Genomic DNA, 57,671 nt, shown 5'->3' with positions numbered 1-57,671 from the left:
GCTGATGCAATGCCTCCCAACCCAGCTCAGCGGCCTGCTGTTCAATACGCTCGCGCACTTGCGGGTCTGCAGGTGGCAACGGAGATAATCCTTCCAACAGCGCTTTAAAATACAGCATGGTCCCCCCCACCAGCAGCGGAATTCGCCCGGCAGCGGTAATATCGGCCATCTCTTTCAATGCATCTTTACGGAAATCAGCGGCTGAGTAGGATTCAGCCGGGTCACGGATATCAATCAGCCGGTGTGGTGCTAACGCCAGTTCTTCAGCACCAGGTTTAGCGGTGCCGATATCCATGCCACGATAGATCAAGGCAGAATCGACGCTGATTAACTCCACAGGTAACCGCTGACGAAGCGCAATGGAGAGCGCTGTTTTACCACAAGCGGTTGGCCCCATAATAAAAATTGCCGGTGGCCGGTCTAGATTTTCAATATCATTCATGTGTTAGGGTTGCCAATGCAGCCTTTATATCAATAGGTTGTAATAATCCAGCAGGCGGTGATTGCACCAACTGCGGACAAAGACGTTCCACATCCGTCAATAACTGTATCGCTTGAGACATATTCCAAACCTCATGTTCGCTGCCAAGGTGGCGGGCAATCCATGTGGCCAGAACATCTGGCGATATCTCTTCATGCTGCGACAGATAGCCTAACAGTTCCGGTATCAGTTTTTGTAAATTTTGTTGGCGTAATGGTAAAGATACCGCACGTAAAGTGGCTCTTGTCTGCTCAACAGTCAATTCTATCCCCATAGTAACCAATAAGTTCTGATGGCGCAGACAGGCTGCGGCCTCATTCTTATCTAATGTCAGTTTTAATGGAATAAGTAATGGCTGAGGGCGTAAACCCTCGGCTGGCGGATTCAGTTGAGCTTGTTTCAGCCAGCGCTCGGCAACAGTCAGTGCCAATAATGCCACACCTTGCTTATATTCAATCAAAGCATAGCAAGGTGGGAATACCGTTAATACTCGGCCAAAGCTGTAATAATCGCCATGAAGTGGTTCATCTGCTGATGCAAAGCGCGGGGCTGGCACCGATGCAGGCTGTTCTATGGCTTGGCCCACAGCGGCCGGTTGCACCAATTGACGATACAATTCGCCTTGCTGCTTTTGGTAGGGTTGCCCAGCGCTATAGCCAGGTGCTGCCTGTTCACGGGCAGGAGACCGCGCTGCCGCTAGCGTGGGTTCTGAAGACGATACTTTATCTGAAACCCGTGTCCGTTCTGCCGCTGGCGCTTTTGCAGGCTCCGGTTGCGCATATTTATTCCCCCCCGCCGCCACACGATTTTCCGGCTGCCAGCGTGGTGCTTCTATCTCTTCACCATCTTCATTGATATTTAGCACTGGCGAGGCAGTCTGCTGTAAAACAGTGGTAACAGCCTGATAAATAAAGTCATGTACCAACCGCGCCTGATGGAAACGCACCTCATGTTTCGCCGGATGCACATTTACATCCACCTGATGTGGATCAATATCCAGATACAAAACATAAGCGGGTTGTTGATCATCTTTGAGTAAATCTTGATAGGCCTGACGGATAGCGTGATTAATCAACCGATCACGCATCATGCGATTATTGACGTAACAATACTGCATTTCACTGAGTGTACGACTGGCGGCAGGATCAGCCACCCAACCACGAATAGTCAAATCACCATGTTGCCAGGAAATGGCCAGTGCATGCTGCAAAAACGCCGGGCCACAGATGCTCGCCAGCCGACGCTCGTGCTGTGAAGGGTCAGGGGCTGCGCGGTACTGACGCATTAACTTACCGTTATGACTCAGATTGATCGCCACATCAAAGCGCGCCAGCGCAATGCGCCGCACCACTTCATCAATATGACCGAACTCGGTTTTTTCAGTGCGCATAAATTTGCGGCGCGCTGGCGTGTTATAAAACAGATCCAGCACTTCAAGGGTACTCCCCACTGGATGCGCCGCTGGCTTGATAGTGACGGCCATATCACGCCCTTCCGCATAAGCCTGCCAGGCTTCATTTTGTTCGGCAGTGCGGGAAGTCAAAATCAGACGTGAGACTGAACTGATACTGGCCAGTGCTTCGCCACGAAAGCCCATGCTGAGGATAGCTTCCAGATCTTCTAGCGAACTTATCTTACTGGTGGCATGGCGCGCCAGCGCCAGTGATAAATCTTCTTTGCCGATGCCGCAGCCATTATCGCGGATACGAATCAGTTTGGCGCCACCCCGTTCAATATCGATATCAATCCGGGTGGCTCCTGCATCCAGACTGTTTTCTACCAACTCTTTAACCACCGACGCAGGCCGCTCTACCACTTCACCGGCGGCAATTTGGTTAGCAAGCTGTGGTGGCAGAATATGAATCGGCATAGCAGTTCCTTTCGCTTACGATTGTGGGATCGTGAGGGTTTGCCCTAGCTGGACATTACCTGACTTTATCTTGTTCGCCCGCTCAATCTCACTCATCGACACGCCATATCTGGCCGCAATGGCTGATAGCGTATCACCGCGTTTTACCTGATGTTTTACTGTTTTGTTTTTAGCAATTGTTTGGGTTTTTGGTGCCGCAGCCTTTACCGTGCTGCCCGATGCCGGCACTTTCAAACGCTGACCCACCCACACCACATCATTTTTCAGCGTATTGTTTTGCCGCAATAGCGCCATGCTGACACCGTATTGGCTCGCAATGCCGGATAAGGTTTCACCACGTTGTACTTTATGGATTTGGCTTTTCCCTGTCGCCACAGGCTTGACGGCAGAGACTCTGCCGCTTTGCGCATTGCTGACAATCGGTTCTGGCTGATTAACACTTGAACGCTGTACTGAAGAATCAACCGCCGCTGTTTCTATTAGCGGACGGTTTTCGACCTTTGGGTCGGCTTGTAGCGGATGCGCAAGGAAATAACTGCGCAAGCCTTTATAAATGGCCTGAGCAATCTTCTCCTGATACGCGCTACTGCCAAGCAGCCGCTCCTCCGTACTATTACTGATAAAGCCGGTTTCCACTAATAACGATGGAATATCCGGTGAACGTAACACCCCAAGACTGGCGTGTTCAGGCCGACGTTTATGAATGTCACCTACTGTTTGTAGCTCACGCAGCACCTTGGTCGCTACGTCATAGCCCACCCGCTGGGAGTGGCCGAATTGGAGATCCAATACTGCCTGACTCAAATAGGGGTCTGACGCGGTATTCGCCAACACGTCACCTGCACCACCGAGCAATTCAGATTGTTTCTCATGCTGTTCCAGCCAGTTGCCCATTTCACTGTTAGCACGGCGATTTGACAGAACCCACACCGAAGCCCCAGTAGCACTGCGGTTAGGTGCCGCATCCGCATGAATAGAAACCAGCACGTTAGCCCCCTGCTTACGGGCCACATCCGAACGGCCCATCACCGAAATGAAGTAATCGCCATTGCGGGTTAAAACCGGTTTAAACATCGGGTCGCTATTAAGCAATGCTTCAAGTCGGCGGGCGATGGCAATCGTGACATTCTTCTCTTTCAGGCCATTTTGCCCGATTGCACCTGGGTCTTGCCCACCGTGACCGGCATCGATTGCCACCACTACACGATCACTATTAGCAACACGGCTGGCTTTAATCGGGCGGGCGGTATTGGTGGTGACGGTATCACTGCTGACAACCACGGTCGGCTTATTGTTAAACGGGTTTTTAGCCTCCGATGTGGTGTTTGAACTGGTCACGCGCGGTGTCGTATTCACGTTATTGACCGGCGGCGTCAAACGCCCAGCATTCGGGCTAGGGGTATTGGTTTGGCTGAGTGGTCTACTGTTTGGGCTTAACGTATTGTTTGAGCTTAACGCATTGTTCGGGCTTAACGTGGTTTGTACCTGACGAGCAGGGGCGGCTGCGGTCATGGTAATGACCACCGTGTAGTTACTGCCCGACTGCTGTGTCACCGCGCGGGTTTTAACTTTTTGCGTCAATTCCAGCACCAGACGGGTGCTTTGCTCATCTTTCGGGGTGCTGGAGCGAATTCTTTTCAGCAGATTCTGCCCACTGAACTCCAAGGGCAAACCAGAGAGATTACCGCTTTGGCGGACATCCAACACCACTCGCTCAGGCGAACTCAACGAGAAAAAGGCATAAATCGGTTTGCCATCAAAACTGAGCGTCACCCGGCTTTCCGTCGGGCCATTGTTCACCTTAATATCGGTGAGTTTCATAGCCAAGGCGGAAGGTAGGCTTAATAAACTCACCATAACCAGCATGACTGCGGTAAACGATCGTTGGCAGCGATTTATTAGCATCAAGCTATGCATCATTATCAAATTATCCTTGCACAGCAGCTAAACGGCGCAATACATCCGCACCCGCATCAGAAAGGGCAACCAGACGGGCTTCACGCCCTTCAGCCTGATACGCCAAATGTAACTCTATATCGGCCCGAGGTAAGAACCCCTCACCTTGCTGTGGCCATTCCACCAGGCAAATTGCCCGCTCATCGAAATAATCACGAATACCCATAAACTCCAGCTCCTCAGGATCCGCCAGACGATATAGGTCAAAATGGTAAACCGGTCTTGGAGTTAATGCATAAGGTTCAACCAAGGTATAAGTAGGGCTTTTAACATGACCAATGTGGCCAAGGGCCTGAAGGAAGCCGCGGCTGAAAGTTGTTTTTCCGGCACCTAAGTCACCGAACAGATAAATAACGCTAGCACCATTGAAGGCATGGGCCAAACTAGCCCCTAATGCAACGGTCGCTGCCTCATCAGGCAGAGGTAAAACGAGTTCTTTCATTCTGTGATATCTATCTTGCTAACTCAGGATTAACGTACTTCGGAATAACTGGCAGTAAATCTGTTGCCAGTAAACCCCGGGTGCCTTGAACTTCAGCCAGTTTGTCTGCGGCAACGCCATGCACGACACAACCTGCACAGGCAGCATCATACAGCACCAGCTTTTGTGCTATCAAACTACCAATAATACCGGACAGAATATCCCCCATGCCGCCGGAGGCCATCCCTGCATTACCAACATCAGCAATCGCCATCTCGCCCTGCTCACTGGCAATCAGGGTACCAGCACCTTTCAATACCACCACACCACCATATTGTTTAACGATGTTTCGGGCCGAAAGTAAGCGGTCACTCTCAATATCAGCGACGCGACAACCAAGCAGACGAGCAGCTTCCCCTGGATGTGGGGTCAATACCCGATTCTGACGCCTATGTGGATTTAATGCCAGCAAGTTGAGCGCATCTGCGTCCCATAATGCTGGTTTATCACTTTGTTGCAATAAATTCAGAGCATTCCGGCCCCAATCGGACTGCCCTAACCCCGGGCCGACAACCAGGACATCAGCCCAGCCAATACCTTGCTCAAGAGTTTCCGGCGTTAACTCTTGTACCATCAACTCGGGCCTTGCCGCCAGAATCGGTGCCACATGCTCAATGTGAGTGAGCACTCGCACCAAGCCAGCCCCACTGCGCAGAGCGGCTTCACCAGCCATGCGAATCGCACCTCCCAGCCCTTTATCTCCGCCCACCAGCAACAATCGGCCATGTTCCCCTTTATGAGCACAAGGGCGGCGTGGCTGTAGCCATTGCGGTAGGTGATCTGCGGTCATTCGCTCAATTTGTAGCGGTTGAGTGAGCAGCCATGCTGTCAGCCCCAAGTCATTGCAGTGTAAATGCCCCACCCAATCACGGGCCTGACCGGTGAGCAAACCTGGTTTCAGCGCGACAAAAGTCAGGGTGTGGTCTGCGCGAATAACAGATCCGGGAGCAGCACCGCTATCGGCACTGAGTCCAGAAGGAATATCCAAGGCAATCTTTGCGGCCCGATGGCGATTCGCGGTGTCAATCAGCGTAGCATAAGCGCCTTGCGGTGCCGCTCGCAGGCCAATACCCAACAATGCATCAATAATCAAATCAACATGTTGTGGCCACGGTGTCTCAGGTTGATGAATTATGCCACCTGCCGCCAGCCATTGGGATTGCGCCTGATGCGCTTGTGCGGGTAATGGCCGATTGCCGGGGCAGGCAATAAGCGTAACATTCAGCCCAGCCGCTAATGCCCGATTCGCAACGATATAACCATCGCCACCATTATTACCGTGGCCACACAATATCAACCAGTGACGCGCCGCTGGGTACTGTTTACGCGCCAGTTCAAAGGCCGCATCGCCCGCTCTGACCATCAGATCAAACAACGTTAGAGAAAAGTGTGCCGCGGCCACAGCCTCGTTCTGACGTACCCAGTCCGCAGAAAAAACAGAGTGTGGTAAGCTGACACCGATTTGTTTCTTACTATGGTCCGTCATGGCACACCCCCTCGATCTGAATCAATTAGCCCAACATATCAAGCAATGGGGGCAATCGCTAGGTTTCCAGCAAGTCGGTATCTGCGATACGGATTTGTCTGCGGAAGAACCGCGGTTACAAACTTGGCTTGATAAACAATATCATGGCGAGATGGCCTGGATGGCTCGCCACGGTATGCTGCGCGCGCGGCCCCATGAATTATTACCCGGAACCTTACGGGTGATTAGCGTGCGGATGAATTATCTCCCTGCCAAGGCTGCATTTGCCAGCACATTGAACAATGCTGAGTTAGGTTATGTCAGTCGCTATGCGCTGGGCCGTGATTATCATAAATTGCTGCGCCAGCGGCTGAAAAGATTGGGCGATATGATTCAGAGTTACTGTCTGGAGCAGGCTCACGGTGACATCAATTTCCGCCCATTTGTCGATTCTGCCCCCATTATGGAGCGGTCATTGGCTGCAAAAGCAGGAATTGGCTGGGTTGGTAAGCACTCACTGATTTTAAATCGTGATGCGGGTTCCTGGTTCTTTCTTGGCGAATTATTAATTGATCTGCCGCTGCCTATAGATAAGCCGCAAGAGGAGCAATGTGGCCGTTGCGTTGCCTGTATCACCACCTGCCCGACCGGCGCTATCGTTGCACCCTATACCGTTGATGCTCGCCGCTGTATCTCCTACCTAACCATTGAACTTGAAGGGGCGATACCAGAAGAATTTCGTCCACTAATGGGAAATCGTATTTATGGCTGTGATGATTGTCAGCTTATCTGCCCCTGGAACCGCTTCTCACAATTAACTGATGAGGAAGATTTCAGCCCACGCGCCGTGCTACACACGCCACAGTTATTGGATTTATTTGCCTGGAATGAAGAGAAATTTTTGCGGGTTACGGAGGGTTCCGCCATCCGCCGCATTGGTCACCTACGCTGGCTACGTAATATCTCGGTAGCACTGGGCAATGCCCCCTATCTCGACAGTATCGTATTGGCACTGGAAGCGCGCCGCGGGATTGATCCAATGCTAGATGAACATATTGAGTGGTCAATCTCACAACAATTGAAAAGACGGTCTACACTGACTGTGGCTGTTCAATCGCCACAGAAAAAAAGGCTGGTGCGGGCTATTGAGAAAGGCCTACCACGGGATGCCTGATATCCCCCTTTACCTGAAACTATATGCTGTTTAGTATGGCTTTTTTTTATGTATTTTTATAATGAATGAACTCGGAGTTTTCCTGTGCATAAAAATAAAAACACCTTGGCAATCAAGTGCGAAAAAAAGCGCAAGTGATCGGTATAACGTTTTCACAGAAAAATATATATCGCTAAATCAAAGAGATATGAAAGAGGGTTGCGCAGTGGATAAAATATGAGCTGGATATAAAAAGAGCAGAATCTGTGGATAAGTCTGTTGACGAAGTTAATACATTGTATGTACAACGCGGCATGGCGCGTTATGTAGCTGTGGATAAAAATAATAGAATTGAATAAAAATTTTGGAGCGGGAAACGAGACTCGAACTCGCGACCCCGACCTTGGCAAGGTCGTGCTCTACCAACTGAGCTATTCCCGCATTGAGATGCTTTTGCACCCTGCTGTATGTGACAGCATTTGATATTTACTGCTTATTCAGAAATAAATTTTGGAGCGGGAAACGAGACTCGAACTCGCGACCCCGACCTTGGCAAGGTCGTGCTCTACCAACTGAGCTATTCCCGCGTCGCTGCCATACGTCATAATAACGTATCACTTATATTTCTGACTTCTGAACTAAAGCTGCTGTACTGCCGGTCACTATCTTTATGGTTAAAGATTGGAGCGGGAAACGAGACTCGAACTCGCGACCCCGACCTTGGCAAGGTCGTGCTCTACCAACTGAGCTATTCCCGCTTGGTGCCGTCTTACTTTTTACAACTTTTTCTACACATAACTCGTACTAAATCGGTCTGCGCATGTTTGCGAATTCTTCATCGGTACGGGGTGCGCATTATACGAGAAATCCGTTTTGCCGCAAGCCCCTAAAAGCAAAAAAATCATTTTTTGATTCAAGTGCCGATTAAAACAGCAATGTGGCGCTTTTACCAGCGCCGGGCACAGTATATACCCAAAGTTATTGAAACAGCAGGGGTGTAAACGCAGCTACCCCTGCTACTGCAAGGCCGCAGCAAATCCCCAAAGTCATTGGAGTAGCAGGTAGGCAGCCAGCAAACGCATCCTGATGAGTCTATTTATTTTAAGGTCAACGGGCAGTCAGTGATTCGGATAAGTGAGTGCAGCTAACCCCCCTCCCGCTACTTCAAGGCCGCAGCAAATCCCCAAAGTCATTGGAGTAGCAGGTAGGCAGCCAGCAAACGCATCCCGATGAGTCTATTTATTTTAAGGTCAACGGGCAGTCAGTGATTCGGGTAAGTGAGCGCAGCTAACACCCCCGCGACTTCAAGGCCGCAACAAATCCCCAAAGTCATTGGAGTAGCAGGTAGGCAGCCAGCAAACGCATCCTGATGAGCTTACATAAGTAAGTGATTCGGGTAAGTGGGTGCAGCTAACACCCCTGCTACTTCAAGGCCGCAGGGGATTAAGATTGAATAAAATGCTCGCGGTAATAGGCAAGCTCAGCCACAGATTCACGGATATCGTCTAGTGCTTGATGGGTATTTTGTTTTTTGAAACCTGGCAGAATCTCTGGTTTCCAGCGGCGTGCCAGCTCTTTTAGCGTGCTGACATCCAGATAGCGGTAGTGGAAATAAGCTTCAAGCTCTGGCATATAACGGAACAGGAAGCGGCGGTCTTGGCCGACACTATTACCACAGATAGGTGAAGCGCCTGCTGGAACCCACTGTTTCAAGAATTCAATGGTTTGTAATTCAGCATCACTATCGCTAAATGGGCTGGCTTTAACCCGTTCCACCAAACCACTGCCGGTATGGGTACGCACATTCCATTCATCCATAAGCCCAAGCTGTTCATCCGACTGATGAACCGCCAATACTGGGCCTTCGGCTAGAATATTGAGATTAGCATCGGTGACCAGAGTGGCTATCTCAATGATCCGATCGCGCTCAGGATCAAGGCCGGTCATTTCCAGATCGATCCAGATCAGATTATTTTGATTCTCTGCCATAATATTTCCTGCCTGTTAGCGGGTGAGACTACCGAACAAACGGTTAATTGATAAAATAATGTGTATCATAGCCCTTTTGGTCGCAACCAGCGATATACCCAAAGAAATTGGCGTTGCAGGTAGGTAGCAAGCAAACGAATCCCGATAAGATTACACCGATGCGGGGGAGTGAAGCGAGTGGCCCCAGCGGCTTCAAGTATGAAGGGTATTAATGCAGATTCAAGTGAGGCGCAGTGAGTAAGAATAAACTGTCGAAAGGTCAACAACGCCGTGTGCAGGCAAACCATCAGCGTCGGCTACGCACTGATAGAAAACCTGAGTTAGATGACTCTCAGCTTGGCGATGCGCAAGAAGGTATCGTAATCAGTCGTTTCGGTCAGCACGCCGATGTCGAAGCCACCGATGGTGTTCAACACCGTTGTAACATCCGCCGTACCATTAAATCACTGGTTACCGGTGACCGTGTGGTCTGGCGTCCAGGCTTGCAAGCTCAGGAAGGTGTGCGGGTTAAAGGCATTGTCGAAGCCGTACATGAGCGTACATCCGTGCTGACACGCCCTGACCTGTACGACGGCGTGAAACCGATCGCCGCAAATATCGATCAGATAGTGATCGTTTCGGCGATCTTACCTGAACTTTCTCTTAATATTATCGATCGCTATCTGGTGGCCTGTGAAACACTGGAAGTCGAACCGTTAATTGTGTTGAACAAAATCGATTTACTGGATGCCGATGGCCGTAAATTCGTTGATGGCATGATGGAGATTTACCGGCGCATTGGCTACAACGTGCTGGAAGTCTCAAGTCAAACCCGTGAAGGGATGGAAGCCTTTGAAAAGGCACTGGCCGGGCGCATCAGTATCTTTGCCGGTCAGTCCGGCGTGGGTAAATCCAGCCTGCTGAATGCCCTGTTACCGCCAACGGATAACGAAATTCTGGTGAATACGGTATCGGGTAATTCAGGTCTGGGTCAGCACACCACCACCGCAGCCCGCTTATATCACTTCCAGCAAGGCGGCGATGTGATTGACTCACCGGGGGTGCGTGAATTTGGCCTCTGGCATCTGGCACCGGAACAAATCACTCAAGGATTTGTCGAATTCCGTGATTATCTCGGCCATTGCAAATTCCGTGATTGCAGCCATACCACCGATCCCGGTTGTGCACTGCGCGAAGCGGTAGAACAAGGCAAAATCGCTGAAGAGCGTTTCGATAATTACCATCGAATCCTGGAAAGTATGGAACAGGCGAAGCCGCGTAAGACATCTGATAGCGACGAGAAATGATGTCTCAATAGTCCTGTTGAACATGCTTTAGCTAAAAACTGTGGGCGCAGAAAGATATATACCCAGTGACTTCAAGATGCAGGTAGGCGGCAATTGAGCGAAGCCTCAGGAGCTTACTCAAGTAAGTGACTGGTGTGAGTAAAGGCAGCCAACACCCCTGTATCTTGAAGGGCGACGAGTATAATGCGCCCCCTCATTAATTTTACCGTTTACCCAGAGGTCTACGTGCTGGACAGTATCAAAATCAGATTACAATATTTACTCCCAAAACTTGGCCTGACTCGTTTGGCAGGCTGGGGGGCAGATAAGCAAGGTGGCTGGCTGACCCAACTGGTGATCAAGGCATTTGCCCGCTACTACCATGTTGATATGAAGGAAGCCCAGGACCCTGAGTTCTCTGCTTATCGTTCGTTTAATGAGTTCTTTGTGCGCCCACTGCGCGCGGGTGTGCGCCCTGTTGTAGCGGAAGAAAACCTCTTGGCCCAACCTGCCGACGGCGCTATTAGCCAGTTAGGCGCAATTCATGACGGGCAAATTTTGCAGGCAAAGGGCCACAACTACACGCTGGAAGCCCTACTCGCCGGTAACTATATGTTGGCTGCTGAGTTCCAAAATGGCCATTTTGTCACCACCTATCTGGCTCCACGTGACTACCATCGCGTCCATATGCCGTGTGACGGTATCTTGCGCGAAATGATTTATGTGCCAGGTGATTTGTTCTCGGTCAATCCATTGACTGCGGCCAATGTGCCTAATCTCTTCGCACGTAATGAACGTGTTATTTGCATCTTTGATACCGCTTTTGGCCCGATGGCACAAATTCTGGTAGGTGCCACTATTGTTGGCAGCATAGAAACCGTCTGGGCTGGCACCATTACCCCGCCACGAGAAGGTGTGATTCGCCGATGGACCTATCCGCAAGCAGGAACTGAAGGCGCGGTAGTGCTGGAAAAAGGGCAAGAAATGGGCCGCTTTAAGTTAGGCTCGACAGTGATTAACCTGTTTGCTGAAGGTAAAGTCTATTTAGCACCACAGTTAAACAGTGGTTCTGTTACCCGCATGGGTGAAGTATTAGCCGAAGCCGTCCCTACTGCTATACCCTAAATAATTCGAGTTGCAGTAAGGCGGCAAGCGAATAAACCCGATGAGTTGACGCTAGTCAATGATTCGGGTAAACGAGAGCAGCCAATGCATATGCAGCTTGGAGTATGACGGGTATAAACGTAATCGATGTTAAGGAACCCTTACGTGCGCCTAATAATTTCTCGATCTTTTGGTAAATCACTCTCTTTTGGCCTGTTACTGTCATTTGTCATGCTGCTGTCTTTGCCGTTGCATGCGGCAACTCAGCCTAATGAAGATCAGCTCAGACAAGAGCTGAAACAGGCTGAAACCAATAAAGGGATGCCAAATCAGACCGAAATTGTTCAGGCGCTGCAATCGGCTCTTAGCTGGCTGGCGGATGCAAAAGAGTCTGATATCCGCGCCCAGCAGTATCAAAAAGCCATTGATGACTTCCCCAAACTGACCCGCGAGTTACGCCAGGAACTGGCGCAAGAAGGGGATAAACCCCTGCCCGTACCCAGTAACATGTCTACATCCGAACTGGAACAACAAGTGCTGCAAATCAGCAGCCAGTTGTTGGAATTAAGCCGTCTGTCGCAACAAGAACAGGATCGGGCGCGGGAAATCAGTGAATCCCTCAGCCAGTTGCCTCAGCAGCAATCAGAAGCTCGGCGAATTCTGACTGAAATCAGCACCCGCCTTCAGGCGCAAAGTAACCCCGCCAATCCTGTCGCACAGGCACAGTTTGCATTACTACAAGCAGAAGCCGTGGCCCGTAAGGCTAAAGCCAATGAACTGGAGCTTTCTCAGCTCTCAGCCAACAACCGGCAAGAGCTGTCACGGCTGCGCGCCGAGTTATACAAAAAGCGTCAAGAACGGGTTGATGCTCAGCTCCAAACCTTACGTAATAATCTCAATAACCAGCGTCAGCAGGCGGCTGAACAGGCACTTGAGCGCACCGAGTTACTGGCGGAACAAGGGGGCGATTTACCTGAGTCAATCATCCAGCAACTGCAAATCAACCGCGAGCTATCTCAAGCGCTAAATCAACAGGCGCAACGCATTGATCTGATCTCTTCGCAACAACGGCAAGCGGTAGCCCAGACCCAACAAGTCCGGCAGGCTCTCAGTACTATTCGTGAACAGGCCCAGTGGCTGGGCGTTTCAACCGCACTGGGGGAAACACTGCGGGCACAGGTTGCAAGATTGCCTGACGTACCGAAATCTCAGCAACTGGATCGTGATATGGCGCAGTTGCGGGTTCAACGTCTGCAATATGAAGACATGTTGGAGAAGTTACAGCAGCAAAATGTTAAATTAAAGCAAAATGATGGTACACCGCTCACCACCGAACAGCAGCGGATCCTTGATGCTCAATGGCGCACACAGCGCGAATTGCTGAATTCTCTGCTGTCCGGCTATGACACCCAGATTCTAGAATTAACCAAGTTGAAAGTGGCCAACAGTCAGTTGGTGGATGCGCTAAGTGAAGTTCGCGAGGCCACTCACCGTTATCTATTTTGGGTCGCAGATGTCAGCCCAATATCACTGTCTTACCCGATTAACGTTGCCCATGACCTGACCCGCTTACTGTCGCTGGATACACTTTCGCAGTTAAGTGGCGCATTCGTCATGATGATGACCAGCCAGGAGACACTGCTACCGATCAGCGCAGCCTTGCTGTTTGTCGGTTTCAGTATCAGCTTGCGTCGCCACTATCATGCCTTCCTGGAGCGTGCTAGCAGCCGGGTAGGTAAGGTTACACAAGACCATTTCTCCCTGACATTACGTACCGTTTTCTGGTCAATTCTGATGGCGCTGCCGCTACCGGTATTGTGGGCCGCGCTCGGCTATGGCCTGCAAAACGCCTGGTCATATCCGATGGCGATCGCCATTGGTAATGCCGTCACTGCCACCGTGCCAGTACTGTGGCTGTTTATGATAAGTGCCTCGTTTGCCCATCCTCATGGCCTGTTTATCACCCACTTCCGCTGGTCACCGGCGCAGGTCGGGCGGGCAATGCGTTTTTATCGCATGTCAGTGTGGTTGATTATCCCATTGATGATGGCACTGATTACATTCGAGAATTATAACGACCGTGAATTCGCTGGCACCCTGGGCCGCTTGTGCTTTATTTTGCTGTGTGTTGCCTTAAGTCTGGTGACCAATAGCCTGAAACGAGCCGGTATTCCACTCTATCTGGATAAAAAAGGCTCGGGCGAGAACATCATTAACGTGGCGTTATGGGGGCTACTGCTATCTGCCCCACTGATTGCGGCATTGGCCGCGGCGCTCGGTTATCTCACCACCTCACAGGCGCTACTGGCGCGTTTGGAAACCTCGGTTGCCATCTGGTTCTTCTTGTTGGTGGTTTACCATATTATCCGCCGTTGGATGCTGATTCAGCGCCGCCGTATTGCTTTTGACCGAGCTAAGCAGCGGCGAGCCGATATTCTGGCGCAGCGCGCCCGCGGTGAAGAAGATACGCCGCACAATAACAGTACCGAAGGGTCCATTGATGTTGAGGAACCGGTCATTGATCTGGATGTGATCAGCGCCCAATCTCTGCGTCTGGTGCGATCGATCCTGACGATGATCGCCTTGGTTTCAGTGATAGCATTGTGGTCTGAGATTCATTCAGCGTTTGGTTTTCTGGAAAATATTCGCCTGTGGGATGTGTCATCCACCATTAACGGTATTGAGTCGGTGCAGGCGATCACCATGGGATCACTGCTGATCGCTATTTTAGTGATGGTTGTGACTACCCAGCTAGTCCGTAACCTGCCTGCCCTACTGGAACTGGCGCTATTGCAGCATCTGGATCTGACGCCGGGAACGGGCTATGCCATTTCCACCATCACCAAATATCTGTTGATCCTGTTCGGCAGCTTGCTCGGTTTCTCTATGTTGGGGATCGAGTGGGCGAAATTCCAATGGTTGGTTGCCGCACTTGGTTTAGGTTTGGGGTTCGGTTTGCAGGAGATTTTTGCCAACTTTGTTTCTGGTCTGATCATCTTGTTCGAGAAACCGATCCGTATCGGCGATACCGTGACCATACGTGATCTCACCGGTAGCGTGACCAAAATCAATACCCGTGCCACAACTATCTCTGACTGGGATCGCAAAGAAATTATCGTGCCGAATAAGGCATTTATTACTGAGCAATTTATTAACTGGTCACTGTCGGATTCAATTACCCGTGTGGTACTCACAGTGCCGGCTCCGGCTGAAACCAGCAGTGAGGAAGTGACTGAGGTGTTACTTACTGCTGCACGCCGCTGTACCTTGGTATTGGATAACCCACCACCCGAGGTCTATCTGGTTGATCTTCAACAAGGGATTCAGATTTTCGAACTGCGTATTTACGCCGCCGAAATGGGCCATCGTATGCCACTGCGCCATGAGATCCACCAGTTGATTCTGGCCGGTTACCGTGAGCACGGCATTACTCTGCCATTCCCACCCTTCCAGGCTCGGCTGGAAACACTGGGGCGTGGCGCTGGCCGCACTATTACTTCAGGGCGTGGCCGCACACCGGGTAGCTTGTAAATTAAGTTGACGTATCGATAGAGAAATGGCCTGACTCTGTGAAGAGTCAGGCCCAATAATCAGGAATATTACCCAAAGTCATTGGTGTTGCAGCAAGGCAACAAGTTCATTAATCCCGATGAGCTTACATCAGTGTTCGTGAACGTAGCGAACACCGCTGCGGCGCCAAGGGCGAGGGGTTATTAAGCACGCCCTACTGGGAATGCGATAACCTCATCTAACCTTTCCGCCCCCAGCGCCAGCATCACCAGACGATCAACACCTAACGCCACTCCTGAGCAATCCGGCAAGCCCTGTTTCAAGGCGGCAATTAGGTTCATATCGATTGGGTTCTGCGGTAAACCCCGTTTGGCTCGCATGCGATTATCTTGCTCAAAACGTTGCAGTTGTTCATCACCATCAGTCAGTTCATGGAAACCATTCGCTAACTCAATACCTTTGAAGTAAACCTCAAAACGTTCTGCTACTCGGTGATCTTCAGTGCTGATCACCGCCAGTGAAGCTTGAGACGCGGGGAAATGATAAACAAAGGCGGGTTTATCGCGGCCAATGTGTGGCTCGACTCCAACGGTAAACAGCAGCTGCAATAGCGTATCGCGATCTTCTTCTGTATCGGCAATATTACTTAAATCCAGTTTTGCCGCGGCTTCACGCAATTGCGCTTTATCTGCCGACAATGGATCAATGTCTAAGTGGCGCAGGAATGCTTGCTGATAAGACAAGGTTTCAGCGCTATTACAATCCAGTATTTGCTGCAACAGGTCATCAACCTCATTCATTAAGCGATACATATCATAATGTGGGCGATACCATTCCAGCATGGTGAATTCAGGATTGTGATGACGGCCAGCTTCTTCATTGCGAAAACTGCGTCCCAATTGATAGATAGATCCACTGCCTGCCGCCAACAAGCGCTTCATGTGGTATTCCGGGCTGGTCATCATGTACAGCGTCATACCATCGGCAGCGCCCGGGCCAACAAACCGGGTTTGGAATGGGACTAAATGAACGTCCGTCACTGTCGCTTGGCTCATGGTTGGCGTTTCAACTTCTAATACGCCACGATCGGCAAAAAAGCGCCGGATCTCTGCCATTATTGCTGCGCGTTTCAACAAATTGGCGATAGGTGCAATCGGCTGCCAGCTTGCCGTTTCGCTCATGGTGGTTAACTCCGAAATCAAACAGGGGATGCAGTCTACTCGCATCTACTCACTCAGACAAATCTGTCACTCATCAGCCCGATTTTTGACTTGAATTCAGCATTTCACGCTGCAAAAAAGACTTTAGCCCAGTAGATCCTGTTTGGGATCACGTTTTTGCTAGTAATGCCCCTGAGTAGGTTCAAATAAAACAAAACAATCGATCACATCAAATTTATAGCACTTAGCATTAGGTATAATTATTCCCATACAAAAAGTAAGAAATAGCTATTCTTAATACCATCATTCTGGTTAACGGCGAATAAGTTAGCCTAATAATAATTTAAAATTATATATATTTTAATTAGATACCCAAAATAATTCGAGTTGCAGGAAGGCGGCAATTGAGTGAGTCCCGATGAGTTGACGCCAGTCAATGATTCGGGTGAATGAAAGCAGCCAACGCACATGTAGCTTGAAGTATGAAGGGTATTTCACTTGAACAATGGAGAAGCGCAGTGCAAACCTTTAACGCCGATCTTGCTATTATCGGGGCCGGAGGCGCTGGTTTACGTGCAGCAATAGCCGCAGCGGAAGCCAACCCCCAACTGAAGATTGCTCTGATCTCGAAAGTATACCCGATGCGTAGCCATACTGTGGCCGCCGAAGGGGGATCAGCCGCCGTCACACAAGACCACGATACCTTTGACTATCATTTCCACGACACGGTAGCCGGTGGTGACTGGCTATGCGAACAAGATGTTGTTGACCATTTTGTCCACAGTTGCCCGCAAGAAATGGCACAGCTAGAAATTTGGGGCTGCCCATGGAGCCGCAAACCTGATGGCTCGGTTAACGTTCGCCGTTTTGGTGGGATGAAAATTGAGCGCACCTGGTTTGCTGCCGATAAAACCGGCTTCCATATGCTGCACACACTGTTCCAGACATCTTTGAAATATCCACAAATTCAACGATTTGATGAGCATTTCGTGTTAGATATTCTGGTCGATGACGGTCAGGCACGCGGCGTAGTTGCCATGAATATGATGGAAGGCACCCGTGTACAAATTCGTGCGAACGCGGTAATCATGGCGACCGGTGGCGCAGGCCGAGTTTATCGTTATAACACCAACGGCGGTATTGTTACCGGTGATGGTATGGGGATGGCATTCCACCACGGCGTTCCGCTGCGAGATATGGAATTTGTGCAATATCACCCAACTGGCCTGCCAGGTTCTGGCATCCTGATGACCGAAGGTTGTCGTGGTGAAGGCGGTATTCTGGTCAATAAAGACGGCTACCGTTATTTGCAGGATTATGGGATGGGACCAGAAACCCCACTCGGTGAACCCAAAAACAAATACATGGAATTAGGCCCACGCGATAAAGTTTCGCAAGCCTTCTGGCATGAATGGCGTGCTGGCCGCACCATCGCCACGCCACGTGGTGATGTGGTGTATCTGGATCTGCGCCATTTGGGCGAGAAAAAACTGCTTGAGCGCTTGCCGTTCATCTGTGAACTGGCAAAAGCTTATGTCGGTGTCGACCCGGTCAAAGAACCCATCCCAGTGCGCCCAACTGCGCATTACACCATGGGTGGTATCGAAACCAACCAACAGTGCGAAACCCGTATCAAAGGGCTGTTCGCGGTAGGTGAATGTTCTTCTGTTGGCTTACATGGCGCTAACCGCTTAGGTTCTAACTCACTGGCTGAGTTAGTGGTATTTGGTCGTGTTGCCGGTGAACAAGCAGCAGCGCGTGCCATGGAAACCGGCCCGGCAAATGGCAGTGCGCTAGATGCACAAACCCGTGATGTGGAAACCCGCCTAAGTAACCTCATGAAACAGGAAGGGACCGAGAATTGGTCTAAAATCCGCGATGAGATGGGTCTGTCAATGGAAGAAGGTTGCGGTATTTACCGCACACCAGAACTGATGCAGAAAACGGTGGATAAACTGGCCGAGTTGAAAGAGCGCTTCAAACGCGTGAAAATCACCGATACCTCCAGTGTTTTCAATACTGACTTGCTGTACACCATTGAGCTGGGTTACGGCTTGGATGTGGCTGAATGTATGGCTCACTCTGCACTTAACCGTAAAGAATCCCGTGGCGCGCATCAGCGTCTGGATGAAGGCTGCACCGAGCGTGATGATGTTAATTTCCTCAAACACACGCTGGCCTTCCATACTCCGGGTGGCGCCCCACGCCTTGAATACAGCGACGTTAAGATTACCAAGCTGGCACCGGCAAAACGTGTTTATGGTGGCGAAGCCACCGCACAAGATGCGAAAGATGCAAAAGATTTGAAGGATAAGGAGCAGGCGAATGACTGATATGAAACTCCTGAAAATGGAGGTCATGCGCTATAACCCGGAATGTGATAGCGAACCTCACTTCGAAACCTTTGAAGTACCTTATGATGAGCAGACCTCTCTGCTTGACGCGTTGGGCTACATCAAAGATAACCTGGCACCGGACCTCTCTTATCGCTGGTCTTGCCGAATGGCGATTTGCGGCTCATGCGGCATGATGGTCAATAAGGTTCCAAAACTTGCCTGTAAGACTTTCCTGCGCGAATACACTGGCGGAATGAAAGTCGAAGCACTGGGTAACTTCCCGATTGAACGTGATTTAGTCGTTGATATGACTCACTTTATTGAGAGTCTGGAAGCTATCAAACCTTACATCATTGGTAACGAGCGGAAACCGCAAGACGGCCCGAATAAGCAGACTCCGGCTCAGATGGCGAAATACCATCAGTTCTCCGGCTGTATTAACTGTGGCTTGTGCTATGCCGCTTGCCCGCAGTTTGGCTTGAATCCTGAGTTTATCGGCCCGGCAGCTATTACCCTGGCGCACCGTTACAATTTAGATAACCGTGACCACGGTAAAAAAGAGCGTATGCCACAGCTTAACGGTAAAAATGGTGTTTGGAGCTGTACCTTCGTTGGCTACTGCTCTGAAGTTTGTCCGAAACACGTTGATCCGGCTGCTGCTATCCAACAAGGCAAGGTCGAGAGTGCTAAAGACTTCATGATCGCCATGCTTAAACCACAATAAGGGAGGGGAGACAGTAATGACTACTAAACGTAAAGCTTATGTCCGCACCATGGCCCCAAACTGGTGGCAGAAGCTCGGTTTCTACCGCTTTTATATGGTGCGCGAAGGCACATCGATTCCGACAGTATGGTTCAGTGTTCTGTTGATTTACGGCGTGTTCGCGTTGAAAAGTGGCCCGGCGGGGTGGGAAGGCTTCGTTGGTTTCCTGCAAAACCCACTGGTGTTACTTTTCAATATTATTACGTTATTGGCCGCTGTGCTGCATACCAAAACCTGGTTTGAACTGGCACCGAAAGCCGCCAATATTATCGTTAATAGCGAAAAAATGGGTCCAGAGCCAATTATCAAGGCACTGTGGGTTGTGACTGTCGTGGCTACCGCGATTATTCTGGCCGTTGCCTTACTCTAACTCGGAGGAGAACAAGATGAATCAAGTCCCTAAACGCTCCGATGAACCTATCTTCTGGGGTCTGTTTGGCGCGGGTGGTATGTGGAGTGCAATCATTGCACCGGCGGTAATTCTGCTGGTTGCCATTTTGCTGCCGCTGGGTGCCTTCCCTGGTGATGCGTTGAGTTATGAGCGTATTCTGGCATTCTGTCAGAGTTTCATTGGCCGGGTCTTCCTGCTGCTGATGATTATTCTGCCACTGTGGTGCGGTTTACACCGTATCCATCACGCCATGCATGATTTGAAAATCCATGTCCCTGCCGGGAAATGGGTATTCTATGGTCTGGCAGCCATTCTGAGTGTGGTCACTATCATCGGTGTCCTGACGCTGTAATTATTCATGCCTGATCTGCGGCCTGCTCTTTAGCGGGCCGTTTTTTTTCCGCACTCAGCTAATAACTCAGATTCATCTATTTGCGCCCCTGATAACTGATAGCTATTCTCAACCATAGAGTAATTATCAGAAAACTAAGGAACGCCAATGCGCCTGTGGTCAAAACTATCCGTATTAACTGCAACTCTGCTCTCGGTCGCCTGTAGCGTGACCCCGCCTAAAGACGTGAAAGTGGTTGATAACTTCCAACTCCCTCGCTACCTCGGCACCTGGTATGAAATAGCCCGGTTGGACCACTCTTTTGAGCGTGGATTGGAGAGGGTCACCGCTAATTACACGCCCCGAGATGATGGTGGTGTAAAAGTCATTAACCGGGGTTATAACCCGCAGAAGCAGCAATGGCAGGAGAGTATCGGCAAAGCCTATTTTATTGGTTCCCCCCAACAAGCCTCGCTTAAAGTGTCATTCTTTGGGCCTTTCTATGGTGGCTATAATGTCATTGATTTAGATGATAAATATCAGCATGCCTTAATTGCCGGCCCTAATCGGGATTATTTGTGGATTTTATCCCGTACGCCAACGATTGATACTCAGACCCGCGATCGCTTGGTTGCCGTAGCGAGGAATTATGGTTTCCCGGTTGATCAGTTGATATGGGTTAAGCAGGAAGGGCCGAGCGCAGAGATTAAAAAGTAATAATGCTGTGTTTTAGCCTTCAATCTGTAACAGCAGATCGAACTATAACCCGATCTGCTTTTCATTTCGAAAGCGCTAAAGGCCCCTACCTGTTATGACGCCAACTTCAAGCCGATAATTCCGGCCAAAATCAGCCCCAAGCTAAACACCCGCGCCAAACTGGCAGACTCCCCAAGCAGTGCAATACCTAAAATAGCAGTACCTATCGCACCAATACCGGTCCAAACCGCATAGGCCGTGCCTGCCGGCAACGTTTTCATGGCATAGGCCAGTAAAAAGACACTGGCGGCCATCGCCACCAGAGTGATAACACTGGGTGTCAGCCGCGTAAAACCATGAGAATACTTCAGGCCAATAGCCCAAATAACTTCTAATAAACCAGCAATAACCAGAATAATCCAAGCCATGGTAACCACCTCGCTCAGGCGGGGTCGTCCCCGAAAAACAGATGCGTGCCCAGGTCGTCCCGAACAGCAGAAAGGTAAGAAGGATACGTTATCATGCTAAATAATAAGCAGCAATATTATGACCGATCAAAAACAAATCCGGCGGCAATCGCCGCCGTTAAGAATATAAACAGACGTTTATTCAGCGCTACGTTCAATCGCACTACCTGCACTTTGAACATCTTTGCCAACACCTTTCGTGGTGTTGCAGGCACTCAATGAAGAGATAACCAACAATGAAAAAATAATGGCGATGCTTTTCTTCAACATTATAAAGGCTCCTTATAGGGCATTTGGCTTACTCACCTTATAAGGATAGTCAAAAAAACAGCATTGCACTTTTTCCGACTCAATTAACAGCACAACAGTGCGCTATCGATAAAACCCACATCCGACAGGCCCAGATAGCAGAAAACCGCGTTTAAGCGGTTTTCTTTCATTCCCAGCGTATCTTATTTATTAAGACTTACTTAACGCGAGAAACATATTCGCCAGAGCGGGTATCAACTTTGATAACTTCGCCAACCTGTACGAATAATGGCACTTTGACTACGGCACCGGTACTCAGAGTTGCAGGCTTACCACCGGTACCGGCAGTGTCACCTTTTAGACCAGGGTCAGTGTCAGTGATTTCGAGTTCAACAAAGTTTGGTGGGCTGACAGCGATAGGCTGACCATTCCACAGAGTCACGATACATTCAGCCTGATCAATCAGCCATTTGTCGTTATCGCCAATGGCTTTGGCATCAGCTTGCAACTGCTCGTAAGTCTCGTTATTCATGAAGTGCCAGAACTCACCGTCGTTGTACAGGTAAGTCAGGTTCAAATCGTTAACGTCTGCGCCTTCGGCTGAGTCAGTAGATTTAAAGGTTTTTTCAACGCGTGAACCGGTCAGCAGGCGGCGCATTTTAACACGAGCAAAAGCTTGGCCTTTGCCTGGTTTTACGAACTCGCTGGCTTCAACTGCGTAAGGCTCGCCCTCGAACATGATTTTAAGACCGGGACGAAAATCGTTGCTATAATAAGTGGCCATAATGGTCCTCAAGAAACTGGTAGTTAAGCCTAAAAAATGGCAAGTATTGTAACCCGAAACATGCCAATTAGAGAAGATTGGTTGCAACAACTCGCCGATGTAATTACTGATCCGGCCGAATTGCTAAGAATTCTTTCCTTAAATGAACACCCTAACCTGCAACAAGGTATTGAGGCTCGTCGTTTATTCCCTCTCAGAGTACCTCGCGCTTTTGTTGCGCGTATGCGGCAGGGAGATCCGTCTGACCCATTATTGCTTCAGGTGCTGACCGCACGCGAAGAGTTTATCGCAGTACCCGGTTTTACCAATGACCCACTTGATGAACAACGCAGCGTCGTACCCGGCTTGTTGCACAAGTATCGCAACCGCGCACTGCTGCTGGTAAAAGGCGGCTGTGCCGTCAATTGCCGCTATTGTTTCCGCCGCCATTTCCCTTATCAGGATAACCAAGGCAACAAAGCCAATTGGCATCAGGCACTGGATTATATCCGCCAGCACCCAGAGCTAGACGAGATCATCTTTTCCGGCGGTGACCCACTCATGGCGAAAGACCACGAGCTCAGTTGGTTGCTGGATGAGCTGGAAAACATAGCTCACATCAAGCGCTTACGCATCCATACCCGGTTACCGGTGGTTATCCCTGACCGTATCACTGCGGCGCTATGTCAGCGGCTGGGTGATTCTCGATTACAAGTGCTGATGGTTACACATATAAACCACGCCAATGAAATCGATCAGCCTTTGCGGGACAGTATGGCACAGCTCAAACGGGCGGGTGTAACCCTCTTAAATCAGAGTGTGCTGTTGCGAGGGGTCAATGATGATGCCGAGGTATTGGCAACATTAAGCAATGCCTTGTTTGATGCTGGTATTCTGCCTTACTACATTCATGTACTGGATAAAGTGCAAGGTGCGGCTCACTTTATGGTCGATGATGACGAAGCACGGCTATTAATGAAAGGCCTGCTAAGCCGCGTATCCGGCTATTTGGTTCCCCGTTTAGCACGGGAAATCGGCGGTCAACCGAGCAAGACCCCGCTGGATCTCCGATTGATGCAGGATGAATAATTCGGGTGATAAATCTGCCGGGAGCAGATTTGAACGCGGCTTGCAGCGGCCTTGTAGAGGCGAGGCCCATGGATGGGCCGAGTAACGAGTGCAGCCAACACATCTGTAACTTGAAAGATGACGGCTGTAACAAACAGGGGATGCCATGGCATCCCCTGCTTTATTTAAATTATTGCTTGAGCTATCAAGGGCACTTATAAACTTCACCAACCATTTTGCTATCTAGTGGTGCAAAGCTTGATAAGAAGGTTTCGCTCGGGCTGGTAGCACCGTAAATTACGTTGCCGCCCATTGCTGCTGCTTTATTACGTAGGTCATTTGCTGCCCCACGCATAGAACTGCTTTCACCGCCACCACCTGAGAACCAGTTACTCTGAGTACCAGCCACCTGGCCGACCAACTGACATTCAGCACCAGGCTTGGTATCAGAGAATTTAACTTGCTCACCCGCCGAACTTAATTGGTTAGTGGAGCTACAACCCGCCAGCAACAGCGCTGCTGAAAGGCCAAGTAACACTTTAATCCGCATTTTTTTCCCCATTCGAAGTTGAGAATCACGCTAAAGATTACCAGAAAGCACCGCTGCCGCTTAGGCATCCGTTGCCGAAATTATCCAAATACTCGATGTCGAGCCTGATGGTTAATGATTAACAGTTTACACATTAAATTACTGCCACGACTAAAAAAAGTCCTGCAATCATCACACTGAATGAAATAAAACCGCTTTTATGATGGTTGGTTACGAAATTTGAACCAGAAAAGACTGAGTATAGGATAACACGGAGTAGCGTTATGGCAGATTTTGGTGGCAATAGATAAAACAAAAGCGAGCAGGTCACCCCACTCGCTTTCATCAACAGCTTGTCCCTTTTGCTACCAATCTAATGGCAGCTCAAAGGTTGGCAGCATTACATCATGCCGCCCATGCCGCCCATACCACCCATGCCGCCAGCGCCCATATCACCGCCTTTGTCATCACGTGGCAGGTCAGTGATCATGCACTCGGTAGTGATCATCAGACCAGCAATAGAGGCTGCGTACTGCAGAGCAGAACGAGTCACTTTAGTTGGATCCAAGATACCCATCGCGATCATGTCGCCGTATTCTTCAGTATAAGCGTTGTAGCCGTAGCTACCTGAACCCGCTTTAACGTTGTTCGCGATAACAGAGGCTTCTTCACCGGCGTTAACCACTATCTGACGCAGTGGAGATTCCATCGCACGCAGAGCAACTTTGATACCGACGTTCTGGTCTTCGTTATCACCTTTCAGACCCGATTTAGTGATAGCAGATGCAGCACGAATCAGTGCAACACCACCACCAGCCACTACGCCTTCTTCTACTGCCGCACGGGTTGCGTGCAGAGCATCTTCAACGCGTGCTTTCTTCTCTTTCATTTCAACTTCAGTTGCGGCACCAACTTTGATAACGGCAACGCCGCCAGCCAGTTTAGCGACACGCTCTTGCAGTTTTTCTTTGTCGTAGTCAGAAGTCGCATCTTCAATTTGCTGACGGATCTGAGTAACACGACCCTGGATTGACGCTTCGTCGCCTACGCCATCGATGATGATAGTGGTGTCTTTATTGATAACAACGCGTTTTGCCTGACCCAGATCTTCCAGAGTGGTTTTTTCCAGTTCCAGACCGATCTCTTCAGAGATAACAGTACCACCAGTCAGTGTCGCGATGTCTTGCAGCATAGCTTTACGACGGTCGCCGAAGCCAGGTGCTTTAACCGCTGCAACTTTAACAATACCGCGCATGGTGTTAACCACCAGAGTCGCCAGGGCTTCGCCTTCAACGTCTTCTGCGACAATCAGCAGTGGTTTACCGGCTTTCGCTACCGCTTCCAGCACTGGCAGCATTTCACGGATGTTAGAGATTTTCTTGTCAGCCAGCAGGATGAATGGGCTTTCAAGTTCAATAGAACCGGTTTCTGGTTTATTGATGAAGTAAGGAGACAGGTAACCACGGTCGAACTGCATACCTTCAACTACGTCCAGCTCGTCCTGCAGGCCTGAACCTTCTTCAACGGTGATAACGCCTTCTTTACCGACCTTTTCCATCGCTTGAGCGATAAGCTCACCTACGGTGGAGTCAGAGTTGGCAGAGATAGTCCCTACCTGAGCGATAGCTTTAGAATCAGAGCAAGGTACAGATAGTTTTTTCAGCTCTTCAACAGCAGCGATAACTGCTTTGTCGATACCGCGCTTCAGGTCCATTGGGTTCATGCCGGCCGCAACTGCTTTCAGGCCTTCAGTGATAATGGATTGAGCCAATACAGTTGCAGTAGTGGTACCGTCACCCGCAGCGTCATTCGCTTTAGAGGCAACTTCTTTAACCATCTGTGCACCCATGTTCTCAAACTTGTCTTCCAGTTCGATCTCACGCGCAACTGAAACACCATCTTTGGTGATAGTTGGAGAGCCAAAAGACTTGTCCAGAACTACGTTACGGCCTTTCGGGCCCAGGGTCACTTTCACTGCATCAGCAAGGATGTTTACGCCGCGTAGCATTTTGATGCGTGCGTCGTTACCGAATTTTACGTCTTTAGCTGCCATTGGTATTTCCCTTAACTCGTTCAGTTCAGAAGATTAGAGAGCGTGAATTACGCTTCAACAATTGCCAGAATGTCGCTTTCGGACATGATCAACACTTCTTCATGGTCGATCTTCTCTGACTTCACGCCGTAACCATCGTTGAAAATAACGACGTCGCCTACTTTCACATCCAGCGGCTTGATTTCGCCGTTATCCAGGATGCGACCATTGCCGACTGCCAGTACTTCACCACGAGTAGATTTACCCGCTGCAGTGCCAGTCAGAACGATGCCGCCAGCAGATTTGGATTCAACTTCTTTGCGCTTGACGATAACGCGGTCATGCAATGGACGAATTTTCATTGATAGCTCTCCTATGAGAAGGTCCGTATCAGATTTAGGATTAATATCGGTATGCCTTCATAACCGATACCGTGACATTCTAAGTGGGGGCAGCCTCTCATCCCTTCAAGGGAGGCGACAAAAAAAATTTCACTTTTTTTCACCCTGAGCAGGAAGATTCTCATCCCCCGGTTGCCTACCCACCACAGAAAGCCCTGTGATTTACTTTATAAATTTATGATTAATAAACAGGCCATTAGAATAAGCCCACAACTTACTTCTCATCTTTGAAACGATTATCTGTAGGTTTATCATCCTCATCGGGATGATGCTCTACGGTGTAGTGGTCATCAGCTTTGCGCTGAAACTCACCATCAAAGGTATTGCCACCGCCCATTGGGCCAGTACCATTGTGAGTAAAACCGCCACCACGATAAATATTCAGATGTGGCATCAGTTTTAGCGTTAACGATTTTTGAATCGGTGGTAATAACAGCAACAAACCGAGGAAGTCGGTGAAGAAGCCGGGGATCAACAGCAAGAAGCCAGCCAGGATCAGCGACACACTTTTAACCATCTCCGCCGCCGGGCTTTCCCCGGCAGCCAGTTTTTGCTGCATCTGCATAAAGGTTTTTATCCCCTGGTTACGCACCAGAGAGATCCCCACACAGGAGCTAAGGATCACCAACAGCAGGGTAACCAACACACCCAATACGGCTGCAACCTTGATAAATATCGATATTTCTATATATGCCAATAAAAATATCAGCGCTAACGGTAACCAACGCACCGCATTCTCCTTATTCCAATCATTCAGTATCCCTCATCAGGTAAACCTGCCTGACAGATACCATGAAAACCTTGACCCGGCTGATGCTAACACGCCATTTTCCCTCGATTAGCGGATTGCAGCGTCAGCTCCCCCTTCAACGTGGGTCGACTACAGTAAAATGGTGATGGTTGGCTCTATTTTCAAGTTGCAGCCATACTTTTATTACTAATTAATCTAACTGTGAGAAGAATCACAGATATCAGATCATCTCGATTAATTCCGACCATATAGTGATCTCAGTTCAAGGCTTTTTGTCGCTAAGCAGCATATGATCCTGTCAGCAAGAAGATGAGTGGTTAATCTTTCCGCACTAAAGGTTCATAGCGGCATCATATTGCTCACGGCGGCATTATTAAATTAACAAATACAAAACAAGACAGCACAATAGAGAAGGTTCTCATGTCAAATAACATTCGTATTGAAGAAGACCTGTTAGGTACACGAGAAGTCCCCGCAGAGGCTTACTACGGTGTTCATACCCTGCGTGCGATTGAAAACTTCTATATCAGTAACAGCAAAATCAGTGATGTTCCAGAGTTTGTACGCGGCATGGTCATGGTAAAAAAAGCAGCGGCAATGGCGAACAAAGAGCTACACACTATCCCACGCAAAATCGCGGATATCATTATTCAGGCATGTGATGAAGTTCTGGATAAAGGGAAGTGTATGGATCAGTTCCCGGTTGACGTGTTCCAAGGCGGCGCCGGTACCTCTTTAAACATGAACACCAACGAAGTTCTGGCCAATATCGGTCTGGAGCTGATGGGCCACCAGAAGGGAGAGTATCAATACCTTAACCCTAATGACCATCTGAACAAATGCCAATCCACCAACGATGCCTACCCAACCGGTTTCCGCATTGCGGTTTATACTTCCATCATGAAGTTGATCGAGGCGATTGATCAGTTAAAAGAAGGTTTCGAAAGAAAATCCAAAGAATTCGAAAAAATCCTGAAAATGGGCCGCACTCAGTTACAGGATGCGGTGCCAATGACGCTGGGTCAGGAATTCAAAGCCTTTGCTATCTTATTAAAAGAAGAAACCAAGAACCTGCAACGTACCGCAGAATTGCTGCTGGAAGTTAACCTGGGTGCCACCGCTATCGGTACTGCGCTGAACACACCAGAAGGCTACTCACAGTTAGCAATACAGAAATTATCTGAAATCAGTGGCTTGGCTTGTGTTCCGGCGGAAGACCTGATCGAAGCTACCTCTGACTGTGGCGCTTACGTGATGGTGCACAGTGCGCTAAAACGCCTGGCCGTTAAGATGTCAAAAATCTGCAACGACTTACGTTTACTGTCATCTGGCCCACGTACTGGCCTGAATGAAATCAATCTGCCAGAATTACAGGCAGGTTCTTCAATCATGCCGGCCAAAGTTAACCCGGTTATCCCTGAAGTCGTTAACCAGGTTTGTTTTAAGGTGATCGGTAACGACACTTGCATTACTATGGCGGCCGAAGCAGGCCAACTCCAGTTGAACGTTATGGAGCCAGTGATTGGTCAGGCTATGTTTGAGTCTATCCATATCCTGACAAACGCCTGTTATAACCTGTTGGAAAAATGCATTAACGGTATTACTGCCAACAAAGAGGTCTGCGAACGTTACGTCTTTAACTCCATCGGTATCGTCACCTATCTCAACCCATTCATTGGCCACCATAATGGTGACATCGTGGGTAAAATCTGTGCAGAAACCGGTAAAAATGTGCGGGAAGTTGTTCTGGAACGCGGCTTGTTGACTGAAGCTGAGCTGGACGACATTTTCTCTGTTGAGAACCTAATGCATCCGGCTTATAAAGCGAAACGTTATACCGATGAAAATGAACAATAAAATAATCATCCGGTAGCCCTGAAAGGCACGCATGCTCCTCTGGACGGCGTGCCTTTTTACTTTCTGGCAAACACAATTTTTTAACTTTAATTTTTCATTTGGATCAAGGAGTAAACACTATGATAGCCGTAGAGTTAGTCATCGTCCTGCTGGCCATTTTTTTAGGGGCCAGATTAGGTGGTATCGGTATCGGTTTTGCAGGCGGCATCGGTGTTTTGGTTTTAGCCATGATTGGCGTTAAACCCGGTAGCATTCCGTTCGATGTTATCTCAATTATTATGGCCGTTATTGCTGCAATCTCTGCGATGCAGGTAGCGGGCGGTATGGATTATCTGGTACAGCAAACTGAAAAGTTACTGCGTAAGAATCCAAAACACATCACCATTCTTGCTCCGCTGGTGACTTATTTTCTGACCATCTTTGCCGGGACAGGTAACATTTCTCTTTCAGCACTGCCCGTGATTGCAGAAGTGGCGAAAGAGCAAGGCATTAAACCTTGCCGCCCTCTGTCCACAGCAGTGGTCTCCGCACAGATAGCCATTACTGCCTCACCGATTTCTGCGGCAGTGGTTTACATGTCTTCCGTTATGGAAGGTCATGGCGTTAGCTATCTGCATCTGCTGATGATAGTCATCCCCTCTACCCTGTGTGCGGTGCTGGTGATGTCGCTGATCGTATCCTTGTGCTTTAACTCCAAACTGTCTGATGACCCTATCTATATCAAACGCTTGGAAGAAGGCTTAGTAACACTGCGTGGCGACACTGTAAAAGTTATCAAGCCACGGGCTAAAACGTCAGTGCTGCTGTTCCTGGCCGGCGTTCTTTGTGTGGTTGCCTACGCGATTATCAACAGCCCAAGTGTCGGTCTGGTTGCAACTCCGCTGATGAATACCACTAACGCCATCCTGATCATCATGCTGAGTGTGGCAACTATCACTACGCTGGTATGCTCGGTTGATACCGATTCAATCCTGAACTCCAGCACCTTCAAAGCCGGTATGAGTGCCTGTATCTGTATCCTGGGTGTAGCCTGGTTAGGTGATACCTTTGTACAGCACAACCTGGAGTGGATTAAAGAAACTGCGGGTAGCCTGATTCAGGCCCACTCATGGTTGCTGGCCGTTATCTTCTTCTTCTGTTCTGCACTGTTGTACTCTCAGGCTGCAACTGCCAAGGCGTTGATGCCAATGGCAATGGCCCTGAACGTGTCACCACTGGCAGCCATTGCTTCTTTCGCGGCGGTGTCTGGTCTGTTTATTCTGCCAACCTACCCAACATTGGTAGCCGCGGTACAAATGGATGACACTGGTACCACGCGTATTGGTCGTTTCGTGTTTAACCATCCATTCTTCATCCCTGGCACCATCGGGGTGGCGCTGGCCGTTTGCTTCGGCTTTGTGATGGGCAGTCTGGTTCTGTAAGCGTTTCGGGGCGCAATTCATTTGCGCCCCACTCACATCAACAATCTTCCTCTACAACGCTCATTGGCAACTTTCATCGAATCTATCTCACTGTTACATAAATCATCTTCTGACCTGCCCACGCTTCGCGCTATAGTATTCAGGCAAGTATTCAGGTAACGCGTATATTCAGCACGTTACGCTCCGCTTCGTCATATAAGCCGCGCGACCGATGAGGTTAAGATGTCTGATTGTGATGCAATTGTGGTATTGTGCACCGCCCCTGATGAAGCCAGCGCGCAAGATTTAGCCGCGCAGGTTCTGGGTGAGAAATTGGCCGCCTGTGCCACGCTGTTGCCCGGTGCAACCTCGATTTACTATTGGGAAGGTAAGCTCCAGCAAGAGTATGAAGTGCAACTCTTGTTTAAGAGCGATATAGATCATCAGCAAGCCCTTCTCAGTTACATCAAACAACATCACCCTTACCAGACACCGGAATTATTGGTGCTGCCGGTTCGGGGCGGAGATAAAGATTACCTGTCATGGCTCAACGCTTCATTACTCTGATTCTGCTGCTGTGTAGTGCTTTATTCGCACCGCACAGCGCACAGGCTTCACTATTTGGTGAGAGTTCATCTCTTGGCCAAAAAAGCAGCCAGAGCCGGTTTCTTCCGGTCGATAGGGCGTTTGCCTTTGATTTTCGCCAACAAGGCGACCAGCTCACACTGAGTTGGCAGATTCATCCCGACTATTATCTGTATCGCCAGCAAATAAAAATTGTGCCACAGCACGCCACTCTCGGGGAATTTACTCTGCCAGAGGGTATTGCGCATCATGATGAGTTCTACGGTGAAGTGGCGATTTTCAAACAGCAGCTCGTGCTGAAAATCCCGATTTCGCAGGCTGCGGAAGGCGCGAGTGTCAGTGTCACCTATCAGGGCTGCGCCGAAGCTGGTTTCTGTTACCCGCCAGAAGTACGGGTGGTGCCGCTTAATGCCGTTATCGCAAGCTCTGCAACCGCCGCCGTTAACCCACAGGGCACGGCACAGCCCCGCCAAGAAAGCGCGCCCATACCGGCTGAATTACCCTTCTCACCACTATGGGCGCTGTTAATTGGTATCGGCATCGCCTTTACCCCCTGCGTATTGCCAATGTATCCGCTGATTTCCGCCATTATTCTTGGCCGTGAAAAGCCCCACAGCCAGCGGCGAATATTGATACTGGCGGTGGTGTATGTGCAGGGCATGGCGTTGACCTATACCTTGCTCGGTTTGGTGGTGGCGGCGGCTGGCTTACAATTTCAGGCCGCACTGCAACACCCGTATGTGTTGATTGGGCTATCGGTGCTGTTCGTATTATTAGCGCTATCGATGTTTGGCCTCTATTCGCTGCAACTGCCCTCGTCACTGCAAACCCGGTTGGTGCAGTGGAGTAGCAGCCAACGTGGCGGCTCGCTGGCCGGTGTCTTTGCCATGGGCGCACTGGCGGGCCTGATTTGCTCGCCGTGCACCACCGCGCCCCTCAGCGCCATTTTGCTGTATATCGCGCAAAGCGGAAATATGTTGGCCGGTGGCGGTACGTTGTATTTGTATGCGTTAGGTATGGGTATTCCACTGGTAGTTGTAACGCTGTTTGGCAACAAGCTGATCCCACGTAGCGGCCCATGGATGCAATATGTCAAAGAAGCTTTCGGCTTTGTGATTCTGGCGCTGCCGGTATTTCTGCTGGAAAGAGTACTGGGTGATGTCTGGGGCTTGCGTTTATGGAGCCTGCTGGCCATCGCCTTCTTCGGCTGGGCATTTGTACTCAGCCTTAAAGCTCATTCTGGCTGGGCGCGGGCCTTACAGTTGTTGCTATTGGCAGCACTGTTAATCGCTGCCCGCCCGTTACAGGATTGGGCTTTTAATGGCAACACACAGCAGATTGAAATCAAACACTTAACCTTCCAGCCAGTGGCTAATTTGCCGCAATTACAGGCTGCATTAGCGCAAGCGCAGGGCAAGCCGGTGATGCTGGATTTGTATGCCGACTGGTGCGTGGCCTGTAAAGAGTTTGAGAAATATACCTTCAGTGATAGCTATGTTCAGCGCCAGCTCGTGGATACTGTGCTCATTCAGGCTGATGTTACCAGCAACAGCGCCGAACATGCGGCGATGTTGAAAGAACTCAAGGTGTTGGGCTTACCGACTATTCTATTTTTTGATGCGCAGGGTAAAGAAGTTCCCGCCGCCAGAGTGACCGGTTTTATGAACGCCGCTGAGTTCTTAGCACATTTGCAGCAAACCATGCCGCGCTAAGCCATGTGAATGGTCTGGCGCGGTAGGTTATCAATTACTGCACGGTAGCCGCATCGGATAAGCGCTTTTTCATCTGGCTATATTGTTGCTCAACATAGTGCTCCGCCGCGTTTTGATCACTAATCGCCTCAACCTTAACGGCACAATGCTTGAATTCCGGTGTTTTTGACACCGGATCAACATGATCCACCGTCAACTCATTACAAGCACCAATCCACCACTGATAGGTCATATACACCGCCCCCAGGTTGGCTCGATCGGTAACACTGGCACGGGCGATCACTCTGCCACGCCGCGAGGAGATCCAGATCAGTGCCTGATCAACCACACCGAGCTGGCTGGCATCCTCTGGGTGTATTTGTACATAGCCAGGCTCATCTGCCAGAATCTTCAATGTGGCGCAGTTACCGGTCATAGAGCGGCAACTGTAGTGGCCCACTTCCCGCACGGTGCAAAGTGCCAGTGGGTAATCAGGGTTAGTCTGCTCATGGGGCGGTTGCCATGGTGCACAACTGAGTAAGCCTTTACCGTCCTCAGTAGCAAACTGGCTATCAGTATAGAGATACGGCGTGCCGGGGTGATCTTCTGTCGGGCAAGGCCATTGAACATAACCCAAACCGGCCATTTTCTCGTAGGTTGCACCATAGAAGGGTGGGCACAGGTTGCGCATTTCATCCCAAATTTGGCGAGTGTTTTGATACGCCATTGGGTAACCCATTGCCGTGGATATCAGGCTAATTATTTCCCAGTCAGGCTTCACATCGCCTTTCGGCTCGATGGCTTTGTTAAAATGCTGGAAGCCACGATCGGCGCTGGTATAAACCCCTTCATGTTCACCCCACGAGGTCGCCGGGAGTACCACATCCGCCAATTCGGCGGTTTTAGTCATAAAGATATCCTGGACCACCACCAGCTCTAATGCCTCGAACGCGGCGCGCATTGCAGCCAAATCAGGTTCGGTCTGGATTGGATCTTCACCAAACACGTAATAGGCTTTCAACTTGCCTTCTGCAACTTTATGCGGCACATCAGTAATCGAGTAACCAATATGCGCGGGTAACTCAGGCACTCCCCAGGCAGCAGCGAAGCGGCTTCTGGCTTCATCATCAGTCACTTTCTCATAACCGGGGAAGGTATTGGGCAGCACGCCCATATCACACGCGCCCTGCACATTATTTTGGCCGCGTACCGGCCCGACACCGACATTTGGCCGCCCCAGATTACCGGTTAATAACGCCAGCGAAGACAAGCCCTTAACCACATCGACCGCCTGCCCCCATTGGGTGACGCCCATGCCCCACAAGATAGTGGCCGCCGGAGCGGCTGCATAAGTGCGCATGGCCTGTCGTACCGCTTGTGCCGGCAAGCCAGTAATGTGTTCAACATCCTCCGGGCGGTAATCTGCCACTCCAGCTTGCAGGTCTTCAAAGCCGCGCGTATGTGCACGGACATAATTAGCGTCGTACAGTTTTTCTTCAATCAGCACATAGATAAAGGCATTCACCAGTGCCATATTCGCGCCATTTTTCAGTGCCAACCATTGATCAGCAATACGGGCGGTTTCAATATGGCGAGGATCGCAGACGATCAGTTTGGCTCCCTTGTTTTTGGCCTTGAGGATCCGTCTGGCAACAATCGGGTGAGAGTCAGCCGCGTTATAACCAAACACCAACACACAGTCGGTATTTTCAATCTCACCAATCGAGTTACTCATCGCCCCATTGCCCAGCGTTTGCTGCAATCCAGCTACCGAGGGGCCATGACACAGGCGAGCGCAACAATCGATATTGTTGGTGCCGATGGCGGCACGTGCCAACTTCTGCATCACATAGTTGGCCTCATTGCCTGGCCCCCTTGAGGAGCCAGTCATCATGATGGCATCCGCACCATGGCGTTTTTTTATTGCTTTGAGTTTGGTGGTAATAAAGGCAATGGCTTCTTGCCAGCTCACACGCTGAAATGCCTCACCCCGCTTATGTCGTAACAATGGCGCGCTCAGTCGTGGGGTTAGCAACCGGGTATCGTTGAGGAAATCCCAGCCATAGTAACCTTTCAGGCATAACTCCCCCTGATTTGTGACACCATTAGCCGGCTGAGCGCCAACAATTTCGCCATCCTCAACCAATAAATTTAATTTGCATCCAGAGCCGCAATAAGGGCAGACCGTGAGGATCTTTTCCATTTTATTATCCTTATGACCACAAAGGTTACCGGACGATACCCGGCGCAGCACCACGAGCAGCGCGCAATTGTCTGTCCCGCTGTAGCGTTTCCAACGCCATCGGCGTTACCAATTTCAATGCTTTGGTTGGGCAGACTTCTATACAGGCTGGGCCTGCCTCACGGGAATGGCATAAATCACATTTATGCGCTTGCGCCCGGACCATTGCGTCATGGCTTGCCTGCTCAACCATATTCATCGCCCCGAATGGGCAGACCAACATGCAGGTTTTGCAGCCAATACAGCGAGATGCCATTACCTGAACCCCATGATTGCCAGTGACAATGGCACCGTTCGGGCAGGAGTTCTCGCAGGGCGCATCTTCACATTGATGACACAAGATTGGGGTGCTGACGGCAAAGCTTTTCATTACACTCAGGCGCGGATGAAACTGCTCTGGCGTAATGGTGCTGACGTTATTATTGGTACTGTGTGCCACCACACAGGCAATTTCACAGGTGCGGCAACCAATGCACTGCGTCATATCGGCGATTACAAATCGGTTCATCTTCTCTCCTGGCCGCCGGGGTTATAAAACATTGAGATAATAAGCAATGCTTTCGGCCGCTTTGCGCCCCTCGGCAATGGCCGTGACAATCAGATCTGCGCCACGCACGATGTCACCACCCGCAAAGATTTTTGGGTTACTGGTTTGATACGGGTAACCGGAAATCGTCGGTGCGACCACTCGCCCCTGCTTATCCAGCACCACATTGTGTTCCGCCAGCCACGACATACGGTGCGGGCTAAAACCAAAGGCCATAATCACCGCGTCGGCCGGAATAATGTGCTCGGAGCCGGTGATTGGGCGGGCCTGCCGCCGCCCTTTAGCATCTGCCTGCCCCATTTCAGTTCGAACCATTTTGATACCAGTAACCTGCCCCTGTTCATCCACCTCAATCTTTTGTGGCTGAAGATTGAACATAAATTCGGCCCCCTCCTCGCGCGCATTTTTCACCTCTCGCTTGGAGCCAGGCATGTTCTTTTCATCACGACGGTAAGCACAAATCACGCTGCTAGCACCATGGCGCAACGAAGTACGTACACAATCCATCGCAGTATCGCCGCCGCCCAAAACCACTACCCGTTGGTTTTCCATGCTGACATAAGGGTGAGCACCACTGCCCGCGAACCCCATCAGGTGTTGGGTATTGCCGATCAGGAATGGCAATGCATCGTAAACCCCTTGAGCATCCTCATTTTCCAACCCGGAGCGCATTGAACGGTATGTTCCCACGCCGAGGAATAGGGCATCGAAATCACTAAGCAGGCTCTCCATGGTGATATCCCGCCCAATCTCGGTATTTAGGCAGAACTCGACACCCATCTCGCTAAAAATCTCACGCCGACGGGTCATCACACCTTTCTCTAATTTGAATGCCGGAATACCAAAGGTTAACAAACCACCGATTTCGGGATAACGATCAAACACCACCGGTGTAATGCCGTTACGGACCAGAATATCCGCACACCCTAACCCCGCAGGCCCTGCACCGATGATAGCAACACGTTTACCCGTGGGTTTGACTTGCGACATATCCGGCCGCCAGCCGGTGGCTAATGCCGTTTCCGTAATATGCCGTTCAATCTGACCAATCGTCACTGCGCCATCGTGGTCGTTTAAAGTACAAGCTTGTTCACACAAACGGTCCTGCGGGCAAACTCGGCCACATATCTCTGGCAAACTACTGGTTTGGTGGGATAACTCAGCTGCTTCATGAATACGGCCCTGATGAGCCAATGAAATCCATTTCGGGATAGCGTTATGTAGCGGGCAGGTCCACTGACAGATGGTCTTATCACCGCAATTTAAACAACGTTCAGCCTGCTCATGGATTTGGCCTTCAGTGAACGGCAGATAGATCTCGGCAAAACTTGCCTTACGCTCCGCCAGTGGGATTTTTTTAGGCTCAAGGCGCGGTGTTCGTGGCCGCTGCAATAGATTAACCGGTGCCGCATCACGAATATTTTTGCTCAGTGGGCTGAATGAGTGCGCCGCGCCAGCAGAAGTAGCACTACTGAACAAACGGCCATTGTGCTCATTCAATGCGGTGCGCTGGCGCTTTTGCTGCTGTTGCCGGAGTAGATAATGTTGATCAACCAGTGTCAGGGCCTGCGTCGGACAGGTTTTGATACAAGCAGGGCCATCAGGCTGATCAATACAAAGGTCGCATTTCTGTGCTTCAGTACGTTGATAGGCATCGGCCAGACGATGACTCGCAGGTTGTACCGTCTCGGTGACCACCGTCATCATGCCAAACGGGCAGGCGATCATGCAGGTTTTGCAGCCGATACATTTTTCCTGAATAACCTGAACACTGTTATTCAACTCAACGATGGCACCATTCGGGCAAGTGCTGGCACAAGGGGCATCTTCACAATGGTGACAAAAGACCGCAGTGGCACTTTGGTTACCTTTAAATACTTTCACCCGAGGTGTGAAATAGTCAGGTTTATCAGGGAATGTCCCCTCATGATGAGCGACAACACAAGCTACTTCACAGCTGCGACAGCCAATACAACTTTCGGCGTCAGCCACAATAAATGGATTCATCTTATTTCTTCCCAGAAGTCACGCCATTGCCGGATAAATAATTATTATTTGCAACAACTATTCACAACTCTATCAAATCATTAACCTTACAAACATAGTGTCTATAATGTTGTATTATTACAATTAATTTTTAATGCAAAAGAATCGTGCCATTGCTGATATTTCGGGATAATTAAATAGGCAAATGCACGAAGATAAAGAGTAATAAATAGCGGGAAGAATCGATTAAGCACAGTTATTTCACTCAGTTATTTACAATAATAAAGAGATTTAACCCGGGCAATGTTAATTAGATGTTTATTTACCCCATCTGAATACTAAAGATAATTTTGATCCAGATCAGTTTATTATCAGGATTAAAAATAATCTCATTGGAATATAACCAAACTAGTTGCTGTTGCGGCAAGACCGCTCGCACCGTTGCAACCTCAAGTCCGACGGGTATTTGTGATGATAACCCCACTTCGCTGTACAGCCACACAACAATTAAATAATTTAGCCGCGTTTTTTTGGGCCTATGCACAATGCGAATTATTTCCCCGCTCCATATAATGTATCTGGCGCTAACGAAGACATTTATGAAAATTGATTCTTTTATTTATATAACACCAAATAAAAAAATAGGTTATTGCATCTCATTCATAACGAATTTAAATGCGGCAACCTAAATAATGATTATAGAGGGTATAAAAATGAGTCTGGAAGCCGCTGTGACTGAAAAACGGACCCACGTCCGATATATAATATTATTGATTATCTTTATTGTGACTGCAATTAACTATGCTGACCGGGCAACATTGTCAATTGCAGGCACCGAAGTGGCAAAAGAATTGCAATTAGATGCTGTTGCAATGGGTTATATCTTCTCAGCCTTTGGTTGGGCTTACCTACTAATGCAAATACCGGGTGGTTGGTTGTTGGACCGCTACGGCTCCAAGCGGGTCTACACCTATAGCCTGTTCTTCTGGTCGCTATTTACCTTTACGCAAGGGTTTGTCGACATGTTCCCGATAGCGTATGCCGCTATCTCCATGTTTATCATGCGCTTTATGTTAGGTTTCTCTGAAGCACCCTCTTTCCCAGCTAACGCCAGAATTGTCGCGGCCTGGTTTCCAACCAAAGAAAGAGGCACAGCTTCAGCCATTTTTAACTCTGCACAATACTTCTCTCTGGCCCTTTTCTCTCCGTTATTAGGTTATTTAACCTTTGCCTGGGGCTGGCAGCATGTATTTACTGTGATGGGCGGGCTAGGTTTCGTATTAACCATTGCCTGGGTTAAATTTATTCATAACCCGACCGATCACCCGGGTATGTCTGCATCTGAACTTGAATACATAAAACAAGGTGGTGCGGTTGTCGATATGGACCACAAGAAACCTGACGGTCATAAAAGCGGTCCTAAATTAGATTATCTGAAGCAATTATTGGCTAGCCGAATGATGTTAGGTGTCTTCTTTGGTCAATACTTTATTAATACCATTACCTGGTTCTTCCTAACCTGGTTCCCCATTTATTTAGTACAAGATAAAGGGATGTCTATTTTAAAAGTGGGGATGGTCGCCTCTATCCCGGCATTGTGCGGATTTGCCGGTGGTGTATTAGGTGGCGTATTCTCTGACTCACTCATTAAACGTGGTCACTCTCTGACTTTTGCCCGTAAAGTCCCTATCGTGTTAGGTATGTTATTGGCATCAAGCATTATTCTGTGCAACTACGTCGATAGTGACGTGGTGGTGGTCGCACTGATGGCATTGGCCTTCTTTGGTAAAGGTTTCGGTGCATTGGGCTGGCCAGTTATTGCTGATACCGCACCAAAAGAAATTGTTGGTTTATGTGGCGGATTATTTAACGTATTTGGTAACGTCGCCTCTATTGTCACACCGCTGGTTATCGGTTATCTGGTGAAAGAATTACACTCCTTTAATGCCGCATTAATCTTTGTTGGGTGCTCTGCCATTATGGCTATGTTCTGCTACTTATTTGTTGTAGGCGATATCAAACGTCTGGAATTGAAAACATCTTAAGGGAATAACAATAGGTGCCTCTTATGGGGCACTTGTTGTTTGAAATATAGCGACAGGACACCTAATGAAAATAGTCATCGCACCAGACTCTTATAAAGAAAGTTTATCGGCTATAGCAGTAGCTCAGGCTATTGAACAAGGTTTTAGAGAAGTGTTCCCTTATGCTGAATACATCAAGATCCCCGTGGCTGATGGTGGTGAAGGCACTGTCGACGCTATGATCAGCGCAACCGGCGGCCAAAAAATCATGACTGATGTTACCGGGCCGCTGGGTAATAAAATCCAGGCTTTCTGGGGATTATCAGGTGATAAGAAGTCGGCTTTTATTGAGATGGCAGCGGCCAGCGGACTGGAATTGGTCCCACCCGAATTGAGGAACCCGTTAAACACGACCTCCTACGGCACCGGTGAATTAATCCGTGCGGCGCTGCAAACAGGCGTGCGTCATATTATTATCGGTATCGGTGGCAGTGCCACCAACGATGGCGGTGCAGGTATGGTACAGGCGCTAGGGGCCAAATTGCGTAACGCCTATGGCGCAGAGATTGATTTTGGTGGCGGCAGTTTACATAACATTGCCTCGATAGATGTGTCGCAGCTGGACCCACGCCTTAAAGATTGCCGCATTGAAGTCGCTTGTGATGTGACCAATCCGCTGACCGGTGAGCAAGGCGCTTCCGCTATTTTTGGCCCACAGAAGGGGGCTACGGCCGCCATGATTGTGATACTGGATAATAACCTGGTCCATTACGCGCAGATGGTTAAACGATATCTGGGAATAGACGTAGATAGGATACCCGGCGCGGGGGCCGCTGGCGGTATGGGGGCCGCATTGTTGGCATTTTGCGGTGCACAGTTGCGCCAGGGCGTGGAGATAGTCGCTGAAGCATTAGACCTGGAAACCTATATCAAAGACTGTCATCTCGTTCTGACCGGTGAAGGCCGGATAGACAGCCAAAGTATCAATGGCAAAGTCCCGGTAGGTGTCGCTCGATTAGCCAAAAAATACAATAAACCGGTGATTGGTATTGCCGGCAGCCTGGCTACCGATGCCAACATTGTTCATCAACATGGTGTTGATGCTATTTTCAGTATTATTTACCACATTTGTACACTTGACGATGCACTCTCTCAGGCAACTGAAAATATCAGAACTGCTTCCCGCAATATCGCCTCTGTTATTAATATTGGCATAGCCTCATTTGATATCAAAGCATCAGCATAATAAAAGCCCGCGTACCCATTTTTAACATAGCCCTTTGTCGAAGGGCTTTTTTTATATGCGTTTTTAATGTCAAAGTATGTCGGCGCTAAATGACCTTTTCGTGATAATGCTCACCTGCTTTTGGGCTTGCGAACAAAAATAGGCACCAAACCCATTAGCATCCAGGTCATCCGCACAATGCCTTGCTCTTTTTAGCAGCGTATACTTATTTACAAGCTAGTGAGCATTATGTTTAAGACAAATAATGGCTGTATTGATAAAAATAACAGTTATGTTATCAACATAATTATCGTACCCAAAAAAATTAAAGGGTATATAAGGGAAATATTATGAGCATTTGTAATAGTCCTGTAGACAACCCGCTTTATATTAAAGTACAGGACGCGGATAATGTTGCCATTGTGGTTAATAACAATGGCCTATGTGCTGGCACCCGGTTTAAATGTGGCCTTGAACTTATTGAGCATGTGCCACAAGGCCATAAAGTGGCTTTGGTCGATATTCCTAAAGGCGGCCCAATCATTCGTTATGCTGAGGTGATTGGTCTGGCAGTGCGGGATATCGCTCGCGGCGGCTGGATAGATGAATCGTTGGTTGAATTACCTGCCGCACCCGCACTGGAGACCTTACCCCTTGCCACCGCAGTCCCCGAGGCCCTGCCACCACTGGAAGGTTATACCTTTGAGGGCTATCGCAACGCTGACGGCAGTGTCGGGACCAAAAACCTACTCGCGATTACCACCAGCGTACATTGCGTCGCTGGCGTGGTGGATTATGTGGTCAATATCATTGAGCGCACCCTGCTACCCAAATATCCCAATGTCGATGGCGTAGTTGCACTGAATCACTTATATGGCTGTGGAGTGGCAATCAATGCCCCAGCAGCGGTAGTACCCATCCGCACTATTCATAACTTGGCCCTTAACCCCAATTTTGGTGGCGAAGTGATGGTCGTCGGTCTCGGTTGTGAAAAACTCCAACCCGAGCGGCTGCTGGAAGGGACACCTGACGTGCAGGTTATCTCACTGGATGAAAGCAATATCGTGCGCTTGCAAGATGAGAAACATGTCGGCTTCCGTTCCATGGTCGATGACATTCTGCAAGTGGCGGAAAAGCATCTACAACGCCTGAATATGCGCCAACGTGAAACCTGCCCGGCCGCTGAATTGGTGGTCGGTATGCAATGTGGTGGCAGTGACGCTTTCTCTGGCGTAACCGCGAACCCTGCAGTGGGCTACGCTTCGGACTTACTGGTGCGTTGCGGCGCAACAGTCATGTTCTCTGAAGTCACGGAAGTGCGTGATGCTATCCATCTGTTAACCCCGCGGGCGATTAACGAGGAGGTTGGCAGAAGGTTACTGGAAGAGATGAAATGGTACGACGACTACCTCGAAACCGGCAAAACCGATCGTAGCGCCAACCCTTCACCCGGGAATAAAAAGGGCGGATTGGCAAACGTCGTGGAAAAAGCACTCGGTTCTATTGCCAAATCCGGCCGCAGCGCCATTGTGGAGGTGCTTTCACCGGGGCAGCGCCCCACCAAGCGTGGGCTGATTTTTGCAGCCACCCCAGCCAGTGATTTTGTCTGCGGCACGCAACAGTTAGCATCTGGTATTACCGTTCAGGTATTTACCACCGGGCGCGGCACGCCGTATGGTCTGGCGGCAGTGCCGGTAATCAAAATGGCAACCCGCACTGATCTGGCTAACCGCTGGCATGACCTGATGGATATCGATGCCGGAACCATTGCGACAGGTGATGCCACTATTGAAGAAGTTGGTCAGCAATTGTTTGAATTTATTCTGGATATTGCCAGTGATCGCAAACGGACGTGGTCCGATCAATGGGGGCTGCGCAATGCCTTGGCGGTGTTTAATCCGGCACCAGTGACCTAAGTATCAGTGAATCATCAGGCCGGGTGACACTCACTCGGCCTGCTCTTCTTCCTATCACATCTACCTTACTATCACATCTACTCCTGCTCGCCCAATTGAAGCGCCACATACAGCAGCAAGCGATCATCAAAGTTCGCTAAATCCAAACCGGTCAGTTCGGAAATACGATTCAACCGATACTCCAGGGTATTGCGATGAATAAATAACGCTTTGGCAGTAGCCGTTGGCTGTACGTTATTACGGAACCAGCAGGCCAGAGTGCGCCGCAACAGACCGTTACTGTCCATCGCCCGTAATTTAGCCAGTGGTAAGGCTAATTCATTGGCCTGCCAGCCACCACGCAAACTATCAAGCAATACCGGTAACACCAAATCCTGATAGTAATAGCTGCGTTGCTCCGGCATCCGTTGCTTACCGACCGCCATGGTAGTACGAGCGGTACGATATGAGCGCGCAATACTGCCCGGCCCGGTAAAGAAATTGCCAAGCGACAGGCGCACTCGCAAGCGACCCCGCTCAGTCATGCGCGACAGCAAAGACTCCATACGCCGCCGGTGATCAATAGCATCCCAGCGGCCATGGCTATTTAGCGCCGGTTTAAGCACCACCATCTCAGTCAGTGAAACAATCGCAATCAGATTATTGCGCTCTGGCGTCGTCAACAGGGTTTGCAGCTCTTGTAATTCCGACATTGCACTGTCGACACTCAACTGGCCGCTGTCCACATCCACCACGGCCACGACCCGTGGTTCATTGATATCCACCCCAAGGCGCTGCGCCCATTCAATCAGTGCCGGTGATATCTCTTCGGTGCGGATCAAGTTCAATACCAACTCTTCACGCAGACGGCTATCCTGCGCCAGCAGATGCACCAACCGCGCCTGCTCCATCATCATCTCTGCTGCCATGCACACCAGTTCGCCATATTGACGTAGTTGCCCCGGGTTGCCGGTTAGGCCAATCACCCCCACGATTTCGCCCTCAAGGCGCAATGGCAGGTTGATCCCTGGCCTCACGCCGTGCAACTGGCGAGCAACAGCTTCATCGATATCGACAATCCGGCCATGAGACAGCGACAAGAGCGCCCCTTCATGCAGTTCGCCAAGGCGCTCTTCATCACCACTACCAATGATCCGCCCCTTACCATCCATCACATTAATATTGGTATCAATGATCTTCATGGTACGGGTAACAATATCCTGGGCTAGCCGGGGGTCAAGATTATATACACTCATGAATGGGCCTCAGTCTGGGCTGATGCACCAGCATATGAGGTCTGGAAGGGGAATACATTGGACAAACGCCCAATTCACACCACAAAGAAAGAGAGTTGAGGGACGGGTCACATAAATGGCAGAACCGGGGGCATGCTGCTGGCAAAGTTGAGCGCCAACGAGGAAATCAGGGCCAATCAATCGTTAGCCCTGATAGAGATTTACCGGTGGATGGTTATGACCAAAAGCGTGTTATTTACTTTCTTGCGATGATTTACCGACAGCCATCCCCATCGCCAGCGTGGCGGCAATATTGCGTGCGGTCATAAACACATTGGCTGCCGCATTATCCAGTGCCTGCTCCAGAGTACAGATACTGTAGATCACGCTGAATACCGCATCCAGACCATGCTCATACACCACATCAACATCGTCTGTCAGGCTACCGGCAATACCAATCACTGGCTTATTATAACGTTTGGCAACTCTCGCGACACCAATCGGCACTTTGCCGTGAATGGTTTGGCTATCAATGCGCCCTTCGCCGGTAATAACAAACGTCGCGTCCCTAACCAAAGCGTCCAGACCAAGAGCATCGGTGACAATATCAATACCGGGGCTTAAGGTTGCACCGCAAAACGCCAGTAATGCCGCACCTAAACCACCCGCCGCGCCAGCGCCTTCAACCTGGTCAACATCAATATCAAGATAACGTTTAATGATACCTGCATAATGCTGCAAACCGTCATCCAGTTGGCTAACCATCTCAGGTGTCGCCCCTTTCTGCCGCCCAAAAATAGCCGATGCCCCTTCACTGCCAGTCAGTGGATTGGTGACATCACAAGCAACATCGATTTGGCACTGCTTAATACGCGGATCCAGTCCTGAGATATCAATAACATCCAGTTCAGCCAGCTTCCCGCCGCCAAAACCAATCTGCTTACCCTGCTTATCCAGCAGTTTGACACCCAGCGCTTGCACCATGCCTGCACCGCCATCATTGGTGGCACTGCCACCGATGCCGATAATTATATGTTTGACCCCCTGATCCAGCGCATTACAAATCAATTCGCCGGTACCGTAGGAGGTGGTTTTCAGTGGGTTGCGCAGTTCTGGCGGAACCAGCTCTAGCCCGCTGGCGGCTGCCATTTCAATAAAGGCCGATTTTTCATCACCGGATATTCCGTAAAAAGCCGCAACTTCGTCACCTAACGGGCCGGTCACATTGACCTGAATAATCCGGCCAGTGGTGGCCGCAACCATGGCCTCAACGGTACCTTCACCACCATCCGCGACCGGCAATTTGATATATTGTGCATCGGGAAATTGAGTGCGAAAACCCGCTTCAATCTGCACCGCAACATCCAGCGCAGATAAGCTTTCTTTATAAGAGTCTGGGGCGATGACTATTTTCATAAATGATTCAATCTCATGAGCTATCCAATACCGCACAGGCTCCGACGTTATAAACCGGCCGCTCAGGATAACGGAATGCTTACCAGTATAGCCCTGTTACCCAGTAGCCCGGCACCCGCAGGCACCGGAGCCACCGATTAACGAGTGACTTCAACTTTAGCCAATTTCTCGTAATAACACGCCAATGCACTGTGGTCAGCGGTGCCCAAACCATCAGCCTTCAGCGCCTGCATCATCTCCATCACGGCTGCGGTCAGGGGCAACTGTGCACCGACGCCATGCGAGGTGTCGAGGGCATTAGCTAAGTCTTTGATATGTAGATCGATACGGAAGCCTGGTTTGAAGTTACGATCCATCACCATCGGCGCCTTGGCTTCCAACACGGTACTGCCTGCCAGACCACCACGGATCGCTTGGAATACCAGATCAGGGTTCACTCCCGCCTTAGTTGCCAGCACCAAGGCTTCAGACATCGCGGCAATATTCAGTGCGACAATCACCTGATTGGCCAGTTTAGTCACATTACCAGCACCAATATCACCAGTATGCACCACCGATCCCCCCATGGCTTTCATCACCTCGAAACAGCTCTCGAATACCGCTTTATCACCACCCACCATCACTGACAAAGTGCCATCGATAGCTTTTGGCTCACCACCACTGACTGGCGCGTCCAACATTGCAACCTGCTTTAGTGCCAGCGCTTCACTGATTTCACGGCTAACCAGCGGTGCAATCGAACTCATATCAATCAGCACAGAGCCGGGTTTAGCACCTTCAATAACACCGTTTTCACCCAGTACCACTTCTTTTACATGAGGCGAATTAGGTAGCATGGTAATGATGATATCGCATTCTGCTGCCAGTGCTTTTGGTGTCGTTGCCGTACGCGCGCCAGCCGTGATCAATTCATCCAGCACCGCAGCATTACGATCGAGCACTGTTAATGAGTAGCCCGCTTTCAGCAGATTTTTACTCATTGGTTTTCCCATAATCCCTAAACCAATAAAGCCGATTTTCATTTATTACTCCTCAATTAAGTCGGAAGGCCGTCAACGCGGCAGTACTAAACTGTCAAAACAGACTGATGGTTATTTTTTAAATTTGTCGCATAACGCCTGAGTCGCGCTACGAAATACGCCCAAATCACTGCCAACAGCGACAAAGGTTGCCCCCCATTCGAGATAACGGCGGGCATCAGCTTCAACCGGCGCCAAAATGCCGCTCGGCTTACCCTGTGCTTTAGCGCGATCAAAAATATGACGAATCACTTTTTGTACTTCGGGATGATTGGGCTGCCCCAGATAACCCAGTGCCGCCGACAGATCGCCCGGTCCAACAAAAATACCGTCCACCCCATCAACGGCGGCGATAGCATCAATATTATCCACCCCTTGCTGGCTTTCGATTTGCACCAGTACGGTGATGTTGTCGTTGATGGTGGCAAAGTAGTCGGGTACGGTGCCGTAATTGTTACCGCGATGAGACACAGAAACCCCGCGGATCCCCGCCGGTGGATAACGGGTCGAGGCAACCGCACGTATGGCTTCTGCTTCGCTTTCAACAAACGGGATCAGGAAGTTATAAAAACCGATATCCAATAAGCGTTTTATAATGATGGGTTCATTACAGGGCGCACGTACAACCGGTGCGCTATTACTGCCTTTCAGCGCCATGAGTTGTGGAATAAACGTCGTAACATCGTTCGGCGCATGTTCACCGTCCAGAACCAACCAGTCAAAACCCGCCAGGCCCAGCACTTCGGCTGAAATATGATTTGCCAGTGCACTCCAGCAACCAATAAGGGTTTGCCCTTGTTGTAGGTTGCGGCGGAACTGATTAGGATAATTTTGCAGACTCATTTTCGATCCTTATAATTGAACGCCCGGATGGAACGACGGCTCGATGCAGGACGTGATGCAATTCAGGTTGCCAGCGCACACGGCAGTGGGTGTTAGTCGTTAATTTTGCGCCTGTTTTGTAAGATTTTTTCTATTTACGGTTCACGATGATCATTATAGAAACCCCGTTCCAATAAACCATCAGGCAAAAGAACAGGAATTATGAGTTATTCACCAATCGTTATAGGCAGATGCACAATAAAATGCGCCCTGCTTCACAGACTGCTAAATAGCAAAAATCGTGCGGTGATTTTGTCGTTATAAATTAACAAACAACTAAAGGGTAAAGAGTTAGAAAAATGTCGCCGTAGTAATGATAAGGTACAGAGTCTGCTGGCAGAAAATGTCCATACCTGCCGATGTCTATTAATCAGTACGCAGGGTATAGACTATTTGCACCATAGGCGGTGGTAAACCACACTTGCCAGATAAGAAGTTGGAGGAGAGCAACGTGCAACGTGAACAAGTTTTAAGCAGTGCGCTCAATCTATTGGAGCAGCAAGGACTGGCAAACACCACGCTGGAGATGCTGGCAAAAGAGGTGTCAGTTGAAGTCAGTGATCTGGCCCGTTTCTGGCCGGATCGTGAAGCTTTGTTGTATGACTGTCTGCGCTTTCATGGCCAGCAGATAGATACCTGGCGGCGACAATTGCAACTGGACGAAACCTTATCACCCAAACAAAAGTTACTGGCGCGTTACCAGACGCTAGGTGAGCAAGTGCAGAATCAGCGTTACCCCGGTTGCTTATTTATTGCTGCATGCAGTTTCTATCCCGATAATGAACACCCGATCCACCAGTTGGCTGAACAGCAGAAACAGGCCTCACTACTCTATACCCAAGAGCTGTTGCAAGAGATGGACGCTGATGATGCAGCTATGGTTGCACAACAGATGGAACTGATTCTGGAAGGTTGTTTAAGCAAACTGCTGGTTAAACGTCAACTCGTCGATGTTGAAATTGCCAAGCGCCTGGCTGAAGATGTATTGGAAGTCGCGCAATGCCGTAAAAATGGCGCACTGGGTTAAGTGATTTACCACTAAGTTTTATCGCTGCCCTGAGATAATTTCTGGTTCTTTTGTCTGAAAAGAGAGCAGTCAGTACAGTTTTAGTGGTTTTAAACCATAAATTCGTTGACGATCAGCGGCCAATACGGTTTAATGCGCCCCGTTGCCCGGATAGCTCAGTCGGTAGAGCAGGGGATTGAAAATCCCCGTGTCCTTGGTTCGATTCCGAGTCCGGGCACCATATTCAGAAGCGCTTGTCAATCATTCAGGATGAAAAATTGACGGGCACGAAACGAGTCCTTGTTAACACGGTGTAGATCTTTTTAGCTCTACTACTTAGGTTGTGATTGTTGAACATAGGCTCTTGAAAAGCTCGCCTGCTATCAACAGGCGGGCTGTTTCGCTTACAATTTTTACCGTTTTAGTATGCAAATGTCAAACTGTGTCAAGAAGATACTCTCATCCTGGCGCCCTATCGCTTGAATTCCTCCTCCAGGATATCCCGCAAGCTCTCCACATCCTCATCGATGTACTCCAGCGTAGAGCGTAAACTGGAATGCCCTAGCAGGCGTTTTACGGCTTGAATATTTCGATCCGGTGACTTCATCAGATTGGTCGCTACCGTGTGCCTAAAACGGTGGGGACTGACGATAAACCGGCACTCTTTAGATATACGCCGAAAGAAAGCACGAATAGGGTAAATACCCATTACCGCTCCATTTTCTTCTCGCTTCGCTTTGCGTCCCATATCAAAACGATTCACATTGAACAGTTGCTCTTCCGGCTCAGCCCCTATTTCCAACGACCGGGTAACCAACTCTTCTAAACTGGGGAATAATTCAGTGATGATGGGTATACGCAGTTCCCGGTGATTCTTTGCTCCTGCGATGATCAAATCAATCCACCGATCCTCCAGATTCACGTCGCAGATGCGTACATGTCGAAGCTGGTTTTGTCGTATTGCGGTATAGCTGAGCGTATCAAGTACCGCTAACCAAAACCAGGTGGGTTTGCAGGCGTGGACTCTATTATTCACTGACAGGCTCTGGGCATGTAACTTTTCATGTTCACGATACTGTGACATCAGGCGATAAACAGCGTCCGTCTGTCCCTTGGTTAAAGTTTTCTTCTTTTTCTTTCCCGCCCGAACAGCAGCTTTACTGAAAGGATTGACATCATGTGCCAGAAGTCCGTTTTTCATTCCGAAATTGAATAGCGCCCTCATATGAGTCACTTTATTATTCCACGTTGTCGCTTGCAGTTTTTGCTCCTTCAGGACGTACCTGCGCCATCCAAGAACCAACACATTGTCAACATCATTCGGTGTGTTACTAGTGTACCGTAAAAAGGTTCTTACCACTTTACGGTAGCTCCACTCAGTATCATCCCGTACGGAATTTATGAAAAAATAATGGTCTAACAGCTCTTCAAACGTTAGCAGCTTATCGCTCATTATCACGAGTTCTCCATAACCTGTCATTTTACAATCAATAAGGAGCTATCTGCCGGAGGGGAAACGACACCATAAATTTTTGCCGCAGGGATCAGGTAGCCATTAAAGGATTTGTTACCTTCCTTGTCCTGACATCGATACACATTCGTCCCATCAGTTTGGCGTTTATGGAACTTCAGCTTCTCAAACTGCTTCTGGACAGTTTTCCAATCACAGGATTGTTCAGCCAAAGCCAATTTGTTTTCTGATATGAACAGATAAAATATTGTCGGCGTCCTCACAAACACATAACCCGCAATAATGTATACATGAGAACCGCTTTCATTAACTACAATTAATTGTTCTAAAAGGCTTTTTTTCAACCATTCGCTAAAGACAGCCCCCAGATTAAAAACGGTTTCTTGAACCTCAGATATAATATTCGGTTTTGTCTCAGTACCGTCATACCCCATGATAGTTAACAACTCACTAGTCGTATCTGTCGCAACAGTGTCTATCTGAGAGGACAGATCGTTCTCTAACGCAGAAACCAGGTTGATATTTACATTGTTTTCCATCGCTATAGCAGATGTTATATCTACAGATGATATCGCTGAAGAAGGTGCATTAGTCATTGGGAGTAATGCAGATGGGGCAATACCTCCCAAATCTGAAATAGGTTGAACAATCTGTACTGCAGGTAATGCGGACTTGCCCGCTGAAGTACGAATGGCATCTGAGACAATGGCGTTGACTATTCCTGATTCGTTTCGAAATCCCGTCAAATACAGCGATAACGTGTTAAGCACTGCCGGCCAGGTACTCAACCAAAGCAATGCCTCATCAGGAATGACTTTCCAGGCCAGCATCGCGCCCAGACTCTGAATATGCATTGCATCAGTAACCGGCTTAAAACGAAAGCGATAGGGTTCACCCGGCATGGCACAAAGCGGCATCCAGCGCAGACCACTTTCCAACTCAACCTCAATCTGGCATAGCTTGTCGAGCGATTGCAGCATGGCTGCATAGACAATCACCGCGTTCCAGGCAGCACTTTGTGAGGCCTGCTCTTCCGGTTGTGCTCCGACCGGTAACAAATAGTTTTTTGATAGCCGGGCAGCATATGCCACCGTTTCAAGCAGATGATCCACCATACCCCCAAAGTAGGCATGATGATCGTTCTCCGTGGCAGGGAACTGCTGCATCAGAGTGACGCAGTGCTCAAGCGGCTGCAGGTAATACTGCCGATACAGATTTTTTGGTAATGACGAGTAATCCCACAGCATCTGCAACCACTGTTCGCGCCGGGGCGTTGCCAATTGCTCATGGGCCGATACCGGCGCGTGATAGCCGTTCGGTATCTGGATTGATAGCGATTGCGTTGCAGTAGATTTCTCACCGCTACCGACTTTTAATGACGAGGCAGGCAGATACTTCAGGAGAGACTTCAGCATAAGTCGTCATCTCCCTGCTTGCGCCATCCAACCTGACTGTAAATGATGTGATGAATAATCTGCGGGTCGAGTTCGAAAGGGAGTTGCATAGCGTGATCCTGTTTTCCTGGGAAATTGGAGCCCCACTCTATGAAGACGACATTCCGCAGCAACAAACAACTCTACATGGAAATATAAACTTTAAGGTGTCAGTCCACTTTCGGGACTTTAGGCTTATTGAACCGCCCCGAGTTTTTTGGAGAGTTTTAAGTCTGGGAACTCAGGCTGCCAGTTACTTATTTCCAAGGGAAGCATAATACGCCTTTTCAGCTTCAACGGGCGGGATATGGCCCATCCGCTCCAGCAGTCGTCGATTGTTGTACCAGTCCACCCGACCCCTTCTCGGAACAACTGACGCCAGACTTTTTTCGCACCGTAGACACAGTAGTTTTCTTCATAAACGCGTTTTATTTCCCAAGTCATCTGGATGTCATGCTTTTCCATGCGACTGCATTGTTCAGGATGCTGCTGACTTTGTCGATGCCAGTAATATGTCGACGGGGCAATATCCAGCTCGCGATAGACCGGCCCACCCCGTATGCGCTACTCAGGTGTTCGATGAGTGGCATTGTTTTTTCCAGTGATGGTCGAGCTCGGCCTGAGCAAAATAAGCCGAGGCCTGGCGCAGGATATCGTTGCTACTACACAGTTCGCGGTTCTCACGCTCCAGCTCTTTTAAACGTTGTCGCTCGCTGAGTGTCAGGCCCCCATTATCACTCTCCGTGGTATTGGCATTGTCGCGAATGTCGTTTTTGTACAGGCGCAACCAGGCCCGCAACGTATCGTAATGGCAGCCTATTTTGGATGAAATGGCACAGGTGGCTTCCGGCTCAGAGGCATATTCATCATGGTATTCCAATAGCATTCTTACAGCACGTTCACGTAACTCTGGTGGATATCGGTTTGCTGGCTTTGATGTCATTTCGGATCTCCTTTCATTGAGAGTTTAGTCTCCAAGAAAACCGGTGCGGTTCAATCTCAGATTTCATTACATTCCGGGCAGGTTCCGAAAGATCTGTAAAGTACAGCGCTTGCGCATGACTCAGAGCAATAAAGTGGTTCAAAACTGAGCGGTATAATTTGTCTCAAATAGATGACTTGGCTTACAGCCTACTGAACCAAAATACCTCCACTTTTCCACGTGAAGTTCCCCCCTTAAACCTGTAAGGTGCCTTTATTTTTACCTATAAATGATAGCTGAGATACCCTATTTTCAGCTCTTGCAAGGCAGTTTTGAATTTATTGATCGGGTACTGATATCGACTCTTTCAGCCAGAAAATCCAGAAAAGCCCGCACACGCAACGGCAGATGACCACCTTGCCCGACATACACAGCATGGATTTCTTCTATATAGCCAGGATTGCAATCCTCAAGTACGGGTATCAGTCGGCCCGCACCGATATCCTCACGTACCTGAAAGGCAGCAAGACGCGCCAACCCTAGCCCAGCCAAGGCGAGACGATGCAACGCCTCACCATCACTGACTTGAGCGTTGCCACTAATGGGTATCACGATATTGTTGTCACCCTGACGCAATAACCAGCCAGGTTGGGCGCGCACGTAATTCGTTCCCAGACGATTGTGCTGGTATAAATCCTCTGGCGTCATTGGGGCACCATGGCGAGCCAGATAATCAGGCGACCCAACAATTATCTTGCATGTCTGACCCAATTTACGCGCCATCAGGTTTGAGCTTTTGAGCGGCCCCGCACGCACGGCCACATCGGTACGTTCTTCCAGAAGATCGATGACCTCATCGGTCAGCATAATATCCAGCATGACCTCAGGATAACGCTCCAAAAATTCAGGTATCAACGGCAGCAGGAAGTGATGCCCAAAGGGCACATTGGCATTGACCCTTAACCGACCACGTGGCGCGGAGTTTTCACTGGCACAGCGATCTGCCTCGTCCAAATCGGCAAGGATACGCACTACGCGCTCGTAGTAGGCACAGCCTTCTGGTGTCAGTTGCAGTTGTCGTGTGGAACGATTCACTAGCCGTGTACCCAGCCGTTGCTCTAATCGTGCGACCAGCTTGCTGACAGCTGAAGGAGTTATGCCACAGACGCGGGCGGCGGCAGAAAAGCCGCCTAGCTCAATCACACGCACGAACACTTCTAATTCGCCGGAACGGTTGACTTCCTGGCGGGCCATATCTGCCTCCTTAATGAGTTCAATTCACAAATGCTATTCCGCTGAACAGTCTATCGTGATAGTGTCTTTGAATTCATAATTAAAACACGATTTACTTTTGAGTTCACTAATATGAAAATGCAATTCAAATCATTTTTAACGACTTCATCAAGGATAGTTCTAACTTGGGCCCTTGTAGTGGGTACTGCCATGGTAACCACCACTGCGGTAGCTGCCACGCCGTCTTGGGTAGCAACCTGGGGGGCCAGCCCACAGCCTGTATGGGGTTCGAGTTTTCCGCTTCCCACCAATATACCAACCGAACTGCATGATCAAACAGTTCGCCAAGTGGCGCGTATCAGCTTGGGTGGAGAGCGTTTTCGTATCGTGCTATCCAATACCTATGGCAGTCAGCCACTCACCGTGGGCAAAGTAACCTTTGCACAGGCACAGAACAACCACAGCATTGCGGCTGATAGCTTACGCACTGTGACATTTGGTGGCAAAGAAGCAGCGACGATCCTCCCTGGTGCTTTGTTGGTCAGCGATCCCGTAGCATCACACATACCTGCATTGACTCAGGTTTCCGTGAGTTTCTATCTACCGAAGGCTACCACTATGAGCACCTTCCACTGGGATGGCCGTCAGACTAGCTGGATTGTTCCAGGAGATCAGACCTCAGCCCTGGAACTTAAGGTGACAGATGCTTCCACTCAGAGCACGACGGCGCGTCCGCTGCTGGTGGGGGTTCAGGTTGAAACTGAACAGGCGGCGCAGACAGTTGTGGTTCTCGGAGATTCCATTACTGATGGTAATGCTGCAAGTCTGGACAAGAATAGCCGCTGGCCAGACTTCCTGGCTACTCGCCTTGCCTCGCATGGTATCAGTGTTATCAACTCTGGCATCTCCGGTGCCCGGCTTCTGTCTGACGGCATGGGTGTCAATGCATTGGCACGGTTGGACCGTGACGTGTTGGCTCAACCAGGAGTGCAAAGCGTTATTGTCATGATAGGGATTAACGACATTGCCTGGCCGGGTACCATTTTCGCTCCACAGAGCACAAGACCCACACTCGAGGCGTTAACAGCCGGCTATCGCCAACTGGCTGAGCAGGTTCATGCTCGTGGTTTGCGTGTTATCGGTGCAACACTGACGCCATTCGAAGGGGCATTGCCTGGTACACCGATGGACAATTATTACCAACCAGAGAAAGAAGCCTTACGCCAGCAGGTGAATACTTGGATACGCCAGAGTGGCACCTTTGATGCCGTTATTGATTTTGATACGGTGTTACGTGACCCTGAGCATCCTACCCGCCTGCTGTCGCGTTTTGACTCTGGTGACCGGCTCCATCCCGGCGATGAAGGTAACCGTGCGATGGCTGAAGCGGTTGATCTTAAAATTTTATTTCCCGGCAACAGTACCTTATTGAAGCCCACCCACTAACAGGAACACCAAACTATGCTTTTACCCTCTATCAGTTGGGCAATCTGGAACTGCTCAACCGCATCGTTAGCCGTCCATAATATGTGCGGGTGCGGGTAACGTTACTACCGCGATAATGACCGAAGATCATGCACCATGCGCCTCGGGTAGGCGCATCTTCGCCCAGTTGTAACACGTTGACCAGATATCGCACGTCTCATTGCAACCGGATGGCACCGCATCGGTGTCATCGTCATATGCTCTATTTCCGTCGAAATACTGTAAAACTGGATAGTTTATGGCGGGTCATAAAGGATAGTGTTGGCCTTCAACTGATTCGCTTATAAATGTGGTGCTCACCCAGTCAAGTAATAGAGCAACTTATTGCGGACTGATTAGAGAAAATAAGGCTCTACTTTGATTTGTGAATGGTGCTGGGCGCACTTCACGTAGCGCCAAAAGTCGCAGCCTTGGTAACTTTCAGATATTGCTTTATGGAGTGACCATATCCCAGTAGACAGTTTCTGTCCTCACGGCGAGGCCTTTTCGAAGGCATCCGGACTTACGCCACCGAGATGACTGTGGCGCCGGGTACTGTGATTCCAGTACCACCGATCCTTTCTGGCTTTCCCGCTCAGATACCTTTGGCACTGCCGCGTATCAGCATGATACAGATCTGGCATGAGCGGACACATAGCGATCGGTTACGCTGCTGGTTGCGTTTAAAAATTTACCAGCATGCTCAGGCTCTGGTTGCAAGCCGGACTATGCTTGATATATCGAACCATTGAACTCATCCTGCAACACCGTGATATATCACGTAGCTTTTTGTCAGTGCGCTATATTTAATAGGAATTGATGATATGACGCCTGCAATAAAAGATACGAGAAAACATTCGCCTGATTTTCTCGTACTGATTTATTGTCTTGTTGGGGGATGATCGGCGTGGGATGGGGACTTAGCGTTTTAAGTGGCCCGATGCTTGGTACGGCAATCTGGCGTACCTCTCCTTTAGTCCGCGTAATACTGTATTTTCACCCGTCCAGACGTTACTCAATTTCATGACTGCAGTGGCGGGCCGGATACGGGTATCTCGATGGAGGAAAGCCTGCACGTATTTCCAGTATGCCGCTGGCCTGTTCGGTACCAAACAAGACGGAAATATATGCACATACTCACCGGCAGAGTTTGCTCCCATTTGCTGTGGAGGAGGCTTGCTAGCCCGCGACTTCATTGGCTTTACTGATCGTGGAGATGTGTATAACTCAATTTATTTTTTCAACATTTACGGGGTTTGAGGGCCAATGAAGTAAAAAACCACGTTAAGGAGGTAATCTATTGTTTAAATTAAAATTTAATAAGAAAAATTTTAATTTCATGATAACCGCTGGTAGCGTGAGCATTCGTCTTCCAATGGGCCTGTCCTGAAAATTTTGTAAATGCTTATATTCCGATAAAGTATTAAATCAAAAAGGATATAGGTAATGGCTAAAAAAACTCGCTTATCATCTCTCAGCTATTTTATGCCAAGCGATTCGTTGAAGAAGGTTGTTATCTCAACATTAATGCGTTGATGGATCGCGACACGATCTATACCTTTACGATCAGCACATAAATTCGGCATTGCACGGCTCATATCAGGTGAGCACGGTGATAAGAATGTGAAATGACCAGCGTTGGGGATGATCTGTAACCAAGCCTCTGTACTCTTCGCCAATGCTATCGCGTTATCACCAGGAGATAATTCTTCATCCTTATCCCCGACAAAAATAAGTAACGGTGACTTAATAGGCTTCAATCCCTCTGGGGTAAAAATGACACTTAAGGGGGCGAGTAGGACGAATGACCGAATACGCAGATCAGCTGATGGGGAGAGTTCGGGACGATCAAGTCTGATGTGTCCCTTTGCTTCGCAGACATGATGGTCTTTGGGACGCTTCGCGCAGTATTCCGCAAGGAGAGTAAGAGTCGGCTTGCCTCCTGCGAGTATCAAGCCTGTGGTTCCACCGGCAGAAAACCCCAAAAATCCTATTCGACCTTTATCAATATGCGGCGCAAGCACAGAATCTTTGAGAGCAGCTGATAAAGCAGCAGATATCTGCAAGGGGCGTCCGTAGATTGTGCTAGTAGACCCCATTAAACTCGAATTCTGGAAATTATCGCCTGGATGGGTCACGCTTACGACGATGTATCCTTGCTGCGCAAGGGCTGTAGCGAGATCATGATGTCCCCACATACTGCCCATGTTTCCATGCGATAGTAGGATCAACGGATATAAATCGCTCCCAATGGAGACCGACTTGGACGCCGCGATCTGATAAGGACCGATACTGGTAACTTCCGAGCGGCCAGAGCTTGGAAAGAACACCACCGTTTCCATTGGGTGATGATCAATAGGGTCGACAACTTCAAGCTTTTTAATCCCAACACCATTAATGTTTGCGGCGTTTGCACCTGCAACATATAGCATAAGAAGAAATATCACAGATATGAGTTTAAGGAATATGCCGCTAAAATCTGGTAGTTTGGTAGTCCTAATTATTAACGTTTCCTGTTTTTTTTCAAAACCAAATCGACTGTGGTGACTCAAATTGGTAGGAAATATATTTTCCGATAAGTGTACCGATGGTCTTCTAGTCGATTTAGACAGCACATAGTACTCTTCAGTAGTCGAGCACTTTGTTATATTAATATTCATATAGCCATCCAATAAATAAAATTAAACTATTTAAGATGTCAAAATTAGTTTCGTTTTAACCTGAAATAAGTAGCACGGGAAATTCCCGTTTTCTCCTGGACAGCCTTAAAAGAAAGTCCCTGCCTGATTAGAGCCTGAGCTGAGGAGGTTGCCGGGTGGGGTTTTCTGCCAAATCTGACACCGGTAGCCATAGCAGCTACTCTGCCATCATTGGTGCGTTCCAGAATACGTTCACGTTCAGCTTCAGCTACAGCCGCAAGTATCTGA

Annotated in this window: 47 protein-coding genes, 4 tRNA genes and 1 other annotated feature (2 of these 52 only partly in view); of the genes, 20 read left to right on the top strand and 31 right to left on the bottom strand. The window is 49.3% G+C overall.

All coding sequences use genetic code 11. From position 1 onward, the window contains the following. The 5 genes from miaA to nnr all read right to left on the bottom strand — a co-directional run. Positions 1-442, bottom strand: partial view of a tRNA (adenosine(37)-N6)-dimethylallyltransferase MiaA gene (gene miaA, locus Q2T71_RS00855; protein WP_372557823.1) — the 5' end (the start) only. 500 nt of this gene lie to the left of the window's left edge; only the first 442 of its 942 coding nucleotides appear in the window; the start codon lies at positions 440-442; the stop codon falls past the left edge of the window. Beyond that, positions 435-2,351 (bottom strand): DNA mismatch repair endonuclease MutL, encoded by a 1,917-nt coding sequence (mutL, locus tag Q2T71_RS00850; protein WP_372557822.1) that lies wholly within the window; start codon positions 2,349-2,351, stop codon positions 435-437. Before mutL ends, miaA begins: the two co-directional genes overlap by 8 nt. A 15-nt stretch (positions 2,352-2,366) precedes the next feature. Beyond that, a complete protein-coding gene (amiB, locus tag Q2T71_RS00845) occupies positions 2,367-4,217 on the bottom strand; it encodes an N-acetylmuramoyl-L-alanine amidase AmiB (RefSeq protein ID WP_372559804.1) in 1,851 nt (616 codons plus the stop codon). Positions 4,218-4,278: 61 nt separating this feature from the next. After that, positions 4,279-4,749, bottom strand: coding sequence for a tRNA (adenosine(37)-N6)-threonylcarbamoyltransferase complex ATPase subunit type 1 TsaE (gene tsaE / locus Q2T71_RS00840; protein ID WP_083160981.1), 471 nt, complete (start codon positions 4,747-4,749; stop codon positions 4,279-4,281). 10 nt (positions 4,750-4,759) lie between these two features. Further along, positions 4,760-6,274, bottom strand: a complete 1,515-nt coding sequence (nnr, locus tag Q2T71_RS00835) for a bifunctional ADP-dependent NAD(P)H-hydrate dehydratase/NAD(P)H-hydrate epimerase (protein WP_372557821.1) — start codon at positions 6,272-6,274, stop codon at positions 4,760-4,762. On the opposite strand from nnr, the gene queG reads away from it, so the two are divergent. Continuing rightward, positions 6,273-7,427, top strand: a complete 1,155-nt coding sequence (gene queG / locus Q2T71_RS00830) for a tRNA epoxyqueuosine(34) reductase QueG (RefSeq protein ID WP_372557820.1) — start codon at positions 6,273-6,275, stop codon at positions 7,425-7,427. The two genes, nnr and queG, sit on opposite strands and share 2 nt — an antisense overlap. A gap of 344 nt (positions 7,428-7,771) precedes the next feature. On the opposite strand, the gene Q2T71_RS00825 is transcribed toward queG, so the two are convergent. The 4 genes from Q2T71_RS00825 to orn all read right to left on the bottom strand — a co-directional run bounded on the left by Q2T71_RS00825 (position 7,772) and on the right by orn (position 9,395). Beyond that, a tRNA-Gly gene (locus tag Q2T71_RS00825) sits at positions 7,772-7,847 on the bottom strand. A gap of 70 nt (positions 7,848-7,917) precedes the next feature. Then, a tRNA-Gly gene (locus Q2T71_RS00820) sits at positions 7,918-7,993 on the bottom strand. 95 nt (positions 7,994-8,088) lie between these two features. Next, positions 8,089-8,164, bottom strand: a tRNA-Gly gene (locus tag Q2T71_RS00815). Between the two features lie 685 nt (positions 8,165-8,849). Continuing rightward, a complete protein-coding gene (gene orn, locus Q2T71_RS00810) occupies positions 8,850-9,395 on the bottom strand; it encodes an oligoribonuclease (protein ID WP_005187496.1) in 546 nt (181 codons plus the stop codon). A 233-nt stretch (positions 9,396-9,628) separates the two neighbouring features. Between orn and rsgA the strand changes: the two genes are divergently transcribed. The 3 genes from rsgA (at position 9,629) to mscM (ending at position 15,295) form a co-directional block, all read left to right on the top strand. Further along, positions 9,629-10,681, top strand: coding sequence for a small ribosomal subunit biogenesis GTPase RsgA (gene rsgA / locus Q2T71_RS00805; protein ID WP_005187493.1), 1,053 nt, complete (start codon positions 9,629-9,631; stop codon positions 10,679-10,681). Positions 10,682-10,906: 225 nt separating this feature from the next. Beyond that, on the top strand, positions 10,907-11,785 hold the full coding sequence (gene asd / locus Q2T71_RS00800) for an archaetidylserine decarboxylase (protein ID WP_083163920.1): 879 nt from the start codon (positions 10,907-10,909) through the stop codon (positions 11,783-11,785). Positions 11,786-11,911: 126 nt separating this feature from the next. Then, the gene (gene mscM / locus Q2T71_RS00795) at positions 11,912-15,295 is read left to right on the top strand and encodes a miniconductance mechanosensitive channel MscM (RefSeq protein WP_372557819.1); all 3,384 of its coding nucleotides are present in this window, start codon (positions 11,912-11,914) and stop codon (positions 15,293-15,295) included. A 182-nt stretch (positions 15,296-15,477) separates the two neighbouring features. Here the strand turns inward: mscM and epmA are convergent, their stop codons facing one another. Beyond that, a complete protein-coding gene (gene epmA / locus Q2T71_RS00790) occupies positions 15,478-16,455 on the bottom strand; it encodes an elongation factor P--(R)-beta-lysine ligase (protein ID WP_372557818.1) in 978 nt (325 codons plus the stop codon). Between the two features lie 497 nt (positions 16,456-16,952). Here epmA and frdA point away from each other — a divergent pair, with 497 nt between their 5' ends. The 5 genes from frdA to blc all read left to right on the top strand — a co-directional run bounded on the left by frdA (position 16,953) and on the right by blc (position 20,972). Next, positions 16,953-18,767: a fumarate reductase (quinol) flavoprotein subunit gene (gene frdA / locus Q2T71_RS00785; protein ID WP_372557817.1), complete on the top strand. Its 1,815-nt coding sequence runs from the start codon at positions 16,953-16,955 to the stop codon at positions 18,765-18,767. After that, on the top strand, positions 18,760-19,494 hold the full coding sequence (locus Q2T71_RS00780) for a succinate dehydrogenase/fumarate reductase iron-sulfur subunit (protein ID WP_372557816.1): 735 nt from the start codon (positions 18,760-18,762) through the stop codon (positions 19,492-19,494). Before frdA ends, Q2T71_RS00780 begins: the two co-directional genes overlap by 8 nt. Positions 19,495-19,510: 16 nt before the next feature. Beyond that, the gene (gene frdC, locus Q2T71_RS00775) at positions 19,511-19,903 is read left to right on the top strand and encodes a fumarate reductase subunit FrdC (protein WP_372557815.1); all 393 of its coding nucleotides are present in this window, start codon (positions 19,511-19,513) and stop codon (positions 19,901-19,903) included. A gap of 16 nt (positions 19,904-19,919) precedes the next feature. After that, the gene (gene frdD, locus Q2T71_RS00770) at positions 19,920-20,276 is read left to right on the top strand and encodes a fumarate reductase subunit FrdD (RefSeq protein ID WP_372557814.1); all 357 of its coding nucleotides are present in this window, start codon (positions 19,920-19,922) and stop codon (positions 20,274-20,276) included. A 147-nt stretch (positions 20,277-20,423) separates the two neighbouring features. After that, a complete protein-coding gene (gene blc / locus Q2T71_RS00765; protein WP_372557813.1) occupies positions 20,424-20,972 on the top strand; it encodes an outer membrane lipoprotein Blc in 549 nt (182 codons plus the stop codon). Positions 20,973-21,064: 92 nt separating this feature from the next. Here the strand turns inward: blc and sugE are convergent, their stop codons facing one another. The 3 genes from sugE to efp all read right to left on the bottom strand — a co-directional run bounded on the left by sugE (position 21,065) and on the right by efp (position 22,451). Then, positions 21,065-21,379 (bottom strand): quaternary ammonium compound efflux SMR transporter SugE, encoded by a 315-nt coding sequence (gene sugE, locus Q2T71_RS00760; RefSeq protein ID WP_050085676.1) that lies wholly within the window; start codon positions 21,377-21,379, stop codon positions 21,065-21,067. 177 nt (positions 21,380-21,556) lie between these two features. After that, positions 21,557-21,688 carry an entericidin A/B family lipoprotein gene (locus tag Q2T71_RS00755; RefSeq protein ID WP_004392446.1) on the bottom strand — a complete coding sequence of 44 codons (132 nt, stop codon included), beginning with the start codon at positions 21,686-21,688 and terminating at the stop codon, positions 21,557-21,559. A 196-nt stretch (positions 21,689-21,884) separates the two neighbouring features. Continuing rightward, positions 21,885-22,451: an elongation factor P gene (gene efp / locus Q2T71_RS00750; protein WP_083161001.1), complete on the bottom strand. Its 567-nt coding sequence runs from the start codon at positions 22,449-22,451 to the stop codon at positions 21,885-21,887. A 36-nt stretch (positions 22,452-22,487) separates the two neighbouring features. Here efp and epmB point away from each other — a divergent pair, with 36 nt between their 5' ends. Then, positions 22,488-23,519 (top strand): EF-P beta-lysylation protein EpmB, encoded by a 1,032-nt coding sequence (gene epmB / locus Q2T71_RS00745; RefSeq protein WP_372557812.1) that lies wholly within the window; start codon positions 22,488-22,490, stop codon positions 23,517-23,519. 184 nt (positions 23,520-23,703) lie between these two features. Here epmB and Q2T71_RS00740 read toward each other — a convergent pair whose 3' ends face one another. The 4 genes from Q2T71_RS00740 to Q2T71_RS00725 form a co-directional block, all read right to left on the bottom strand. After that, positions 23,704-24,048: a DUF4156 domain-containing protein gene (locus tag Q2T71_RS00740; RefSeq protein ID WP_032906818.1), complete on the bottom strand. Its 345-nt coding sequence runs from the start codon at positions 24,046-24,048 to the stop codon at positions 23,704-23,706. Positions 24,049-24,427: 379 nt separating this feature from the next. Continuing rightward, a complete protein-coding gene (gene groL, locus Q2T71_RS00735; RefSeq protein WP_083161005.1) occupies positions 24,428-26,080 on the bottom strand; it encodes a chaperonin GroEL in 1,653 nt (550 codons plus the stop codon). A 47-nt stretch (positions 26,081-26,127) separates the two neighbouring features. Then, on the bottom strand, positions 26,128-26,421 hold the full coding sequence (locus Q2T71_RS00730) for a co-chaperone GroES (RefSeq protein WP_048618980.1): 294 nt from the start codon (positions 26,419-26,421) through the stop codon (positions 26,128-26,130). 253 nt (positions 26,422-26,674) lie between these two features. Beyond that, the gene (locus Q2T71_RS00725) at positions 26,675-27,190 is read right to left on the bottom strand and encodes an FxsA family protein (protein ID WP_372557811.1); all 516 of its coding nucleotides are present in this window, start codon (positions 27,188-27,190) and stop codon (positions 26,675-26,677) included. 441 nt (positions 27,191-27,631) lie between these two features. Between Q2T71_RS00725 and aspA the strand changes: the two genes are divergently transcribed. The 4 genes from aspA (at position 27,632) to Q2T71_RS00705 (ending at position 32,765) form a co-directional block, all read left to right on the top strand. Continuing rightward, positions 27,632-29,068: an aspartate ammonia-lyase gene (gene aspA, locus Q2T71_RS00720; RefSeq protein ID WP_372557810.1), complete on the top strand. Its 1,437-nt coding sequence runs from the start codon at positions 27,632-27,634 to the stop codon at positions 29,066-29,068. Between the two features lie 119 nt (positions 29,069-29,187). Continuing rightward, the gene (locus Q2T71_RS00715; protein WP_083161011.1) at positions 29,188-30,489 is read left to right on the top strand and encodes an anaerobic C4-dicarboxylate transporter; all 1,302 of its coding nucleotides are present in this window, start codon (positions 29,188-29,190) and stop codon (positions 30,487-30,489) included. Between the two features lie 222 nt (positions 30,490-30,711). Beyond that, positions 30,712-31,035, top strand: a complete 324-nt coding sequence (gene cutA / locus Q2T71_RS00710) for a divalent cation tolerance protein CutA (protein ID WP_372557809.1) — start codon at positions 30,712-30,714, stop codon at positions 31,033-31,035. Next, positions 31,011-32,765 (top strand): protein-disulfide reductase DsbD, encoded by a 1,755-nt coding sequence (locus Q2T71_RS00705; protein ID WP_372557808.1) that lies wholly within the window; start codon positions 31,011-31,013, stop codon positions 32,763-32,765. The genes cutA and Q2T71_RS00705 overlap by 25 nt, the downstream gene beginning before the upstream one ends. Positions 32,766-32,799: 34 nt before the next feature. Here the strand turns inward: Q2T71_RS00705 and fdhF are convergent, their stop codons facing one another. The 3 genes from fdhF to aegA are packed head-to-tail and all read right to left on the bottom strand — an operon-like array spanning position 32,800 to position 37,540. Then, positions 32,800-34,947: a formate dehydrogenase subunit alpha gene (gene fdhF, locus Q2T71_RS00700; protein ID WP_372557807.1), complete on the bottom strand. Its 2,148-nt coding sequence runs from the start codon at positions 34,945-34,947 to the stop codon at positions 32,800-32,802. Positions 34,948-34,972: 25 nt separating this feature from the next. Continuing rightward, positions 34,973-35,494 (bottom strand): 4Fe-4S dicluster domain-containing protein, encoded by a 522-nt coding sequence (locus Q2T71_RS00695; RefSeq protein WP_372557806.1) that lies wholly within the window; start codon positions 35,492-35,494, stop codon positions 34,973-34,975. Between the two features lie 21 nt (positions 35,495-35,515). Beyond that, a complete protein-coding gene (gene aegA / locus Q2T71_RS00690) occupies positions 35,516-37,540 on the bottom strand; it encodes a formate-dependent uric acid utilization protein AegA (protein WP_372557805.1) in 2,025 nt (674 codons plus the stop codon). A gap of 692 nt (positions 37,541-38,232) precedes the next feature. On the opposite strand from aegA, the gene Q2T71_RS00685 reads away from it, so the two are divergent. From Q2T71_RS00685 to garD, 3 genes are all read left to right on the top strand, one after another. Beyond that, positions 38,233-39,564, top strand: coding sequence for an MFS transporter (locus tag Q2T71_RS00685; RefSeq protein ID WP_005187385.1), 1,332 nt, complete (start codon positions 38,233-38,235; stop codon positions 39,562-39,564). Between the two features lie 64 nt (positions 39,565-39,628). After that, entirely contained in the window at positions 39,629-40,789 is a 1,161-nt protein-coding gene (locus Q2T71_RS00680; RefSeq protein WP_372557804.1) for a glycerate kinase, read from the top strand. A 329-nt stretch (positions 40,790-41,118) separates the two neighbouring features. Further along, entirely contained in the window at positions 41,119-42,684 is a 1,566-nt protein-coding gene (garD, locus tag Q2T71_RS00675) for a galactarate dehydratase (protein WP_372557803.1), read from the top strand. A 77-nt stretch (positions 42,685-42,761) separates the two neighbouring features. On the opposite strand, the gene Q2T71_RS00670 is transcribed toward garD, so the two are convergent. From Q2T71_RS00670 to garL, 4 genes are all read right to left on the bottom strand, one after another. Beyond that, on the bottom strand, positions 42,762-43,919 hold the full coding sequence (locus Q2T71_RS00670) for a CdaR family transcriptional regulator (protein WP_019211377.1): 1,158 nt from the start codon (positions 43,917-43,919) through the stop codon (positions 42,762-42,764). Between the two features lie 231 nt (positions 43,920-44,150). Then, positions 44,151-45,314, bottom strand: a complete 1,164-nt coding sequence (locus tag Q2T71_RS00665) for a glycerate kinase (protein ID WP_372557802.1) — start codon at positions 45,312-45,314, stop codon at positions 44,151-44,153. Between the two features lie 137 nt (positions 45,315-45,451). After that, positions 45,452-46,336: a 2-hydroxy-3-oxopropionate reductase gene (garR, locus tag Q2T71_RS00660; RefSeq protein WP_083161028.1), complete on the bottom strand. Its 885-nt coding sequence runs from the start codon at positions 46,334-46,336 to the stop codon at positions 45,452-45,454. Between the two features lie 69 nt (positions 46,337-46,405). Next, positions 46,406-47,176 carry a 2-dehydro-3-deoxyglucarate aldolase gene (garL, locus tag Q2T71_RS00655; protein WP_372557801.1) on the bottom strand — a complete coding sequence of 257 codons (771 nt, stop codon included), beginning with the start codon at positions 47,174-47,176 and terminating at the stop codon, positions 46,406-46,408. Positions 47,177-47,666: 490 nt separating this feature from the next. Here garL and Q2T71_RS00650 point away from each other — a divergent pair, with 490 nt between their 5' ends. After that, positions 47,667-48,242 carry a transcriptional regulator gene (locus Q2T71_RS00650; RefSeq protein ID WP_083161032.1) on the top strand — a complete coding sequence of 192 codons (576 nt, stop codon included), beginning with the start codon at positions 47,667-47,669 and terminating at the stop codon, positions 48,240-48,242. A 144-nt stretch (positions 48,243-48,386) separates the two neighbouring features. After that, a tRNA-Phe gene (locus Q2T71_RS00645) sits at positions 48,387-48,462 on the top strand. A 231-nt stretch (positions 48,463-48,693) separates the two neighbouring features. On the opposite strand, the gene Q2T71_RS00640 is transcribed toward Q2T71_RS00645, so the two are convergent. The 5 genes from Q2T71_RS00640 to Q2T71_RS00620 form a co-directional block, all read right to left on the bottom strand. Continuing rightward, on the bottom strand, positions 48,694-49,674 hold the full coding sequence (locus tag Q2T71_RS00640; RefSeq protein WP_372557800.1) for a tyrosine-type recombinase/integrase: 981 nt from the start codon (positions 49,672-49,674) through the stop codon (positions 48,694-48,696). A 23-nt stretch (positions 49,675-49,697) separates the two neighbouring features. Beyond that, the gene (locus tag Q2T71_RS00635) at positions 49,698-51,107 is read right to left on the bottom strand and encodes a TraI domain-containing protein (protein ID WP_372557799.1); all 1,410 of its coding nucleotides are present in this window, start codon (positions 51,105-51,107) and stop codon (positions 49,698-49,700) included. Positions 51,108-51,320: 213 nt separating this feature from the next. Then, positions 51,321-51,590 (bottom strand): hypothetical protein, encoded by a 270-nt coding sequence (locus Q2T71_RS00630; protein ID WP_372557798.1) that lies wholly within the window; start codon positions 51,588-51,590, stop codon positions 51,321-51,323. A gap of 54 nt (positions 51,591-51,644) precedes the next feature. Next, positions 51,645-51,760 (bottom strand) — a sequence feature (AL1L pseudoknot). Continuing rightward, entirely contained in the window at positions 51,694-52,068 is a 375-nt protein-coding gene (locus Q2T71_RS00625; protein WP_372557797.1) for a transposase, read from the bottom strand. It overlaps the preceding feature by 67 nt. A gap of 291 nt (positions 52,069-52,359) precedes the next feature. Then, positions 52,360-53,301 carry a LysR family transcriptional regulator gene (locus Q2T71_RS00620; protein ID WP_372557796.1) on the bottom strand — a complete coding sequence of 314 codons (942 nt, stop codon included), beginning with the start codon at positions 53,299-53,301 and terminating at the stop codon, positions 52,360-52,362. A 189-nt stretch (positions 53,302-53,490) separates the two neighbouring features. Between Q2T71_RS00620 and Q2T71_RS00615 the strand changes: the two genes are divergently transcribed. Then, positions 53,491-54,726, top strand: coding sequence for an SGNH/GDSL hydrolase family protein (locus tag Q2T71_RS00615; protein WP_372557795.1), 1,236 nt, complete (start codon positions 53,491-53,493; stop codon positions 54,724-54,726). A gap of 1,496 nt (positions 54,727-56,222) precedes the next feature. Here Q2T71_RS00615 and Q2T71_RS00610 read toward each other — a convergent pair. Then, positions 56,223-57,404, bottom strand: a complete 1,182-nt coding sequence (locus Q2T71_RS00610) for an alpha/beta hydrolase family protein (protein WP_372557794.1) — start codon at positions 57,402-57,404, stop codon at positions 56,223-56,225. 44 nt (positions 57,405-57,448) lie between these two features. Then, positions 57,449-57,671, bottom strand: the 3' end of a protein-coding gene (locus Q2T71_RS00605) for a recombinase family protein (RefSeq protein WP_372557793.1). 323 nt of this gene lie beyond the right edge of the window; 223 of the gene's 546 nt are visible here — the last part of the coding sequence; its start codon lies off the right edge, out of view; the stop codon is at positions 57,449-57,451.

The sequence above is a fragment of the Yersinia sp. 1652 StPb PI genome, from assembly GCF_041538345.1.
Taxonomy (GTDB): Bacteria; Pseudomonadota; Gammaproteobacteria; order Enterobacterales; family Enterobacteriaceae; genus Yersinia; species Yersinia enterocolitica_E.
Note: the sequence above shows the minus strand (reverse complement) of the source record. Positions and strands in the feature narration are given on the sequence as shown.

Coding starts and splice junctions, on each gene's coding strand:
- Q2T71_RS00730 (WP_048618980.1), bottom strand. CDS start 26,421: ATGAAAATTCGTCCATTGCATGACCGCGTTATCGTCAAGCGCAAAGAA.
- Q2T71_RS00715 (WP_083161011.1), top strand. CDS start 29,188: ATGATAGCCGTAGAGTTAGTCATCGTCCTGCTGGCCATTTTTTTAGGG.
- Q2T71_RS00630 (WP_372557798.1), bottom strand. CDS start 51,590: ATGGAAAAGCATGACATCCAGATGACTTGGGAAATAAAACGCGTTTAT.
- fdhF (WP_372557807.1), bottom strand. CDS start 34,947: ATGGAAAAGATCCTCACGGTCTGCCCTTATTGCGGCTCTGGATGCAAA.
- epmA (WP_372557818.1), bottom strand. CDS start 16,455: ATGAGCGAAACGGCAAGCTGGCAGCCGATTGCACCTATCGCCAATTTG.
- sugE (WP_050085676.1), bottom strand. CDS start 21,379: ATGGCTTGGATTATTCTGGTTATTGCTGGTTTATTAGAAGTTATTTGG.
- efp (WP_083161001.1), bottom strand. CDS start 22,451: ATGGCCACTTATTATAGCAACGATTTTCGTCCCGGTCTTAAAATCATG.
- mscM (WP_372557819.1), top strand. CDS start 11,912: ATGTTAAGGAACCCTTACGTGCGCCTAATAATTTCTCGATCTTTTGGT.
- queG (WP_372557820.1), top strand. CDS start 6,273: ATGGCACACCCCCTCGATCTGAATCAATTAGCCCAACATATCAAGCAA.
- garD (WP_372557803.1), top strand. CDS start 41,119: ATGAGCATTTGTAATAGTCCTGTAGACAACCCGCTTTATATTAAAGTA.
- cutA (WP_372557809.1), top strand. CDS start 30,712: ATGTCTGATTGTGATGCAATTGTGGTATTGTGCACCGCCCCTGATGAA.
- aspA (WP_372557810.1), top strand. CDS start 27,632: ATGTCAAATAACATTCGTATTGAAGAAGACCTGTTAGGTACACGAGAA.
- mutL (WP_372557822.1), bottom strand. CDS start 2,351: ATGCCGATTCATATTCTGCCACCACAGCTTGCTAACCAAATTGCCGCC.
- Q2T71_RS00665 (WP_372557802.1), bottom strand. CDS start 45,314: ATGAAAATAGTCATCGCCCCAGACTCTTATAAAGAAAGCTTATCTGCG.
- epmB (WP_372557812.1), top strand. CDS start 22,488: ATGGCAAGTATTGTAACCCGAAACATGCCAATTAGAGAAGATTGGTTG.
- Q2T71_RS00705 (WP_372557808.1), top strand. CDS start 31,011: ATGGCTCAACGCTTCATTACTCTGATTCTGCTGCTGTGTAGTGCTTTA.
- groL (WP_083161005.1), bottom strand. CDS start 26,080: ATGGCAGCTAAAGACGTAAAATTCGGTAACGACGCACGCATCAAAATG.
- Q2T71_RS00685 (WP_005187385.1), top strand. CDS start 38,233: ATGAGTCTGGAAGCCGCTGTGACTGAAAAACGGACCCACGTCCGATAT.
- Q2T71_RS00635 (WP_372557799.1), bottom strand. CDS start 51,107: ATGCTGAAGTCTCTCCTGAAGTATCTGCCTGCCTCGTCATTAAAAGTC.
- amiB (WP_372559804.1), bottom strand. CDS start 4,217: ATGCTGGTTATGGTGAGTTTATTAAGCCTACCTTCCGCCTTGGCTATG.
- Q2T71_RS00695 (WP_372557806.1), bottom strand. CDS start 35,494: ATGAACCGATTTGTAATCGCCGATATGACGCAGTGCATTGGTTGCCGC.
- Q2T71_RS00625 (WP_372557797.1), bottom strand. CDS start 52,068: ATGACATCAAAGCCAGCAAACCGATATCCACCAGAGTTACGTGAACGT.
- Q2T71_RS00615 (WP_372557795.1), top strand. CDS start 53,491: ATGGTAACCACCACTGCGGTAGCTGCCACGCCGTCTTGGGTAGCAACC.
- Q2T71_RS00780 (WP_372557816.1), top strand. CDS start 18,760: ATGACTGATATGAAACTCCTGAAAATGGAGGTCATGCGCTATAACCCG.
- Q2T71_RS00640 (WP_372557800.1), bottom strand. CDS start 49,674: ATGAGCGATAAGCTGCTAACGTTTGAAGAGCTGTTAGACCATTATTTT.
- Q2T71_RS00740 (WP_032906818.1), bottom strand. CDS start 24,048: ATGCGGATTAAAGTGTTACTTGGCCTTTCAGCAGCGCTGTTGCTGGCG.
- Q2T71_RS00620 (WP_372557796.1), bottom strand. CDS start 53,301: ATGGCCCGCCAGGAAGTCAACCGTTCCGGCGAATTAGAAGTGTTCGTG.
- Q2T71_RS00755 (WP_004392446.1), bottom strand. CDS start 21,688: ATGTTGAAGAAAAGCATCGCCATTATTTTTTCATTGTTGGTTATCTCT.
- blc (WP_372557813.1), top strand. CDS start 20,424: ATGCGCCTGTGGTCAAAACTATCCGTATTAACTGCAACTCTGCTCTCG.
- frdD (WP_372557814.1), top strand. CDS start 19,920: ATGAATCAAGTCCCTAAACGCTCCGATGAACCTATCTTCTGGGGTCTG.
- tsaE (WP_083160981.1), bottom strand. CDS start 4,749: ATGAAAGAACTCGTTTTACCTCTGCCTGATGAGGCAGCGACCGTTGCA.
- Q2T71_RS00680 (WP_372557804.1), top strand. CDS start 39,629: ATGAAAATAGTCATCGCACCAGACTCTTATAAAGAAAGTTTATCGGCT.
- orn (WP_005187496.1), bottom strand. CDS start 9,395: ATGGCAGAGAATCAAAATAATCTGATCTGGATCGATCTGGAAATGACC.
- nnr (WP_372557821.1), bottom strand. CDS start 6,274: ATGACGGACCATAGTAAGAAACAAATCGGTGTCAGCTTACCACACTCT.
- aegA (WP_372557805.1), bottom strand. CDS start 37,540: ATGAATCCATTTATTGTGGCTGACGCCGAAAGTTGTATTGGCTGTCGC.
- frdC (WP_372557815.1), top strand. CDS start 19,511: ATGACTACTAAACGTAAAGCTTATGTCCGCACCATGGCCCCAAACTGG.
- Q2T71_RS00670 (WP_019211377.1), bottom strand. CDS start 43,919: ATGAGTGTATATAATCTTGACCCCCGGCTAGCCCAGGATATTGTTACC.
- garL (WP_372557801.1), bottom strand. CDS start 47,176: ATGAGTCTGCAAAATTATCCTAATCAGTTCCGCCGCAACCTACAACAA.
- garR (WP_083161028.1), bottom strand. CDS start 46,336: ATGAAAATCGGCTTTATTGGTTTAGGGATTATGGGAAAACCAATGAGT.
- Q2T71_RS00610 (WP_372557794.1), bottom strand. CDS start 57,404: ATGAATATTAATATAACAAAGTGCTCGACTACTGAAGAGTACTATGTG.